Origin of the sequence: Pseudomonas sp. NBRC 111143 (assembly GCF_001320965.1) — a bacterium.
In the GTDB taxonomy this organism is placed as follows: Bacteria; Pseudomonadota; Gammaproteobacteria; order Pseudomonadales; family Pseudomonadaceae; genus Aquipseudomonas; species Aquipseudomonas machongensis.
In genome coordinates this window covers 1-43,793 of the sequence record NZ_BCBT01000053.1, presented here as the reverse complement: position 1 = coordinate 43,793, position 43,793 = coordinate 1, and the positions used below count along the sequence as shown (strand labels likewise).

Below are 43,793 nucleotides of genomic sequence, written 5' to 3'. Positions count from 1 at the left end.
TCACCGTAAGGCTGAACATTAAACCAGCAGGAAGCTCAAACCCCAGCTGGACACTGTCCGCCCGTGAGCTGGCAAAACTTGACGAACAACACCTGCAGACATTCAAAACCTTACCCACCGATAACGCTGACGCATTCAGTAAACTAAAGAATTTCCTGCTCAAGGTACGCTACCTACCTGCAGAACAGTATTGCAAATTGGTTGGCATCACCAACATCGAGCAACCGCGCCAGCCCATCGCACTGCACACCGCCATTGACAACGCCAAAGCGCTGGACAAGGCAGACGCGATCAACACGCTCATCGCCGAAGAGCTCGATGAATTAAAAAAAATCACGCCCGACCTGCCTGACGAATCGCTGCAGGCGATATTACGCCTTCGATACTTCCATCCGGCGGCCTGCCGCAGAATCCTTTTCTATCTTGATCCCACGCACGAAATGGCGTTCGAGGACACGTTGATCGCCAACAGCAAAGGGGCTGTCAATTTTGCCCTCCCCATCAACAAGGACATTCGTGACTACACTGTCTCGCTAGACTTCTATGACGAACAAGTCAGTACAACCGCCCCCATCGCAACGGCTACCTGCGCCTATACCCTGGAAGAGAAAGACGACGACGCGATCCCCAGTGTGCAGATCTGCCGCAATGAACAGGCTCTGTACCTGGACTTCAAGGAGGTCAATAACAAAGCCGAAGACCAGAGCAATGCCCCCCCTTTCCGTACCCTGCGGCTGAACACCCTGTTTGGCAAGCAACTAGTGGCACTGGCGACTCAATCGGTCGAACAGTCGCTGTCATGGAAGGCCCAACACTTGCCGGAGCCGCCCCTGGAACCTGCAAGTTCAGGTACCATCGTCGACCTGCGCAGCGCCAACGGCTTGTACTTCTGGGAGCTGTTCTTCCACGTGCCGTTCCTGGTCACCTGGCTGCAACGCCAGAACCGCGAATACAGCCAAGCCTGGCGCTGGTGCACACGGTTCCTGTTCGACCCCTACCGCACCTGGGTGCCCGAGGGGAACCATCCGCCGCTGTTCTGGCTGACAAGACCTCTGCTGGCCCGTGCAGCCTTCACCGCCAGCGCCCAGAGCAACGATCCGGACCTGCTGGCCTACGCCGAACCCGAGCGCTACCGCAAGGCGCTGCACCTGTTCGTGGTGGAAAACTGGCAACGCCAGGGTGATGACCAATACCGCATGCTGACGCTGGATTCGCTGGTCGAGGCCGCGTTGTGCTATGACAAGGCGCTGCGCCTGATCGGCGTGCTCCCCGAAGACCTGTCCAGCGCACCGGCCCAGCCACCGACGCTAGCCGAGGCCAGTTCCACGGCCTTTACCCCGCCGCTGAACAACAAGCTCGTCACGCTGCGCAACCTGCTGCGTGACCGTCTGTTCAACCTGCGCCACGGCCTGACCCTCGATGGCAAGCCCGCTGCGATCATGCTCGACCCCGACACACTCGACCAGATCGCACTGGGCAACAGCGTTGTCGCCCAGGACCGGGGCGAGGCCACGCCGGTTGCGCCCATCGTGCCCCCCTGCCGTTACGAGGAGGCGCGCAAATGCGCCGGAGAAGCGGTGCAGCAACTGATCGCCTTGGGGCAAACCTTGCTGGGCTTCTACAACACCGAAGCCGCCCAGCAACTGGAACTGCTCGGCAAACGCAACCTGATCAGGCTGCTGGACTTCCCTTGTCAGTTGCAGGAGCAAGCGCTGGAACTGGCCAAGCGCGAGCGTGACACCGTGTTGCGCTCCAGAGCCATGATTGAACAACGTCAGGAGTATTACCAGCGGCTGGTGGACGAAGGCGTGATCGAGCTGGAAACGGCTGTGCTTGCACTGGCAACGTCTTCTGTCGCCACCCGCCTGCCATCGGTCCCCAGCTACGCCATGGCAGCGGGCGCCGCAATGGCACCGACCATTTTCGGTATGGCGGTGGGTGGTTTCAGCCCGCAGGAAGCATTTGAGTCGGCGGCCAATGCTTGGGAGGCTGTGGCCGAGACACTCGAAACCATGAGCAATACGATCGACAAGCAAGCGGAATACATCCTGCGTCGCCAGCAGTGGCAGCATGAAGCCGACCAGGCTACACATGAGCTCGGCATCATCGATGCTCAACTGCGCGAGCGAGACATACAGATCAAGGCCGCCGGCATCGCCGTGCACGAGGCCCGTGCAACCCGCCAGGCGCACCAGGCCGAATACGAGGTCATGCAATCGGTGTTCGCCAGCCACACCACTTATCTGTGGTTGATCGGTCGGCTGTCGGAGATCTACAGCACCGCGTACGACGCAACCACTTCCCTGTGCCTGATGGCCGAAAACTGCCTGCGGTACGAACTCGGCGATTTCACCAGTCGCTGGATCAGGACGGACGGCTGGCTCGACAACTGGCGTGGGATGCTTGCGGGCGAAGCGCTTGAGCGCGACCTGATGCAAATGGACGTCGCGGCGATCCGTGACAACCACAGGCCCCTGGATATCCGCAAGGATTTCTCCCTGCTGGCACTCACCGGGTGGACCGCCACCCAATTGCACGAGCAACTGGACAACGATGAAATCCTGTTCGCGCTGCCGGCACGCCTGTTCGACATCGATTACCCAGGTCATTACCTGCGCCGCCTGGAACGCATCACGCTGGCCTTCGAAATCTCAGGGTCAGGTTCTTCCAAACCGATCTCGGCCATGCTCTACCAGACCTCGAACAAGGTGCTTCTGGAAGCGGACATCGAAGGCGCCCGCCACCTGTATTCGCCCAGCCAAGGCAGCCCCAAGCATGTGCTTCGCGACCTCAGGCCGAACCAGAGCATTGCCCTCTGGTCGGTCAAGGAAGTGTCGCGTAACTTCGATCTGCAGCCGTCGGTACCCGACAAGGCACGCTATCAACCCTTCGAAGGCACCGGGCTGATCTCGAGCTGGCGGCTCGCGTTCCCAGGCGGCGCCAGGAACAACCCTGAGCTTTACAAGGATAATGAGTGCAGGCTCAAAGACATCACCATCACCGTCAGCTACAGCGCGGTTGATGGTTCCACGGCATTTCGCGACGAAGTCAGGCAGCTGCTGCAGAGCGAAAGTACACCAGGCTCTGCTGATGGCGGCGACAGCGCAGCAGGCGAATCACCAAGCGGCAACGGCAGCGGTCAGCCAGCAAGTTCAGGTAACGCTGACAATGCCATCGTCACTGCACGAGAAGCGGAACAGGCCGCCCATGCGGCACTGGCAACCGCCCAGGCGCAGGCTGACGATCCAGCACTGAAGGCGCCCGAGGCGTGCGAGCAGCTCAAGCAAGTGACTGAAGCGATCGCCAAGGCCAAGAAAGCCGCCGAAGCGGCCAGCACCGCCCGCAACAACACCGAAGCCGCCGCAAAGAAAGGTCAGGTGGACAGCGCGCAAACCAGCGCCGATGAGGCGCAGCAAAAGGCCAAGTTGGCCCAGGAGGCCGCCGAGTCGGCTCAGAATGCCTGCAAGGTCGCACAGGACGCGGCCAGGGCGCGCGAGGCTGCTGCCCGTGAAGCCGCCGAAAAGGCCGCCCAAGAAGCCGCCGAAAAGCTCAAGGCTGACATTGCCACGGCGGTTGCCTCTGCCAAGGCCGCAGCCGAGGCAGCCGAGGCCTCACAGAAGTCGGCGCAAGCCGACTATCAAGCCCCGTCCATGAACATCCTCGAGGCGAGCGCGGAAAAAAGAGAGGCGACGGGTTCAATGGACAAACTGCAAGCAGCCGTGGACGAGGCAAAGAAGGCGTATCAGGACGCCGAGGCAGCGGCCAGCGAAGGTCAGCTTGCAACTGCACAAGCCAAAGCTCAATCAGCCAAGAACGCTGCAGAGCGAGCAGCCACCTACGCCAAAACCATTGCCCGTGCACGCAAGCAAACCGATACCTTCCAAACGCTCGCTCAACTGCAAGCAGCGGCCAAAGACCTCGTGGGCAAGCAGGTCCGGTACGCCTACAAAACAGGAGAAACATACACCGCGAAAGTGGTGTCGTGGGGGGAAGACCACGTCAAGTTCGAAGGTTGGGGAGGTGGGCCCGATAGAAAACTGATGTTCTCGTCCATCGCTTACCTGAAAGCCAATTGAGAACCGTATGAAAGCTCCGGGATATACGCTAGCCAGAGTACGGTTCAACGCACCAGGCCGAGGTATCAACGGTTTGATCTTGGCGACCGTTATCGCTACATGACACAGGAGCCTGCCCATGCCCGACCAATGAGACCCTGGACCTCAATACACACTCACGCATGACTCAACTCAAGGATAAATGAACATGGCTACCGAACAGGAACTGAAAAAACTGCTTGCCGAAAAATTCGACAAGAAAGAGGCCGATATCAGCGGCGCAACAAAAGTTTCCGACATCGTCAGCAGTACCTCAAAACTGGTTCGATACCTCAATGACGATTTAGGAACCGACCTGGCAGAAAGCGATATCCAAGACGCCGAAACCTTCGACGATTTGTTCAAGGTTGTTAAGTGACATGTCCTATCCGCCTGGCCTTCTCAGGCCAGGCGGCGCTTCAGTGCGGCGCAAGTTCCGCGATGCTGATCTCGCGCATCCGGAATTTCTGCACCTTGCCGGTCACCGTCATCGGAAACTCGTCGACGAAGCGGAAATGCCGCGGCACCTTGAAATGCGCAATGTGCGCCTTGCACCAGGCCTGCAAGTCCTCGACCGTGGCGCTGTGCCCGGGGTGCAGCTTGATCCACGCGACGATTTCCTCGCCGTAGCGGCTGCACGGAATACCGATCACCTGGGCATCGGCTACCGCCGGGTGAGTGTAGAAGAACTCCTCGAGCTCGCGCGGATAGATGTTTTCGCCCCCGCGAATGATCATGTCCTTGTTGCGCCCGACGATACGCACATAGCCCTGCTCGTCCATCACCGCCAAGTCGCCCGTGCGCATCCAGCGCGCCGGATCGATCGCCTGATGAGTAGCTTCGGGGTTATTCCAGTAGCCAAGCATCACGCTGTAGCCGCGGGTACACAACTCGCCGATCTCGCCCCGCGGGACGATCATGCCGTGCGCATCCACCAGCTTGGTCTCCAACTGTGGCTGGGTGCGCCCAACCGTCGTCACGCGCAGCTCCAGCTCGTCGCCAGGGCCGGTCTGCAGCGACACCGGGCTGGTCTCGGTCATGCCGTAGGCGATCTGCACCTCACCCATGTGCATCTGCTCGATCACCCGGCGCATCACCTCGATCGGGCAGGTAGCGCCGGCCATGATGCCGCTGCGCAGGGTCGAGAGGTCCAGGGTGCTGCGCGAGGGGTGGTCAAGCATGGCGATGAACATGGTCGGCACGCCATAGAGGATGCTGGCACGCTCTTCGGCTACAGCCTGGAGCGTCAACTCGGGGTCGAAGGCATCGTTGGGGTAGATCATGGTGCTGCCGTGGGTGATGCAGCCCAGGTTGGCCATGACCATGCCAAAGCAGTGGTACAGCGGCACCGGAATCACCATGCGGTCCCGTTCGCTCAGGCCCAGGCTTTCGCCGACCATGAAGCCGTTGTTGAGGATGTTGTAGTGGCTGAGCGTGGCGCCTTTCGGCGCGCCAGTGGTGCCGGAGGTGTACTGGATGTTCACCGCCTGGTCGAACTGCAAGCCCTGCTGCCTCGCCTGCAGCGTCTGGGGATCGACCTGCCCTCCCCGCTCGGCCAGCGCATCCCAGGGCAGAAAACCGCCGGGCGGGGTGGACGACAGGCTGATGACGCCACGCAGGTCCGGCAGGCGCTCACTCGCCAGCGGCTGCGCACCCAGCTCGGGCACCAGTTCCTGGACCATCGCGTGATAGTCGGACGACTTGAAAGCATCGGCGCACACCAGCCAACTGCAGCCGGACTGGCGCAGCACGTACTCCAGCTCGCTCACCCGGTACGCAGGGTTGATGTTGACCAGGATCGCGCCGACCTTCGCCGTGGCGATCTGCAGGATGCACCATTGCGCGCAGTTCGGCGCCCAGATACCGACTCGATCGCCACTGGCCACGCCCAGGGCAATCAGCGCCCGGGCGTGCACCTCGACCTGCTCGGCCAGCGCCCGCCAGCTGTAGCGCAGGCCTTGGTGCCGCACCACCAGGGCCTCGCGCTCGGGCCAGCGGGTGACGGTGGCATCGAACGACTGGCCGATGGTCTGGGTCAGCAGGGGCCGGTCCTGGCGGCCTCGGGTGTAGCTTGGTTGACTCATGAGTATCCCTTCTTGTGGTTGTTCTGGGCATGACTGAAGCAAGCGAAGGGTACTTTGGCGCACATTTACGTTTACGTAAAGGTGATGATCCAATTGACAGCCCGAAAAGGCAGGTTTACGTTAACGTCAACCACGAGCACCGACCCTGTGGGAGCGGGCTTGCCCGCGATGAGGCCGGACCAGACAACATCGCTGGCCGTTCTGACGGGCATCGCGGGCAAGCCCGCTCCCACAGGGTCGGTGCAGTACCTCGAATTTCAAGAACAACAAGGTGCCCCCATGCATTACCCCAGCCTGAACTTCGCCCTGGGCGAGACCATCGACATGCTCCGCGACCAGGTGCGCACCTTCGCTGCCGCCGAACTCGCCCCGCGCGCGGCGCAGATCGACCACGACAACCTGTTCCCCGCCGACATGTGGCGCAAGTTCGGCGACATGGGCCTGCTGGGCATCACTGTTTCCGAGGAGTACGGCGGCGCGGGCCTGGGCTACCTGGCCCATGTGGTGTCGATGGAAGAGATCAGCCGTGCCTCGGCCTCGGTGGCACTGTCCTACGGCGCCCATTCCAACCTCTGCGTCAATCAGATCAACCGCAACGGCACCCATGAGCAGAAGCTCAAGTACCTGCCCAAGCTGATCAGCGGCGAGCACATCGGTGCCCTGGCCATGAGCGAGCCCAATGCCGGCTCCGACGTGGTGTCGATGAAACTGCGCGCCGAGAAACGCGGCGACCGCTATGTACTCAACGGCAGCAAGACCTGGATCACCAACGGCCCCGACGCCAACACCTACGTGATCTACGCCAAGACCGACCTGGACAAGGGCCCGCACGGCATCACCGCATTCATCGTCGAACGTGACTGGAAGGGCTTCTCGCGCAGCAACAAGTTCGACAAGCTGGGCATGCGTGGCTCCAACACCTGCGAGCTGTTCTTCGATGGCGTCGAAGTGCCGGAAGAAAACATCCTCGGCCAGCTCAATGGCGGTGTGCGCGTGTTGATGAGCGGCCTGGACTACGAGCGCGTGGTGCTCTCGGGCGGACCGACCGGCATCATGCAGAGCTGCATGGACCTCGTGGTGCCCTATATCCACGATCGCAAGCAGTTCGGCCAGAGCATCGGCGAGTTCCAGCTGATCCAGGGCAAGATCGCCGACATGTACACCCAGCTCAACGCCAGCCGCGCCTACCTTTATGCCGTAGCCCAGGCCTGCGACCGTGGCGAGACCACGCGCAAGGACGCCGCCGGGGTGATCCTCTACACCGCCGAGCGCGCCACGCAGATGGCCCTGGAAGCGATCCAGATCCTCGGCGGCAACGGCTACATCAACGAGTTCCCGGCGGGGCGCCTGCTGCGCGATGCCAAGCTCTACGAGATCGGTGCCGGCACCAGCGAAATCCGCCGGATGCTGATCGGCCGCGAATTGTTCAACGAAACCCGCTGAGCACAAGGAACTGGCGTCCATGGCTACCTTGCACACCCAGATCAACCCGCGCTCGGCGGAGTTCGCCAGCAACAGCGCGGCCATGCTCGAACAGGTCGATGCCCTGCGCACCCTGCTGGCCCAGGTCAGCCAGGGCGGCGGGCCCAAGGCCCAGCAGCGCCACACTTCGCGTGGCAAGTTGCTGCCGCGCGAGCGCATCGACCGCCTGCTCGACCCGGGCTCGGCGTTTCTCGAGATCGGCCAGCTCGCCGCCCATGAGGTGTATGGCGAAGACGTACCGGCAGCAGGCGTCATCGCCGGCATCGGCCGCGTCGAAGGGGTCGAGTGCATGATCGTGGCCAACGACGCCACGGTCAAAGGCGGCTCCTACTACCCGCTGACCGTGAAGAAACACCTGCGCGCGCAGACCATCGCCCTGCAGAACCGCCTGCCGTGCATCTACCTGGTCGACTCCGGCGGCGCCAACCTGCCGCGCCAGGACGAGGTATTCCCCGACCGCGAGCACTTCGGGCGGATCTTCTTCAACCAGGCCAACATGAGCGCTCTGGGGATCCCGCAGATCGCCGTGGTGATGGGCTCGTGCACCGCAGGTGGCGCCTATGTGCCGGCCATGGCCGACGAGGCGATCATGGTGCGCCAGCAGGCGACCATCTTCCTCGCCGGCCCACCGTTGGTGAAAGCCGCCACCGGCGAGGTGGTGAGCGCCGAAGAGCTGGGCGGCGCCGACGTGCATTGCCGCACCAGCGGTGTGGCCGACCACTACGCCGACAACGATGAACACGCCCTGGCCATCGCCCGGCGCAGCGTCGCCAACCTCAACTGGCACAAGCTGGGCAAGCTGCAATGCCAGGCGCCGGTTGCTCCGTTGTATGGCGCAGAAGAGCTGTATGGCGTGGTCCCGGCTGACGCCAAGCAACCGTTCGACGTGCGCGAGGTGATCGCGCGGCTGGTCGACGGTTCGGTGTTCGATGAGTTCAAGGCCCTGTTCGGCACCACCCTGGTGTGCGGTTTCGCTCACCTGCACGGCTATCCGGTGGCGATCCTGGCCAACAACGGCATCCTCTTCGCCGAAGCCGCGCAAAAAGGCGCGCACTTCATCGAACTGGCCTGCCAGCGCGGCATCCCGCTGTTGTTCCTGCAGAACATCACAGGGTTCATGGTCGGCAAGAAATACGAGGAAGGCGGCATCGCCAAGCACGGCGCCAAGCTGGTGACCGCGGTAGCCTGCGCCCAGGTGCCGAAGTTCACCGTGATCATCGGCGGCAGCTTCGGTGCTGGCAACTACGGCATGTGCGGGCGCGCCTACGATCCGCGCTTCTTGTGGATGTGGCCCAACGCGCGGATCGGCGTGATGGGCGCCGAACAGGCCGCCGGCGTGCTGGCCCAGGTCAAGCGCGAGCAGAGTGAACGCAGTGGCGACGTGTTCAGCGCCGAGGACGAAAAACAGCTCAAGCAGCCGATCCTCGACCAGTACGAGCGCCAGGGCCACCCCTACTACTCCAGCGCCCGGCTGTGGGATGACGGCGTCATCGACCCGGCGCAAACCCGTGAAGTGCTGGGCCTTGCCTTGTCCGCCGCGCTGAACGCCCCGATCGAACAGAGCCGCTTCGGCATTTTCCGGATGTGACCCATGAGCGATTTTGCCACCCTCGAAGTGATAAAGGATCCTCGCGGCTTCGCCACCCTGTGGCTGAGCCGGGAAGACAAGAACAACGCCTTCAACGCCCAGATGATTCGCGAGCTGATCGTTGCCATCGACCAACTGGGCGAAGACGCCAGCCTGCGCTTCGTGCTGCTGCGTGGCCGTGGCCGGCACTTCAGCGCCGGTGCAGACCTGGCCTGGATGCAGCAGTCGGCGCAGCTGGATTTCAATACCAACCTGGACGACGCCCATGAACTGGGCGAGTTGATGTATGCGTTGCATCGCCTGAAGACGCCGACCCTGGCAGTGGTCCAGGGCGCCGCATTCGGTGGAGCGCTGGGCCTGATCAGTTGCTGCGACATGGCCATCGGCACCGAGGACGCACAACTGTGTCTTTCGGAGGTACGCATCGGCCTGGCACCGGCGGTGATCAGTCCGTTCGTGGTCAAGGCCATCGGTGAACGCGCCGCACGCCGCTATGCCCTGACCGCCGAGCGCTTCAGCGGTGCGCGCGCCCGCGAACTGGGCCTGCTGGCCGAGGTGTACCCCGCCAGCGAACTGGACAGCCAGGTCCAGGCCTGGATCGACAACCTGCTGCTCAACAGCCCGCAGGCCCTGCGTGCCACCAAGGATCTGCTGCGCGAGGTGGACGACGGCGAGCTGAGCCCTGCCCTGCGTCGCTACACCGAGAACGCCATCGCCCGCATTCGCGTCAGCCCCGAAGGCCAGGAGGGCCTGAGCGCCTTCCTGGAAAAACGCCGCCCCGCCTGGCAGCCTGTCGACAAGGAACCTCGCCCATGAGCCACCCCACGCTGACCACCCTGCTGGTCGCCAACCGCGGCGAGATCGCCTGCCGGGTGATGCGCACCGCCAAGGCCATGGGCCTGACCACCGTCGCGGTGCACAGCGCCACCGACCGTGACGCCCGGCACAGCCGCGAGGCCGATATCCGCGTCGATCTGGGCGGCACCAAGGCCGCCGACAGCTACCTGGTGATCGACAAGCTCATCGCTGCAGCCAAGGCCAGTGGTGCACAGGCGATTCATCCCGGCTACGGTTTTCTTTCCGAGAACGCAGGCTTTGCCCGCGCCATCGAGCAGGCCGGGCTGATCTTCCTCGGCCCACCGGCCAGCGCCATCGATGCCATGGGCAGCAAGTCGGCGGCCAAGGCCCTGATGGAAGCCGCCGGGGTGCCGCTGGTGCCCGGCTACCACGGTGACGCCCAGGACCTGGAGACTTTCCGTGCCGCTGCCGAGCGCATTGGTTATCCGGTGCTGCTCAAGGCCAGTGCCGGCGGGGGCGGCAAGGGCATGAAGGTGGTCGAGCAAGAGAGCGACCTGGCCGACGCTCTGGCCTCGGCACAGCGCGAGGCGCAGTCGTCGTTCGGTGATGCACGGATGTTGGTGGAAAAGTACGTGCTCAAGCCTCGGCACGTGGAAATCCAGGTGTTCGCCGACCAACACGGCCACTGCCTGTATCTCAACGAGCGTGACTGCTCGATCCAGCGTCGCCACCAGAAAGTTGTCGAAGAGGCACCGGCTCCAGGCTTGTCGGCGCAACTGCGCCAAGCCATGGGCGAGGCTGCGGTGCGCGCAGCCCAGGCCATCGGTTATGTCGGTGCGGGCACGGTGGAGTTCCTGCTCGATGCCCGCGGCGAGTTCTTCTTCATGGAAATGAACACCCGCCTGCAGGTCGAACACCCGGTCACCGAGGCGATCACCGGGCTGGACCTGGTGGCCTGGCAGATCCGTGTAGCGTGCGGCGAGGCATTGCCGATCACCCAGGAGCAGGTGCCGCTGGTCGGCCATGCCATCGAGGTGCGGCTGTATGCAGAGGATCCGGCCAATGACTTCCTGCCGGCCACCGGCACCCTGGCGCTGTACCGCGAATCGGCGCCAGGCGAAGGGCGTCGGGTCGACAGCGGGGTCAGCGAGGGCGATGTGATCTCGCCGTTCTACGACCCGATGCTGGGCAAGCTGATCGCCTGGGGGCAGGATCGCGAACAGGCGCGTTTGCGCCTGCTGGCCATGCTCGACGAGTTCGCCATCGGCGGCTTGAAAACCAATATCGCCTTCCTGCGGCGCATCCTCGCCCATCCGGCCTTCGCCGCCGCCGAGCTGGATACCGGCTTCATTGCTCGTCATCACGAGGTGCTGCTGCCCGCCACAGGCGAGCGCCCGGCGATGTTCTGGCAAGCCGCTGCCGAAGCCTGGCTGCAGAGCGGCTCACCACAGCGGCGCGCAGACGACGGTGACTCGCCCTGGGCCCACAACAATGGCTTGCGCCTGGGCCTGCCAGCTCGCAGCAGCCTGCACCTGTCATGCGACGGTCAGGACCAGGCCGTGGCGCTGCAGAACAGCGCGCCCTCGGCATTCCAACTGCTCGGCGAGCACTTGGTGCAGGATCAGGATGGCCTGCGTCGGCGCTACCTGGCCATTCGTCGCGAAGGGGTACTGTACCTGCAATGGGCGGGCGAACTGCACGCGGTCACGGCGTTCGATCCGATTGCCGCCGCCGAGGCCAGCCATAGCCATCAGGGCGGTCTGGGCGCGCCAATGAACGGCAGCATCGTGCGTGTGCTGGTCGAAGCGGGCCAGGCGGTGGAAGCCGGAACAGCGCTGGTAGTGCTGGAGGCGATGAAGATGGAGCACAGTATTCGTGCGCCGCAGGCGGGGACAGTGAAGGCGCTGTTCTGCCAGGAGGGCGATATGGTCAGCGAAGGGACGGTGCTGGTGGAACTGGAGGAGCGCTGAGGGCCCAACAGGAGCAACTGTCTTGTTCAAAATCCAAAGGTCAGCCCAATCCACTGTGGGAGCGGGTTTACCCGCGAACACGGGCATAGCCCGTGCCAGGCAGCGCGGTGTCTTTTTCGCGGGTAAACCCGCTCCCACAGGAGACTGGCCGATTTTAAACCCTTGTAGGCCGTGTGCCGCCCCTGCAGGAACTGCGCGAGGTCTCGGAGCCTGGAAAAGACCAGGCGCCACACCGGGCGGGGTCAATGCCGCCCGTGCGACCTCACCACCACGCCCAGCACTTCGAAATCCTCGCCGCACAGCAGCTTCGGGTAGGTCGGGTTCAACGGTTTGAGGTACCGCTGCCCGCCATCCTCGACCAGTTGCCGGAACATCGCCGAGGTGCCCTTCTGTCTGGCGATCACCAGCTTGCCTGGCGCCGCCGGCACGCCCGGATCCACCAGCACCAGCATCTGCTCGGGCACGCTGGGGCCGGTCGCTGCGCTCATCAGGTCGCCTTCGACCGGCAACCAGAAGGCCTTGCCCAGCGCCGCATAGTCGGTCTGCTCATAGACGATGGAGTCTTCCGGCCATGGCCCGTCCAGCTCGGTCCAGGCCAGCACGGGGTAGCGGAAGCACATGATGTACTGCTGCAGGTCGTCATCATCCCCGCCTGCCTCGACCGCATAGGTGCCATTGCGCTCGGCCAGTTGGTCAATGCGTACCATGCGCAGCGAAACATGCAGGTGCGCCATGCCCAGGGCCTGCAAGACCTGGTTCATCATGCCCACCTTCGGCTGGCGAGTGCCGCGCAGCCAATGGCCCACACCGCCCTGGGTCACCCCAACGCGTTCGGCGAGTTGCTCCTGCGAAAGCCCTAGCTCTCGCATCCTTTGCTTGACCAGCGCGATCCATTTTTCCATCGCCCGCACGATACGGACTGCCCATCAACGCTCAATACACATATTGTATTATTAATCTGATAGGCATGAGTACTTTTCGTATTAGTATTCGAGTGTACTGATTTCCCTATCACGCTCAACAGGTAACAGGATGAAACCGATGACACATCCAGAAAAGGATTTGGACGGCGAAGCCGCGCGTCGCGCGCTCGACTACTACCTCAACCCAACACCACCGCACACCAGCATCGACAGCGTGCCCTGGCGGCTGCGCGACGAGGTCTCCCCCGAGCAGGCCAACGCGCACGCTTTGGCCTTGTTGCGCTGCGCAGCCGCCACAGCACAGCAAACCGGCAGCCACCAACAGGGCACGACCCGAGAGGTGCTGTTCGCACTGATGCATATGGTGAACATGGCCCGCGCGATGCTTGAGCAACGGCAAGCGCCACAGGGGCTATGAGAGACGGGAGTACGTGATGGCCGGGTAATGAACATTGCCCGGTTGCCGGACAGAGGAAGCGCACAGGAAATTATTTTTCTGAAGGACAGAAAAATCATTTGACTTGCAAATGATAACGATTATTATTGCACTCAGCAGGTCGCGAGACCCGCTGGATAACCTGGAGCCCTCAGGTCGGGCGCTCAGATTATCTCCTCATCAGGCTAATCACGGTTTTTGACCCGGCTTTTTGCCGGGTCATTTTTTTTGGCTCTTCAGGCTAATGAAGAAGGGTTACCGCGTTTAATGGCCGCGATGATAGCAAAGGTGTGTCAATTCGTGAATGCGTGTTACAGCGTTTTGCGCAAACAGCACTTGAGAATCAATCTCGTTAAGATTAAGCTGCCTGCGCATCAGGGAGGATGCCCCCTCTCCCCCTCTTCTCGCGCAAGGAGCCGTCCATGACCCGTCTGCTGCTGCCCCTCGAGCATGGCCCGCAAGTCGTCCATACGCCTACCGAAGACGCGCTGCTGCATGGCCTGAAGCGCTTGCCGCGCCGGGTTCAGCAGGTGTTTCTGCTCAGCCGCCTCGACCAGCTCGGCATCGCTGACATTGCTGCCCGTCTCGACCTGCCCCTGCTGACCGTCGAACGCCATCTCTTCCAGGCCCTGCAAAGCGCATTACCGCGTGGCGAACCGCTGGCCAGCATTGCCGGGCAATGGTACGTACGCCTGCAAAGCCCGGAAGCGACCACCTGCGAACGCATCGACTTCCGTCGCTGGCTGGACGCCGCACCACAGCATCTGCAGGCCTTCGAGCAGACCGAATTGTGCTGGCGCAGCCTGCTGGCTCCAGCCCGCCAGTTGGGCCAGGATGGCGGATATCGCAATGGCCGCGCAGCACTCTCGATGGGTGGGTGTTCGATCGCGGTCGGCCTGGGCGTTACCGCATTGATCGCCTTCGGCCTGCTCGGCTGATACGCCAGCGCTGCCCGCGAGGGCTTGTTGCGTGAGGGGCCAGCACAGACACCCCACCTGTCGTTGAGCTACAGTAGCGTCACAACAAAGCCACAGGAGTCTGGCAATGACCGTGACGCTGTCCCCACTGCAGATCGACTGCGATTTCGATTCCGGCAATATCCAGGTGCTGGATGCCAGTGACCCGCGCCTGGTGCGCCTGGCCATCCGTCCCGACACCCACAGCGGCCACTTCCAGTGGTTCCATTTCAAGGTGAGCGGCCTGACGCAGGGGCAGACCCACCGCTTCAGCCTCGACAACGCCCATCAGTCCTCCTACAAGAACGCTTGGGACGGCTACCACGCCGTGGCGTCGTACGACCAGCAGAACTGGTTCCGCGTCCCCAGCAGCTTCGACGGCAAGGCCCTGGCATTCGATTTCACGGCCGAGCAGCCAGAGGCCTGGTTCGCCTACTTCGAGCCCTATCCGCGCGCGCGCCACAATCAGTTGATCGAGCGCGCGCTGAAGATTCCCGGCGTCGAGTTGCTGGCCAGTGGACGTAGCGTCCAGGGCCGCGACATTCCTCTGCTGCGCGCCAGCAAAGGCGCAGGCGCAAAGCGCAAGCTGTGGCTGATCGCCCAGCAGCACCCCGGCGAGCACATGGCCGAGTGGTTCATGGAAGGCGTGATCGACCGTCTCGAAGGTAACGATGCGACGCTTCAGCGCCTGCTTGCCCAAGCTGACCTGTACTTGATTCCCAACATGAACCCTGATGGCGCCTTTCTCGGCCACCTGCGCACCAACTTCAAGGGCAAGGACCTCAACCGCGCCTGGCAGGATGCGAGCGTCGAGCTGAGCCCGGAAGTGTTCTTCGCCCAGAGCCAGATGAAACTGCACGGCGTCGATGCCTTCATCGATGTGCACGGCGACGAGGAAATCCCCCATGTGTTCACCGCGGCCTGCGAAGGCAACCCGGGCTACACACCGCGCATCGCCAGGCTGGAGGAGCAGTTTCGCAGCACCCTGTGCAGCGTGACCAAGGACTTCCAGACCGTCCATGGCTACACCCGCGACCAGCCTGGCCAAGCGAACATGACACTGGCCTGCAATGCGGTCGGGCAGACTTACGACTGCCTGTCGCTGACCTTGGAAATGCCGTTCAAGGACCACGACGACAACCCCGATGCCCGCTGCGGCTGGTCTGGCGCACGCTCCAAGGCACTGGCAGGCGCCGTGCTGGAAACGCTGGAAAGGATGGTCAAGGACCTGCGCTGATCACCTGCATCGCGCAGGCCCGCCCGCCGGGCACCTCAGAACTGCACATCGAGAATCACGCTGTCTGTGTAGGTCGCCGCAGGCGGCGTCGCCTGGTCGGTGTAGACCTTGGCGTTGTAGTTGAACACCTGGCTGCCGGTACCTGTGCCGGCGCCAGGGTTGACGTTGGCGTCGCTGCTCGCGCGCCGGGCCGCGCCCACCGATCCCCAGCGCACGGTGCCGGCGCTCTTGAAGATGTCGTACGCCAGGTAGTTGTTCGCCGTGGACTTCATCCGCCGACGCCCGGCCGACACATTCTGCCCATCGTCCAGACCGACCGTATAGTTGCTGCCCTTGGTACAGGCGATGTTGATGCTCTGGTTCACCGTCGCGAACCCGGCCACCACCGGCGCACTGGCGAAACTGATGTTGGGGGTGGTGATCTGGCAGTCGTTGCTGACAGTCAGTGTCACTGTCAGGGTCTGCGTGCCGCTGCCGATGTCGCGTCCCAGGCAGATATTGCCCAGACCGATGCCTGAGCAATAGTTCCAGTCCCAGAAGATCGACAGCGTCTCGGTGTAGACGCCTGCCGCAACGTTGGCACCGACCACGGTACGCAGGTACAGCGGCACCGACTTGGGCGAGGTGCCGTTGAGCAGCCCCAGGGCGTCGATGATGCCATTGGGCGCGAAATCGAAACGGGTGCCGCGGCTGATCGGAAAGTTGGTGGTGTTGTTGGCGTAGATCGTATAGGGGATGACGTCGCCGGTTGGCCCGACCACGCCCGTGCGGGTGGAGGTGATGGTGGCGTAGAAATGGTCGTTGCTGGTCAACAGCGACAACAGCGAACCGGTGCACGACAGCCCGGCATTGGTGGTCGAAGCCGGTTGCACCGTGGTGCGCACCAGCGTCGAATTGATCGTGCCGAAGGACGCCGGTACAGTGGCCCCCAGCGAACAGGCCGACCACGCCTGAGCGGAAACGGCACACAGGCCCACCCCCAGCACAACCCTGCCCAGGGCGTTCATCGGCACACCAGTGGGCCGATCAGTGGAATCGGCCCCTCCCCCTCAGGCAGGTCGAATTCGACCTGGCACTGTCCGCCATCGGCAACGTCCACCTGCAAGCGATTGTGCGCCGAGAGGTTCTCCAGGTAGACCAGGCCATCCCAGCCCACCACGGCCTCGCTGCCGCTCTGGGTGTCCCTGACTCGACTGCCCAGCTTGAGCTCCTGCTGGTTGGCATCGACCAACACGATGCTCGCTGCCAGCACCCGCTTGAGCGGGAACTCCAACAGATAGCCACTGCCCCGACGCACCGCGACGCGTTGCTCGACCGTCGATGCCAGCACATCGGCGGGCAGCTCCATGGGGTCGATCTCGTACTTGCCGCGGTAGTAACCGCTGCTGTAAGGCACCAACAGGCGGCCATTGCGGTCGGTGCGACCGACCACCTGGTTTTCGTAGCGCACCGGCACATCGGCGTAGCCACTGGTGCTGACGACCACGAAAGCATCATCGATACGGTTGGCGGCGAACATGCCCGAGTCCATCAGCACCAGCGAGCCGCTGGCGTCGGCCCAGCGCGTCATCTCGTCGCTGCTGCCGTAAACCCCCGCCTGCAACTGCACGGATTGCAGGCGCCAGGTGACATCGGCCTGCCGATAGGCGCCGCGATCACCACCATTGGCATAGCCAAGGTTGTACCCCACACCGCCACCCACCGGCACTGCGCGGCTGTAGTTGACCCGCTGCAGGTCCTGGCCGTCCTTGCTGCGCTCGGCGCTGAAGGCCAGGGTGCCATGGGTGTCGAACGGGACCACCAGCTGTGCCTGCACCGCCCATTGGCTGTCACCGACGTCGCGATTGGCCGACAGGTACAGGCTGCTGTTGCGCCACAACGGCTTGCTCCAGCTCAGGTTGATCAGCCGCGTGCGCGAGCCATCCCCTGCGCGTACGTCGAAATAGCCAGCACCGACGCTGCCGTAGCGATCCAGGTTCAGGCTTACGGTCGCCTGCTCGCTACGCGTGCTCAGGCGGGTGTAGGGGTTGTCGACCAACGTCAGGTCGGCGTAGTCGCCATGCCGCTCGATCCGCTGGTAGTTGAAGCCGATACGTCGGCTGTTGTACTGGTAACCCAAGGCCACCTGCTGCCCGGTGTCGCCCTCGAAACGGCTCTGCGCCACGGCGGCGTTGAGCACACCGAAGGTTCCCAGGCGCAAGTTGCCCCCCAGGCCACCGAGCATCATTGACTCGGCCGTTTCGGCATGGGTCTCGAGGGTGAAGTAGTCGGACACACCATGGCGCAGGCTCGCCGAGGCAACCGCCGGCCCGTAGCCGAAATCCTTCACGGCATAGTCGCGACGCAGGCTGCCGGCAGCCACCGAAAAGTCCGACAGCCCCTCGGCCAGCAAGCTGCTGGTCACGTAGAACGGCAAGGTCGTCGAGACCTGGCGCCCGAGCGCATCGGTGGTCACCACCACGGCTTCGCCCGCACCGTTGATGAACGGCACGTTGGTGAGGGTGTAGGGCCCAGGTTGCAGATCGGTGGTGCTGGTCTTGTAGCCGTTGATGAACAGGTCCAGCGAAGTGGGTACCGCCGCCTCGCCCGCAAAGGCCGGCAGCGGATAGGTGACCAGATCCGGGCGGGCGGCGAAGTCGCGGGACACCTGCAAGCCGCCCACCCGCACCGAACTGCTCCAGGGCAAGGCGCTGGTGACTAGATCGCCAGCCTCGTAGGTCAACAGGCGCTGCTCGTCGGTGAAACGCCAGGTAGTGTCGTAGCGCAGGAAACCTTCGCGGCTCTGATTGTTGGGCGCGCCGTTGAACGATTCACGCCACTGCCCGGTGCTGGAGAAGGTGCCCCAACTGTCGAACACCCGCAGCTCGTTCCAGGCGGCAAGATAGGTGCCGGCATCATCGGTGTCGTTCAGGTACAGATCGTAGTTGAGCAAGGCACCGAAACTGCTGCGCGCATCGCTGGCCGGGTACAGGTTGCGCCCCCCGAACTGCTGGTCGGGCAGCCAGGCCGGCGGCACCTGCAGCAGCAGGCGCTGGTTTTGGCTGTCGTAGTCCACGTGCAGGCCGGCGATACTCTCCAGCGCCACCTCGCCTTGAGGATCACCCGGCACCAGGATGCCCGCCGCACGAAGCGCATCGCTGGCCACATACAGTCGCCCAGCGCGCTGCTGCACCGGCACCAGCTCAGCCTTGGGCACCTGGTTCACCAACAGATCCAGGTACAGCGTGGCATCGGCAATTGCCGTGCTCTCTGCCGGGGGTGGCGGCAGATCGTCGGCCACGCCAAATACCGGCCCGAACATCGCCAGGCCCAGCCACCACCGGCACGCCGCTCGCCGCCAGCCACTCACACACGGTTTCCAACCATCGGCGGGTCCTCCCTGGCCCCTCCACTACCCGCATTTGCAGGTCACTGCCCTTGGCTGATGGCCTGAGCCACCTCCTGGCCATTGACCCGTCCCTTCAGCACGCTGCTTGCGCCCAGTGCGGCCGGTGCCGGCCAGCGCATGCTGGCCCCCGGCAGCACATAACCCAGCAAACCCTCGACCAGCGGTTTCTGCTGGCCCCCTTGCTGCAGCACCACATCGGTGAGGCGCGCATGCACCGGCCCGGTGTTGCGCAGCTCGACATACGGCTTGCCCTGTACCGTCACTGCACGCCAGCTCAATTGAGGCTTGCCGACACCTTCGGCGCTACGCTTGCCCTCGGGGTCGGGCTTGCCCCACAGGCCTTCGCCATAGACGAACAGCGGGACCGAATAGCGCATCTGCAGGCGAATGGCTGCCTTCGGCCCTTCGGTATTGCTATCGGGCGGAGTTGGCGAGGGGATCTCGTCGATGATGATCCGGTAGGCTTGCTCCTGGCCCACCGGCGAGGTACCCGTGCGTGTCAGCCGGATCAGTTGCTTCTGACCTGGCGGAATATTGGCCACAGGGGGGCTGCCGATGATCTCGCGCTGCGCCTGGAACTGCTCCTGATAATCGCCCTGACGCCAGGCGAACACCCGCACTTGCAGGCTGGCCGGCGCGCTACCGCGGTTCTCCAGCCATAGCGCGCCGGCCTTCTGGTCGGCCTCGAGCACCGGATCGATCGGCCAGATCAGCACCGACGTCGCTGCTGCTACCGGCAGGCTGGCCAGCAGCAATGCCCCGATGATGATGTTCCGCGCCGTGTTCGCCCCTGCCCCCATGCCGCTCTCCTCTGTCTTGTCGATAGCCGTGCCTGAACGTGCGGATCACCGTCACCAGGTCACTGTCACTTGCACTACATCGGTGTAGGTCCCCGCCGGCACATTGCCGGGCAACTGGATGCGGCCATACACCGGCAACTTGATCGCCGTTGGATCGCTATAGCTCACCGGCACGCTGGTACCGATGGTCAGGGCCTGGCTCAACGCCGCATCGCGAAACAGCTGGTAGGCCACCAACTGCGTGCCGCCACTGCGCTTGAGATTGCGCGTGCCGCTGGCACTGTTCTGTCCGCCATCGAGGCTCATGCTCAGGGTCACGCCCGGCGTACACTGAAAGGTCACCGTGGTGCCGCCCAGCGCGGTGCTCAGGGTGGCGGTGGAAAGCGCCGACTGGGTGCCGAAATCGAGTACGCCGTAGGCGCTCACGCCGCCGACCACCAGGCAGCCTGCGGTGATCTGCGCGCTGACCTGGAAGGTACTGGTGGTCGCTGCCGTCGAGGGCAGCGTCCACACGAGCCACAGGCCCGCCAGCAGTGCGTGGGGCCAACCGCGCATGGGTCAGAAGGTCAGCTCGACCGCGACCGTGTCGGTGTACACCCCGGCCGGCAGGCCCGCCTTGCCGCGCGCCTGACCGTACAGATTGACGGTCTGGGCGACACCCGTGCTGGTCGGCAGGGTGATGGTGCCGTCGATGGCCAGCAGTTGCGTACGACCGGTATCGGTGTAGAAGTCGTACGGCACGAAGTTGCCAGCGCCATCGGCCAACGCGCGCGTCCCGCCGCTGGATGCTCCGTCGTGGGCACCGGCCCGCACACGTATCGCCGGCACGGTGCCAGCCGAGCAGAGAATGCTCATGGCCCCGCCGCCGCCACCGAGCACCTGGCCATTGGCAGTGGTGAACAGAGCATCCTGGGTGCCGAAGTTCAGGCTACCGAAATTGAGCCCGGAGGTGCCGGCGCTGCCATTGACCTGGCAGGCCGAGATCAACGTCAGGGTCGAGTTGATCGTCCCGGTCACGGTGGCCGCCTGGGCCTGGGCCGCCAGGGCAAGACCCAGGGCGGTGAGGATGCAGCGGATCGATGTGCTTGCCATGGGAATCTCCTTGCGTGTTACCAGTCCAGGGTTACTCGAAGGGTGTCGCGGTACAGCCCGGCCGGCAGCGCGCGCGGCTGCGCGACCACCACACCGTAGATCGGGACGGGCACCTGCTCGGTGCCTTGGATGGTGAAGGTGCGGGCCTGGCCGATGCCATAGCGGCTGTTGCCAGCAGGGTCGACGGCCAGTTGATAAGGGATCAGCTCACGGCCATTGCTCAGTTGGCGTACGCCGCCACCGCCATTGAGGCCTTCGTCGATGCGCACGCTGAACGCACGCACCTGAGGCGTGCAACTGATCTGCAGGCTGCCCTGCCCGCCCGCCTCGTCGACACGGGTGCGCAACGGCCCGTCCCAGGTCGGCCCCTGTGCGCCGAAGTCCATCAGTCCGGGATTGCCAAGGGTGGCCGGTTGCTGGTCGCTGCTGATCTGGCAGGCGCTGCTGATCACCAGCCGTGCCTGGATGAACCCGGTGGTGCTGCCATGCGCCGAGGTGCCGGGCAGCAACAAGGGCCCGAGGGTCAGCAGCAGCAATGAGGTACGGTTCATGTCGGCGCGTCCTTGTGCATGTGGATCCGCTCCCTACCAGGTGACCGTGACTTTGAGCAGGTCGGTATACAGCCCGGCTTTCGGTACCCAGGCCAGACGGTCGATGCGGGCATACAGCGGGAGTTCCACCGAGCCGCTGTCTGGCACCCGCGCCGATTGTGCGACGTCTACGGCCAGCGGCTCACGCCAGGCAGCGTCGCGATAGAGACGATAAGGGATTGGGCGCAGCTGCCGATCATTGCCGCCCAGATAACGCACCTCGCCTACCCCACCATGCTGGCCGCCATCGACCCTGACCTGATACGGCGTATCGGGATTGCATTCCAGGCGTGGCGGGCGTTGGGCAAGCAGTACGCCGCTCAGTGGCGCATCAGGGCCGTCCAGGCGCGCGGCACTGCCCAGGTCGATTCGACCCAGGGCCTGCGCACCCGCGTCGCGCGGTTGGTTCACCAGCATGCAGCCTCGCTGCACCTGGACCCGCACTTCGACGAGAAAATCCGCCGCTACGGCACTACCACTCAACAACAGGCCCAACAGCGAGGCCAGCAAGCGCTCCGTCACCGAATATCCCTTCCAGTGTTCCCTGTGCTGTTCTGAGCGTAGCAGTAGGATTGGATCCTGCTAGCGCGTGGGAAATTTCTCGACTCCTCAGCCCTCGGCTAAGCCTCGCCCCAGGGCTTGAGGTGGGGAACTTATACAAATTTCAAACTCACGTAGAACCTCCCCGAGCAATAGCCCTCAAATGGCCATAACCCCGGCGAACACGCTGACTTTCTGATACCTTGCACAGTGCACGACCTGTGCCAGACGCCTATGGCCACCGCTTGCGGCCACGACGGGAGAGCTTTTCTTGACCACCGCCCAGAACGCCTTCGATCAAGCCGTGGAACGCTGCGCCCAGGAGCCGATCCAGGTTCCAGGCAGCATCCGGCCCCACGGCTTTCTGCTGGTACTCGACGAACAGGACCTGCGTATCCTGCAGGCCAGCGAGAACGCCCAGCGCTGGCTTGGCATCCCCACCCCGGCGCTGATCGGCTGCACCCTGCCCGAGCTGATGGATCAGGGTTTCGATGCCCGTCGCAAGTTCGCGCGCCTGCCCGAAGACGAAATCTTTCCCTTCCACATCGGCGACGTGAAACTGCGTGAAGGTGCGCCCTGTACCGATAATCTGCGCCTGCTGGCCCACCGCCACGACCAGGTACTGATTGCCGAGTTCGAGCCCTGTCGCCCGGCCGCCGCCCTGGGTGAGCACGACGACTACTATCCGCTGGTGCGCGCCTTCGTCAGCAGCCTGCACCAGGCCACGAGCATCGAGGAACTGCTCCAGCAGTCGGTGGTGCAGATCAAGCGCATCACCGGTTTCGGTCGGGTCAAGGCCTACCGCTTCGATGCCGAGGGCAACGGCCAAGTGCTGGCCGAAGCGGCCGATCCCGGCTATCCAAGCTACCTGGGCCTGCGCTTCCCGGCTTCGGACATTCCGCGCCAGGCTCGCGAACTGTACAAGATCAACCGTATCCGCCTGATCGAAGATGCCAACTACCAGGCCTCGCCCTTGATTCCCAGCCACAACCCTCGCACCGGCAAGCCTCTGGACATGAGCTTCGCGGCCCTGCGCAGCGTCTCGCCCGTGCACCTGCAGTACATGCGCAACATGGGCACGCTGGCGTCGATGTCGGTGTCGATCATGGTCGATGGCGAGCTCTGGGGGCTGGTGTCCTGCCACCACGAACAGCCGCGCGCCCTGGATTTTCGCACCCGCGCCGCCTGCGAACTGCTGGGCAGCGTACTGTCGCTGCAGATTGAGGCCCACGAGGCACACAGCGCGACCCGCACCCTGCTCGACTTGCGCCAACGTATCGTGCACATGCTTTCGGCCATGGCCGACTACGACAGCGTCAGCGACGGGCTGCTCAGCCTGCCCGATGTGCTGCTGGATTTCGTCGGCGCCAGCGGTGCCGCAATCATCAGCGCCGAACGTTGCGACCTGATCGGCCACGCGCCGCCCGAAGCGCTGGTCAATGAACTGGTGCAATGGCTGTCCAGACGCGGTGACGATGGCGTGTTCAGCAGCGACAACCTGGGCCGCGACATCCCCGAGCTGCCCGCCCTGGCCGAACACGCTGGCGGCGTGCTGGCGGTGGCCATCTCCCAGATTCATTCGCACTATTTGCTGTGGTTCCGCCCCGAGCAGGTGCGCACGGTCAACTGGGCCGGCCAACCGCTCAAGGAGGTCAGCGCCCAGGGCAACCTCAGCCCACGGCACAGCTTCGACAGCTGGCAGGAAGAGGTCAGCGGCTTCTGCGCCGCCTGGGACCCGTTGGTCATCGATGGCGTGGCCGAACTGCGCACCGCTGTGCTGGGCATCGTGCTGCGCAAGGCCGAGGAACTGGCGCAACTGAGCGGTGAACTGCAGCGCTCGAACAAAGAGCTCGAGGCCTTCTCCTACAGCGTCTCCCACGATCTGCGCGCCCCACTGCGGCACATTGCCGGCTACTCCGAACTGCTCAGCGAAGTCGAGGGCGAAGGTCTGTCCGAACGCGGCCAGCGTTTCCTCAAGCACATCGGCGAGGCCGCGCATTTCGCCGGCACACTGGTGGACAACCTGCTCAATTTCTCGCAGATGGGCCGCTCGGCCCTGCGTCTTTCGGATGTCGACCTCAATGCGCTGGTCGACAACATCCGCCTGGAATTCGCCCCGGATTACAGCGGCCGCGAGATTGTCTGGGAGATCGCGCGCCTGCCCAAGGTGATCGCCGATCCTGCCTTCATCAATCTGGTGCTGCAGAACCTGATCGCCAACGCGATCAAATACACCCGCGGGCGCGAGCCTGCACGCATCGAGATCGGTGCACACGAGCACGCAGACCGAATCGAGATCTTCGTGCGCGACAACGGCGTGGGCTTCGACATGACCTACGCCAGCAAGCTGTTCGGCGTCTTCCAGCGTCTGCACCGCATGGAAGACTTCGAAGGCACCGGCATCGGACTTGCCAGCGTGCGCCGCATCATCGAGCGGCACGATGGCGAAGTCTGGGCCGAGGGGGAGGTCGACAAGGGTGCCACCTTCCATTTCGCCCTGCCTGTCATCCGTTGAATACCTGAGGTAACCGTACTCATCATGCTCAAACCGATCCTGCTGGTCGAAGACAACCCCCGGGACCTGGAGCTGACGCTCCTGGCCCTGGAACGCAGCCAGTTGGCCAACGAAGTCATTGTCCTGCGCGATGGCGCCGATGCCCTCGACTACCTGCTGCGGCGTAACGCCTACGCGACACGCGACGACGGCAATCCGGCGGTGCTGCTGCTCGACCTCAAATTGCCAAAAGTCGACGGCCTGGAAGTGCTCAAGGAGGTGCGCGCCACGCCAGAACTGCGCAGCATTCCCACCGTCATGCTGACCTCCTCGCGTGAAGAACCCGACTTGCTGCGCGCCTATGAGCTGGGTGTCAACGCGTACGTGGTCAAGCCGGTGGAGTTCAAGGAGTTCGTCGCCGCCATTTCCGAGCTCGGGGTGTTCTGGGCCGTGCTCAACGAACCACCGCCCGGCTCGCTGCGCCTGAACCGGCGTGGCAGCAACTGAAGGCGCCGACGATGCAAGCCACTTCGCTGAAACTGCTGATGGTCGAAGACAGTTCGATGGATGCCGAGCTGAGCCTGTTGCGCCTGGAGCGCAGTGGTTTTCAGGTCCAGTCGCACCTGGTGTTCGACCATGCCGGGGTGGAGCACGCGCTGCTTGAGGGCAGCTACGACCTGATTCTCTGCGACTGCGTCCTGCCCGGTTCCTCCGGCACCGATGTGCTGGCCATCGCCCAGCGCCTGGCACCGGACGTGCCCTTCATCTTCCTGTCCGGCATCTACGGTGAAGAGCACGCGGTGGAGATGATCCGCCTGGGCGCCACCGACTATGTACTGAAGAAAAACCTGCCGCTGCTGCCCAAGGCCGTGCGCCGAGCCCTGACCGAGGTGCAGGAGCGCCAGCGGCGGCGCCGTGCCGAGGAAGCGCTGGCCGATGTCGAGGCACGTGCGCGCATTGCCATCGACGCCGCCGGCATGGGCACCTGGGACTACCGCCCGCAGGAAGACCTGCTGCTGTGGGACAACCGTTGCAAGGCCCTGTTCGGTCTGCCAGCCGACGCGGAGATGAGTCTGGAGGTGTTCTACGCCGGCATTCATCCCGAAGATCGGCCCCATGTCAGCCAAGCCGTGGAACTGGCGATGCAGCCAGACAGCGACGGCCACTACCGCGCCGAATTCCGCATCGCCGCTCCTGGCAACCTGGAACCGCACTGGCTGCTGTCCACCGGGCAGGCACAGTTTGTCGATGGCCGCTGCGTGCGTTTTTCTGGTGTGCTGCAGGACATACACCAGCAACGCCTGGCCACCCAGGCGCTCAAGCAGCTCAATGAAATGCTCGGCGAACGGGTCGAGCGCCGCACCCGCGAGCGCGACCGTGCCTGGGAGCTGTCGCAGGACCTGCTCGCGGTGCTGAACAAGGACCTGACGCCAGTGGCACTGAACCCGGCATGGGAGGCTGTACTGGGCATCAGCCGCGAACGCCTGAGCCAGACGTCGCTGCTGCACCTGTTGCCCGAAGCCGAGCAGGAGGCTTTTCTCGAAGAGCTGGCCGCCCTCGCCCATGGCCGCACCAGCGCCCGTTTCATCGGCCGTATCCAGCATGCCGGCGGGCAGCAGCGCTGGCTGTCCTGGGTGGTGGTGCCGGAAGACACGCTGTTGTACGTGGTCGCCCGTGACATCAGCAGCGAGCGCGAATCGGCGCTGGGGTTGGCCGAGGCCAACCGCCGCCTGCGTGACCAGATCATCGAGCGCGAACGCATCGAAGCGGCCCTGCAGCAGATGCAACGCCTGGAAGCGGTGGGCCAACTCACTGCGGGCGTGGCCCATGACTTCAATAACCTGTTGACCGTGATCCTCACCGGCACCAGCTTCGTCGAGCGCGACCTCGACAAAGGCGACCTGGCCAAGGCGCGCAGCCGCCTGAAGCATGTGCGCGAAGCCGGCGAGCGCGGGGCCAAGCTTACCTCGCAGTTACTGGCCTTCTCGCGCCGTCAGCGCCTGGAACCCGTGCCGCTGCACCTCAACCACACCCTGGCCGGCCTCGAGGAACTGCTGCGGCGCACCCTGGGCGGCAATATCTCGGTGCGCCTGGATCTGGACAGCAGCCTGTGGCAGGCCCTGACCGACCCGACCCAGACCGAGATGATCATCCTCAACCTGGCGATCAACGCCCGCGACGCCATGCCAACCGGCGGCCAGTTGACCCTCTCGACCCGCAACATACGCATCGAGGCCCTCGCCCAGCGCCCGGAAGACCTCGAGCCTGGCGAGTACGTGATGCTGTCGATCCGCGACACCGGTTGCGGCATGAGCGAAGAGGTGGTGGCCAGGGTCTTCGAACCGTTCTTCACCACCAAGGATATCGGCAAGGGCTCGGGCCTGGGCCTGGCTCAGGTGTTCGGCTTCGCCAAGCAGTCAGGCGGCGGCGTGCACATCGACACGGCACCCGGGCTCGGTACCCAGGTCAGCGTCTACCTGCCCGCGGTCAAGCAAGTCGACCTTGATGAGCCGCAGACGCTCGCAGTGCCGCAAGGTGCATCGCTCAACGGTCACGACCGAGTGGTGCTGCTGGTGGATGACGATCACCTGGTCCGCGACATGATCGGTGACGTGCTGCGCCTGCATGGCTACCAGGTACGCCAGGCCCACAGTGGCGAGCAGGCCTTGGCCTTGCTCGACGAACGCATCGATCTGCTGCTCACCGACTTCGCCATGCCCGAGTTCAACGGCGCACAGTTGGCCCATGCTGCACGCGAGCGCTACCCTCGCCTGCCCGTGGTGTTTCTCACTGGCTACGCCGAACTGGAAGGGCTGGAGTTGCCCGGCAGCCTGGTCATGCAGAAGCCCGTGCAAGCCGAAGACCTGACCCGGGCACTGAACGATTTGCTGGGGGGAGCGGAATAAGCCAGGGTGGCGCGCCATGCGCGCGCCACCTGACGAGCAGACACAAAAAATCGCCAGGCTGACTTGCAGGCTGGACGCTTGAGAATGCTTGGAAGTAATGGCAGGGGCGGCTGGATTCGAACCAACGCATGGCAGGATCAAAACCTGCTGCCTTACCGCTTGGCGACGCCCCTGTATCGAATTCGCTGACAGCTACGTGTGTTGCTGTGCTGGAATGGGCCGCACTTTACCAACATTCTTTTCGGCTGGGAACCCCCGAGTTGAAAAAAATTGCCGGAAAACAGCAAGTTAGTGTCCCCTACCCTAAGGTGATCCAACCACACCCGTTGCCTTGGGCGCCACTCGCCCTTGAAAGAGCTGGCACAGGCAACCGTCTGTCGGTTTTTTTCCGCCTCGCTTCAACGCATGCGTCTTTACCCATTCCAAGCAAGTAACCACCGCTTGCGCATCACAAGGAGGGCGCCATGCCAGTTTCACACGACCTGTATCAGGACCTGCACTACCCACGCGAAATCGTTCAACAGCGACGTCAGCAGGACAAGACACTGGACCGCCTGCTGGACGACTACATGGACCTCGACAACCAGGTGCTGGCTGCCGAGTCGATTTCAGCGGGCAACTTTGTGGACGAAGACCTGCGCCACCTCAAGGAAAAGCGCCTGGCCGTCAAGTTCATGATCGAACGGCAGCTGGAGCGCAAGGCCTGATCGGCGACCTATCGCGCCATGCGATCACTGCGGCGCACATTCTCGACTGGTCAAACGACGCAGGCTCGCGCAAGCTGCGTCTGCCCTCGTCATTCGGAGCCGTCGCCTTGTCCGCCTGGATTCAAAACCCCCTGCGCCACCTCGGCCAGCGCCTGCGTACCTGCCCCCCAATCGACACTACGCTGCTGACGCACTTCCAGGGCAAGGCCCACGAACGCGGCTATACCCTGAGCGAAGGCCAACACCGGGTGATCGAGGCCATGGCCACGCAACTGGCCGCCCTCGAACAGGGCCAGGCACGCAGCCTGTACCTGCATGGCTCAGTCGGCCGAGGCAAGAGCTGGCTGCTCGACGGGTTCTTCCAGGCCGTGCCGACCACAGCGAAACGCCGCCTGCACTTTCATGATTTCTTCGCCCGCCTGCACGAAGGCATGCACCGCCACCGCGCCCTGGACGATGCGCTGGGGGCCACCCTGGATGCGTTGCTCGGCGATTGCCAGGTGCTGTGCTTCGACGAATTCCACGTCCACGACATTGGCGATGCAATGCTGCTCACCCGCTTGTTCGGTGCACTGTTCGAGCGGGGTGTATTCTTGCTGGTAACGTCCAACTACGCCCCGGAAGGGCTGCTGCCCAACCCGCTGTATCACGAGCGCTTCCTGCCGGTGATACGCCTGATCAACAGCCGCATGCAGGTGCTGGAGGTCGGCGGCGACACCGATTTTCGCAGCCTGCCGGCCAACCGCGAGCAACAGCGCTTCACCCAGGGCCACTATGTCTGGCCGGCCGATGCCACGCAGCGCCAGATCCTTGCCGTGCCCGCCGCACAGGCACTCACGCTGGAGGTGAATCGCCGCCCGCTGCGCGCACTGCACAGCCATGAACGACAGGTGATGTTCGCCTTCGACGACTTGTGCGAACAGCCCACTGCGGTCATCGACTACCTGGCCCTGGCCGAACGTTTCGACCACTGGATCATCGATGGCCTGGATGATCTGTCGGCCTGTTCACTGGCGGCGCAGCAGCGCTTCGTCAACCTGATCGATGTGCTGTACGACCAGGACAAATCGCTGCTGGTGCTGGGCAAGCGCAGCCTGGAGCAAAGCCTGGGCGGGGCGATCAACGACCTGATGCGCACCCGCAGCCGGCTGGGGCAACTTCAGCAGATGGGGCCTGCGGCCTGATGGGCCGCGCCTGCCGGTGACACCGCGGCCTTATCCCGCCCGCGGCAGGTCCGCCAGCACACCCTCTATCTCAGGCAGTACCGCCGGGTCATCCAGCGTGGACGGCGCCACGTAGTCCACGCCATCGGCAATCTTGCGCAGCACCGCACGCAGGATCTTGCCCGAGCGTGTCTTGGGCAGGCGCTTGACCAGGCGCACTCGATTGAAACAAGCCAGCGCCCCGATCTGCTCGCGCACCTTGGCCACCAGTTCGGCCTGCAACTGTTGTTCGGCAATGCCCTGCCCGTCCTTGAGCACCACCAGCGCCAGCGGTACCTGGCCCTTGATCTCATCGTGCACGCCGATCACCGCGCACTCGGCCACCGCGGGATGCTGCGCCACCAGGTCCTCCATCTCGCCGGTAGACAGCCGATGCCCGGAGACGTTGATCACATCATCGGTGCGCCCCATGATGTAGACGAAGCCATCATCGTCCAGGTAGCCGCCGTCACCGGTGTGGTAATAGCCCGGATAGCTGTGCAGGTAGGCTTGCAGGTAGCGTGGGTGGTCGCCCCAGAGTGTCTGGCTGCAACCTGGCGGTAACGGCAAGGCGATCACGATGGCGCCCTGCTCGTTCGGCCCCAGTGGGCGCCCCTCATCGTCCAGCACCTGCACGTGATAGCCCGGCACCGCGCGATTGCTCGAACCCGGGCGTGCAGCGCTGCCCTCGAGCCCCACGCACGGCGCGGTGACCGGCCAGCCGGTCTCGGTCTGCCACCAATGATCGTGCACAGGTTTGCCACTGACCCGCTCCAGCCACTGGTGCGTGCTGGAGTCGAGTTTCTCGCCGGCAAGGAACAACTGACGCAGCGAACCCAGGTCATGACGGCGGATCAGTTCGCCATCCGGATCTTCCTTGCGGATCGCACGCATGGCGGTCGGTGCGCAGAACAGTGCATTGACCTTGTACTGTTCGACCACCCGCCAGTACGCCGAGGCATCCGGGGTGCGAATCGGCTTGCCTTCGTAGAACACCGTGGTGCATCCGCTCATCAGCGGCCCGTAGACGATCAGCGAATGGCCGACCACCCAGCCCACGTCGGAAATCCCCCACCACACATCGCCCGCCTGCATACCGTAGACGTGACGCATGGCGTAGCACAGCGCGACCGCATTGCCGCCATTCTCACGCACGATGCCCTTGGGTTTTCCGGTGGTGCCGGAGGTGTACATGATGTACAGCGGGTCGCCTGCGTCCAGTTCGACCGGCGCCACCGGCTCGGCATCGGCCACCGCCGCCTGCCAGTCCAGGTCGCGCCCAGGCTGCAGCTGCGCGCGGGCCTGGGGACGTTGCAGCACCAGCACATGCCCAGGCTGGTGCCGGGCCAGTTGCAGGGCGCGATCGACCAACGGCTTGTATTCGATCACCCTGTCGAACTCCAGGCCACAGGACGCGGTGAGCAGCAGGGTCGGACGCGCATCGTCGATACGCAGGGCCAATTCGTTGGCGGCAAAACCGCCGAACACCACCGAGTGCACCGCGCCGATCCGCGCGCAGGCCAGCATGGCCATGGCTGCCTGCGGCACCATGGGCATGTAGATGATCACGCCATCACCCTTGCCCACGCCGAGCGCGCGCAGCAGACCGGCCAGGCGCGCGACCTCGTCGCGCAATTGAAGGTAGGTGAAGGTCAGCGCAGCGCCCGTCACAGGCGAGTCGTAGATCAGCGCCAACTGCTCACCGCGGCCTTGCTCGATCTGATGGTCCAGGGCCAGGTAGCTGCTGTTCAGGCGCCCGTCAGCAAACCAGCGGTGAGTGCCGTCAGGGTTGTCCTGCAGAGTGAGGGTGGGTTTGCGGTGCCAGGCGAGCTGCTCGGCCTGGGCTTGCCAGAAGCTGGCGGGATCGGTGATGGAATGCGCGTAGCTGTGCTGATAGGTCATTGGTTCGCAACCCGGTACTTGTTGTTATTGAAGGGCGAGCCTTGAGTATGGACCGGCATTGCGCCCCTGCCATCGGACTTAAGTCGCAACCCTTGTGCAGATTTGCAATGGCCTGGCGCAGCTCTAGAATGGCGCCCTTTCCAAGCCATAGGCACGCACCATGCACAGCCTCGAAGACCTCAAAGCCGGCCGACTCCAAGGCATCACCCGCCTTGACCTGTGCGAAGGCCTGACCTGCTTCCCGCCAGAGATCTTCACACTCGCAGACACACTCGAGGTACTGAATCTGACCGGCAACGCCCTTTGCGCATTGCCCGACGACCTGCACCGACTGACCCGGCTGAAAGTGCTGTTCTGCTCGGAAAACCGCTTCACCCACCTGCCCCACGGCATCGGCCGCTGCACGCGCCTGGAAACCGTGGGCTTCAAGAGCAATTGCATCAGCCAGGTCGATGCGCAGGCGCTGCCAGCCAGCCTGCGCTCGCTGGTACTGACCGACAACCTGCTCGAAACTCTGCCGCAACAGATTGGCGAGTGCACCCACCTGCAGAAGCTGATGCTCGCTGGCAACCGCCTGACCGACCTGCCCAAGAGCCTCGCCCGTTGCGAACGCCTGGAACTGCTGCGCGTCGCCAGCAATCGCCTGACGGCCCTGCCCGACTGGCTGCTGCACATGCCGCGCCTGGCATGGCTGGCCTATGCCGACAACCCGCTGCCCCAGGCGCTGCGGGCGCCCACGGTAGAGACCGCCGCCCAGCGTATCGACTGGGCGGATCTCACACTGGGCGAAGAGCTCGGCCGTGGTGCCTCGGGTGTGATTCACCTGGCGCATTGGCGCGCACAGCAGGCACCGGTAGCGCTCAAGCTGTACAAGGGCGCGATCACCAGCGATGGCTCGCCCCTGGCAGAGATGAGCGCCTGCCTGGCAGCGGGCGACCACCCGCAACTGGTGCGGCTGCTCGGGCGCATCGACAACCATCCCCAGCGTCGCCCTGCGCTGGTGATGCAACTGATCGATCCGAGCTGGTTCAACCTTGCAGGCCCACCGAGCCTGGACAGTTGCACCCGCGATCGCTACCCCGCAGAGCGCCACTTCAGCCTGGACGCTGTGCAGCACCTGCTGGCGGGTGTCGCTTCGGTGGCCGCGCACCTGCATGCACGGGGCCTGAACCATGGCGACCTGTATGCCCACAATATCCTCTGCGCAGCAGCCGGTGACTGCCTGCTCGGGGACTTCGGCGCGGCATCGTTCCACTCGCCGGCTGCAGGCGCGGCTGGCGAGGCCATCGAGCGCCTGGAGGTGCGCGCCTTCGGTATTCTCATCGACGAACTGCTGGACTGCTGCGAAGAAGACACCAGGCTGCGCGCCCTGGCCGGGCACTGCCAGCAAGCGGATGTGCTGCGACGCCCAGCGTTCGCCCAGGTGATCGAGGCGCTGCGCAGCCATTGAGAGCACGGGGGCCTTGGATCATTTACCTGCCCCAATCCGGTGCAAAGCCCCTAGAATGACGCACTGACCCACAGCCGAGCACCCAATGGACATCGATCAGGCCCGTACCTTTCTGGAAATCGTGCGCTGCGGCAGCCTGGTGGCCGCAGCCGAGCGCCTGTTCGTCTCACAGACTGCCATTTCGGCCCGAGTGCAGCGCCTGGAGCAACAACTCGGCTGTCAGCTGTTCGTGCGCAGCCGCAACGGCGCCAGTTTGACCGGCGACGGCGAGGCCTTCGTCACCTACGCCAACCAACTGGTACACACCTGGGAAGCGGCACGCCGTGACCTGCCGCTGCCACAGGGCTGCCAGAAGGTCCTGCACCTGGGGGGCGAGGTGAGCCTGGGCAATCCGCTGATGCTCGATTGGGTCAGCGCACTGCATGGGGCCCTGCCCGACCATGCGATCCGCAGCGAAGTGAGCGACGGCGAAGCGTTGCTGCGCAAAGTGGAAATGGGCTTGCTGGATGCGGCGCTGGTCTATCAACCGACCTATGTCCCGGGGTTGCAAGTCGAACAGTTGATGGAAGAAAAGCTGATCCGCATCCGCCGCGTCGACCTGCCCGAGCCTTACATCTATGTCGACTGGGGCGAAGCCTTCCGACGCCAGCACGATGCGGCCCTGCCCCACTGCGCGCGGCCGGCGCTGAGCTTCAACCTCGGCCCCCTGGCGCTGCAGTTCATCCTCGACCAGGGCGGCAGCGGCTATTTCCGTACCCGTGTGGTGCAGGCCTATCTGGATAGCGGCGTGCTGGAGCGCGTGCCACAGGCGCCGGAGTTCACCTACCCGACGTTCCTGGTCTATGCCCGTGAACGTGACAGCGAGGCGCTGCAACAGGCGCTCGCGCTGCTGCGCCGTCAGGTGGCCGACGGCGCCAGCGACTGGTCACAACGCTGGGACCCGCTGGTCTGAGCGCTGCGTTGCAGCGTTGAGCAGGTGACGTTTCAGGCCTGCGATAAGGTCGGTCTGGGTGATCACTCCGACCAGTCGCCCGTCGTCCAGTACCGGCAAGCAGTGCAATCCGTGCTCGCCGAGCAGCGGCAGGAGGCGCTCCAATGGATACTCGCTACCCACGCTGACCACTTGGCGGCTCATGACTTGCGCCATGCGTGTCGACGGGCGACGGAACAGGCCTCGCCAACTGAAGCGCCCCCGGGCCATCGCAGGGCCAACCAGGTCGCTAAGGCTGACGATACCGACCAAACGCCCGTGCTCCAGCACCGGAAGCGTCTTCAGGTGATGGCTGGCGAGCGTCTTCCAGGCCTGTTCCAGGGTCGTGTCCGGCGAGGCGAACTGTACGTCGTGGGACATCACCGCGGCCGCCGTGATCCCGCCCAGGCTGCGCTGCAGGGCGTGCTGCTCGGTGGCCAGGATGATACGTTCGAGCTCATCGCGGGTGACATCGACAAACTCCCCCAGCTCCTCCAGCGCCAGATCCAGGTCTTCTGCGCTGATGCCGACGCGTGCACCGGGTAGGGGGTCATGGGTGTGATGCGGGTCTTTGCGCGGTACGGCGCCCTTGGGATAACGCACCCCGGTCAGGCGGTTGTAGAGCACCGCCACAGCCACCAGAATCAATGCGTTGAGCAGCACTGGCTCGAGCAAATGGTCGCCCATCGCCACCAGCCCTGGGTCAGCCAGCACCACGCTGGCCGCCACACCGCCGCCCGGAGGGTGCAGGCAACGCAACCCACACATCAGCAGCAGCGAGCCCCCCAGGGCCGCTGCAGCCACCCAGAGCTCGCCGCCCAGGCCCTGGCGCATCGCCAACCCGAGGATCCCGGCCAGGGCATAGCTGCCGAGCACCGGCCAGGGCTGCGCCAGCGGGCCGGAATGCACGGCGAACACCAGTACCGCCGAGGCGGCCAACGGGCCAAGCAGGTGCAAGGCGACGGAGGAGCCGTACGCCATGCTGCACAGCCATCCGGCGAGGAACAGACCCAGCAGCGCGCCGACAGCGGCACGCAGCCATTCCCGCGGGGGAATGTTCAAAGGCGCCGGCAACAGGCGCTGCAGACGGTTTTCAGGACGTGAGGCAGGCATCGAATCAAGCGCAATCGTATTGGAATAGTTAAAAAGAAAGCCCAGCCGAGAAGGTCTGGGCCCTGCATTACCAAGGCAATGACAATGGGCTCCGTCCGTGGAGAGATGGAAACCGGAGGGTTTCGTGGTGGGGATTGTGCCGAACGCACCGTTTTGGGGCCAATTCAAAAAAATGCGTCTGGGCTGCAATTTTTTTGCTGGATCTGCCTTTGATCGATCACTCAAGGGCCAAGAAGCGTGTCAGCGCCCCTTGCGTGGCAACTCGATGCTGACGCGCAGCCCTCCCAGCGGGCTCTCGAGCAAGGTGATCCGCCCCTCCCAGGCCTCGACGATGTCCCGCACGATGCCCAGCCCCAGGCCATGCCCGTCCACCTGCTCGTCGAGCCGCGAACCGCGCTCCAGCACCTGCTCCCGTGCCTCACCGGGAATTCCAGGCCCGTCGTCGTCGACCCAGAGCCGGTAACCCTCGGCAGTTGCCTCGATACCCAGGCGTACCTCGCTGTCAGCCCATTTGCAGGCGTTGTCCAGCAGGTTGCCCAGCAGCTCCAGCAGGTCCTCGCGGTCCCAGGGCAGCAACAACCCCGGTGGTACATCACGCGCCAGCAGCAGCCCCTCGCCATGGATCATGCCCAGCGTGGAGAGCAGGCCAGGCAGCTCCGCGTCGCAGTCGAACTGCGCGCCTGGCAAGGCATCGCCCGCCAGGCGTGCGCGGTTCAGTTCACGGGCCAGGCGCTGCTGGATCTGCTCCAGTTGTTCGCGCAGTTGCGCCTGCACTTCAGGCAGATCGCGCAGGCGCTCGCTCGACGCCAGGCTCAGCAGCACCGCCAGAGGGGTCTTCAGGGCATGGCCGAGGTTACCCAGCGCGTTGCGTGAGCGACGCAGGCTGTCTTCGGTGTGCGCCAGCAGGTGGTTGACCTGGTCCACCAGCGGTTGCAGTTCACTGGGCACCTGGGCATCGAGTTGGGAGCGCTGCCCCTGTTGCAATTGGGCGATCTGCTGACGGGCGCGCTCCAGCGGACGTAACGAGCGGGTCACGGTGATGCGCTGCAGGACCAGGATCAACAGCAGCGCCAGCACACCCATGCCCAGGCCGATCTGCTGCAAGCGCCTGAACCCCTCGCGTACGGGTGAATAATCCTGAGCGACGCTGATCGAAATATCCTGACCCAGGCGCCGGTAATCTCCGCGATAGGCCAACAGTTGCTGGCCTTCCGGGCCCAGCTCATGGCCATCCTCCAGCCCCGGGCGCGCGAGCTTGGGCATGTCCAGGTCCCATAGCGAACGGGAGCGCCAGGTGCCCTGCTCGAAATCGATGCGAAAGTAATACCCTGAAAACGGCCGTTGATAGGCCGCCGAGATACGCCGCTCGTCCAGTTGCAGGCCGTTGGGGCCACGGACCAGCGCCACCAGCAGGTTCTCGCTCTCCTTGCGCAGCCCGGCTTCGAGATAGCGCTGCAACCCGGCCTCGAACAACCAGAGGGTCACCTGCGCCACCGCCACGCCGACCACCACCAGCACGGCCACCAGGCCGAGGCTCAGGCGTGCCTGGATCGACTTCACCCGTTGCTGCTCCCGGCGTAGACATAGCCCTGGCCGCGACGGGTCTCGATCACGCTGCGCCCCAGCTTGCGCCGCAGGTGATTGACGTGCACCTCGAGCACGTTGGAGTCACGCTCGGTTTCCCCGTCGTAGAGATGCTCGGCCAAGTGGCTCTTGGACAGGACCTGCTGTGGGTGCAGCATGAAATAGCGCAGCAGGCGAAACTCGGCGGCGGTCAGTTGCACATCCACACCCTCGCGCACGACGCACTGGCGCCCTTCGTCCAGGTGCAGGCCCGCCGCCTCCAGGCGCGGCTGGTTGGCCAGGCCACGGGCACGGCGCAGCAGGGCCTGGATGCGCAGTTGCAGTTCTTCGGGGTGGAAGGGTTTGGTGAGGTAGTCGTCGGCCCCGGCCTTCAGCCCTTCGATGCGTTCGGCCCAGGAACCGCGGGCAGTGAGAATGAGCACGGGGATGGCCAGCGCAGCGGCACGCCATTGCGTCAGTACCTCCAATCCCGGCAAACCGGGCAGGCCCAGGTCGAGGATGATCAGGTCATAAGGCTCGCTCTGCCCCTGGTAGACCGCGTCACGACCGTCGGCCAGCCAGTCCACGGCATAGCCCTGGCGTTGCAGGCTGGCGATCAATTCGTCGGCCAGAGGCACATTGTCCTCGACAAGCAACAGGCGCATTCAGTCGTCTTCCTCGTCCTTGATCAAAACGCCGGTACGGGCGTCGTACTTGATTTCACGCACCACACCGGCCGGGGTCAGCAGTTCGACCTCGTACTCGTAACGGCCGTGCTTCTCTTCCAGCTCGGCCTCCAGCAAACGCGCCCCGGGGTAGCGCCCCAGGGCTGCGTCGAGCAGTTGCTCAAGCGGGAGGATGATGCCCTGCTGACGCAGCTCCAGGGCTTCGTCCTGGTCCAGGTCGCGGGCGGTCGCCGGCGAGCAGGCGACCCATAATGCCAGTGCCAGACAGGGCACCGCTCGCGGCAGGGTGTTCATCAGTTGTCTCGTTCGTCCTTCAGCACTTCACCGGTCTTGGCGTCCAGGGCAACGTCCCATTCGACGTTCTGCGCATCGCGCAGTTCGACCTTGTAGACATAGCGGCCGTATTCGTCTTCGAGCTCGGAATCGGTCACGGTCGAGCCGGGATGCTTGGCCACGGCGGCGGCCTTGAGTTCATCCAGCGACTTGATGGTCTTGGCATTGACCAGTTTGACCACTTCGTCGGGCTGCACGTCCTTGGCGAAGGCGGCAGTGGCACCGAAGGTCAGGGCAGCGGCGGTGAACAGGGCAGTCAACGTTTTCATAGGGTCTCTCCATCGAGGTGCGTATGTTGTCTACGGGGTTAAGATTAACCACCGGTCCTTAACTCAACCTGAAAACAGCTGGCGACATGATAGCGCCGTTCGCAGCCGCCGAGCGCCTGTCGAACCCCAATTGCCTATAATGCGTCCCTGCCCTTCAAGAGACAGCCATGAGCGCCATCCATATCAAGTATCCCGCCCTGACCTTCAAGGCCGGCCGACGCGCCCTGGCGCAGATCCGCGAGCGCGGCCTGCGGGCTGTCGATGTCGGGGTGCTGCCGGGGGCGGCCGGCGGCCCCAAGCCGCTGGGTATACAGGGCCTGGACCTGGCATTGTTCGGCCAGTTGCTGCCGTCGGCACCGCGGCAGCGCTCGCTGATCGGCGCCTCGATCGGTTCCTGGCGCTTTGCCAGCGCCTGCCTGGACGACCCCGTGGCCGGCCTGCGGCGCCTGGGCGAACTGTACACCGAGCAGGATTTCGCCAAGGGCGTGACCCCTGCGCAGATCAGCCAGAGCTGCCAGCGCATGCTCGACGATCTGCTACAGGGTCGTGATGGCCAGATCCTGACCAATCCGAACTATCGCCTGAATATCCTGGTGGTGAAGAGCCATGGCCAGCTTGCCCATGATCACCCCGCGCGGCTGGGCATGGGCCTGTCCTCGGTGATTGCCAGCAACCTGCTCGGGCGTTCGCGCCTGGCCCGTCACTTCGAACGCATCATCCTGCATGATGGCCGTAGCGCACCACCGCTGGACGCATTGACCGACTTTCCCTCGCGCTGCCTGCCCCTGGACCTGGGCAACCTGCGACAGGCGCTGCTCGCGTCGGGCTCGATCCCGATGGTGATGGAGGGCGTGCGCGATATTCCCGGCGCTGGCAACGGCACCTACCGTGACGGCGGCCTGCTGGACTACCACCTCGACCTGCCCTATCGAGGCGACGACCTGGTGCTCTATCCGCACTTCACCGACAAGGTCGTGCCCGGCTGGTTCGACAAGGCCCTGCCCTGGCGTCGCGGCGATGCCACACGCCTGCACAATGTGCTGCTGATGACGCCATCGCCGCAGTACCTGGCCGCCCTGCCCTATGGCAAGCTGCCGGACCGCAACGACTTCAAGCGTTTCATGGGGGATGCGCCGACACGCAAGCGCTATTGGTACAAGGCCATCGCCGAAAGCCAGCGCCTGGGCGACGAGCTGCTGGAACTGGTCGCCACCGGGCGGCTGCATGAACGGTTGCAAGCCTTGTAGCAAGCATGCTGGTAGACTGCGCGCATTCTTGATTCACACAGAGTTCTGCCAGCGTGGAAATTTTCAAAGAGTTCACCTTCGAGTCCGCTCACCGCCTGCCCCACGTCCCCGAAGGACACAAATGCGGTCGCCTGCACGGCCATTCGTTCAAGGTCGCCCTGCACCTGACTGGCCCGCTCGACCCGCACACCGGCTGGATCCGCGACTTCGCCGAGGTCAAGGCGATCTTCAGGCCGATCTACGATCGCCTCGACCACAACTACCTGAACGACATTCCCGGCCTGGAAAACCCGACCAGCGAAGTGATCGCCAAGTGGATCTGGGAACAGGTCAAGCCGCTACTGCCGGAACTATCGAAAGTGCGTATCCACGAGACCTGCACCAGTGGTTGCGAATACACCGGCGACTGACCACTCGGCCGTCAGGGCTGTGGGTTGCGATGAGGCGGAACGCCAGCCTGACTGACAATCAGCGTAAAGCCGCCGCGCTTGCCGATCTGGTCATTGAGGTAGGCGATATTCTCCACCTGACGCCTGACCTGGCGTCCCTTCGGGCTGTAGAGCGTCAGGTTCGGCAACACATCGTTGTCACGCAATGCTGCGGGGTTCAGGCCCGGAATATGCCACAGGGGCGTTCGCTGTGCAGATGTAAGGGTGTATAGCGGAGTGGTCAACTGAATGGGTGGGTCAATAGGCAGCTCGAACGAAGCCCCGATAGGGTCGTTGATCTGGACCCTGGCCGGCTCGTCCACGTTCACGCCCGCTGGCGAGTCGGCGCTATAGAACCCCAGGTAGCCGTTGCGACTGGTGTCGAGCCAGTAGTCGAGCTCGGGCCAGGCATGCGCGTTGCGCCCTTCGTAGGCGGGACGGATCTCGTACACATAGCCGTCGGCATGGCGGTAGACACCGAACCAGAAGCAGTCACTCACATAGCGTTTGTGTGCGTCCTTGCCGAACAAGCCTTCGAGCAGAAACGACTGGATCATCTCCTCGCCGTAGTCCCAACTGGTGATCAACCAGCCATCGTCTCCATTCCAGTCATCGAACTCGACCCAGAACGGCCGGAACATGTCACTGTCCTCTTTCCATTGGCCGACGGTAACAGGGCGATCATGAAGCTGCCATTGGCAACGCGCGTTGAAACTCAGCAGGGGTTGAAACTCGAGACTGGACATACGGCGCTCCTTGAAGTGAGGGAGCGTCAACGCTAAATAGTGCGAGCGCGGCGCAGCAGCCTGAAGCCTTACCCCAGCGACTGCTGCAGGAAAGCAGGCGCGATGTAGCGCTGGTAATGGGCCTCGGAAAGCAGGAAAAACTCGCGGTCGATGGCGTCGCGCAACTGCGGCAGTTCCCAATCGCGGAACTCCGGCAGCAAGGCCATGCCGTAGGCCTCCAGATCGCGAATCATGCGAGCACCGCGGGCGATCAACTGGTAGGCCCAGCAGTATTCGGACTGGTGTTCAAGAAAGCGGATCGAGCGCTGTTCGAGCTGCTCGCGCAAACGGTCTTTGTCGAACACTTCAAGCTTGGCCATCATCACCTGCACCAGCAACTGCTCCAGGCGCAGCCAGACTGCACGCTTCTGCTCCTCGTCATAACCGTTCCAATTGATCACTTCATGGTGAAAGCGCTTGCAGCCACGGCAGACGGTGTCTCCGTAGACAGTTGAGCAAAGGCCGACGCAAGGGGTCTTGATGGACTGGTTGGACATGGAAAAACAACGGCTTGGCGGTGGAACACGGCTTCATGTTAGCCCTTTGTCTAACCGGGGTCACTCGTTAAAGTCATCGTAGGCAACTTACCTTCCGTGTTTTTTTGCCGTAGAATCATCCCGCCTTTTCAAGGCAACAATGTCCGTTGGAAGCTGTTTTCAAAGCGTCACGAGCACAGTTCATCCGGTAGAACGGTGTTGGCCCAGGCCATGCTCCCCGCATGGCCCGCGCCAGCCCCTCATCAACGCTCCGTTCTACAGGCGTAAAACTTTGAAAGCAGCTTCTGTAAGGATTCCCTGCGACCCTGGCTGGACGGCTCAAAAAGCCGTGATCCGCGCATGGGTGCAGGGAATGCTGGATGAGCGTCCCGGACTCCCTTTAGGGACCACTGATGAGGGTAATAACTGTGCTTGAAGCCTACCGCAAACACATCGAAGAGCGTGCCGCCCTGGGTATCGTGCCCCAGCCGCTGAACGCCGAACAAACTGCAGGCCTGGTCGAGCTGCTGAAAAACCCGCCGGCCGGCGAAGAAGCCTTCCTCGTAGACTTGATCACCAACCGCGTTCCGCCAGGAGTCGACGAAGCTGCCTACGTCAAGGCCGCGTTCCTCTCCGCTGTCGCCAAGGGCGAAGCCAAGTCGCCACTGATCGACCGCAAGCACGCCACCGAGCTGCTGGGCACCATGCAGGGCGGCTACAACATCGAGACGCTGGTCGCGCTGCTGGACGACGCCGAACTGGGCGCCGTCGCGGGCGAACAGCTCAAGCACACCCTGCTGATGTTCGACGCCTTCCACGACGTGGCCGAAAAAGCCAAGGCCGGCAACGTGCACGCCAAGGCCGTCCTTGAGTCCTGGGCTGCCGGCGAGTGGTTCACCTCGCGCCCAGCCATCGCCGACAAGTACACCCTGACCGTATTCAAGGTGCCAGGCGAAACCAACACCGATGACCTGTCCCCTGCCCCGGACGCCTGGTCGCGCCCTGACATCCCGCTGCACGCCCTGGCCATGCTGAAGATGGCCCGCGACGGCATCGAGCCTTCGCAGCCAGGTTCGGTCGGCCCACTGGCCCAGATCGAAGCAGTCAAGGCCAAGGGCTTCCCGGTTGCCTACGTCGGCGACGTGGTCGGTACCGGCTCCTCGCGTAAATCCGCCACCAACTCGGTGCTGTGGTTCTTCGGCGACGACATCCCGTACGTGCCGAACAAGCGCGCCGGTGGTTTCTGCTTCGGCACCAAGATCGCCCCGATCTTCTACAACACCATGGAAGACGCCGGCGCCCTGCCGATCGAATTCGACTGCACCAACCTGGCCATGGGCGATGTCATCGACGTCTACCCGTTCAAAGGTGAAGTCAAGCGTCACGACAGCGGCGAGCTGGTCACCACCTTCGAACTGAAAACCGAAGTGCTGCTGGACGAAGTCCGCGCTGGCGGCCGTATCCCGCTGATCGTCGGCCGTGGCCTGACCGAAAAAGCCCGTGCCGAACTGGGCCTGGGTGCTTCGGACCTGTTCAAGAAGCCAGAACAGCCTGCCGACACCGGCAAGGGCTTCACCCTGGCACAGAAGATGGTCGGTCGCGCCTGCGGCCTGCCGGAAGGCCAAGGCGTGCGCCCGGGTGCCTACTGCGAACCGAAGATGACCACCGTCGGTTCCCAGGACACCACCGGCCCGATGACCCGTGACGAGCTGAAGGACCTGGCATGCCTGGGCTTCTCTGCCGACCTGGTCATGCAGTCGTTCTGCCACACCGCGGCCTACCCGAAACCGATCGACGTCACCACCCACCACACCCTGCCGGATTTCATCCGCACCCGTGGCGGCGTGTCCCTGCGTCCAGGCGACGGCATCATCCACAGCTGGCTGAACCGCATGCTGCTGCCTGACACCGTCGGCACCGGTGGCGACTCGCACACCCGCTTCCCGATCGGCATCTCGTTCCCGGCCGGTTCCGGCTTGGTCGCCTTCGCCGCTGCCACCGGCGTCATGCCGCTGGACATGCCGGAGTCGGTGCTGGTGCGCTTCAAGGGCAAGCTGCAACCGGGCATCACCCTGCGTGACCTGGTCCACGCCATCCCTTACTACGCCATCCAGAAGGGCCTGCTGACCGTCGAGAAGAAAGGCAAGAAGAACGCCTTCTCCGGCCGCATCCTGGAAATCGAAGGCCTGGACGAGCTGACCGTCGAGCAGGCGTTCGAGCTGTCCGACGCCTCCGCCGAGCGCTCGGCTGCCGGTTGCACCATCAAGCTGCCGGAAAAGGCCATCGCCGAGTACCTGCAGTCGAACATCACCCTGCTGCGCTGGATGATCAGCGAAGGCTACGGCGACGCTCGCACCATGGAGCGCCGTGCACAGGCGATGGAAGCCTGGCTGGCCAACCCTGAGCTGCTGTCGGCCGACGCCGATGCCGAATACGCCGAGATCATCGAAATCGACCTGGCCGACGTCAAGGAGCCTGTGCTCTGTGCGCCGAACGACCCGGACGACGCCCGCCTGCTGTCGCAGGTACAAGGCGAGAAGATCGACGAAGTGTTCATCGGTTCGTGCATGACCAACATCGGCCACTTCCGCGCTGCCGGCAAGCTGCTGGACAAGGTCAAGGGCGGTATCCCGACCCGTCTGTGGCTGGCGCCGCCCACCAAGATGGACGCCCACCAGCTGACCGAGGAAGGCTACTACGGCATCTACGGCAAGGCTGGCGCGCGCATGGAAATGCCAGGCTGCTCGCTGTGCATGGGTAACCAGGCACGTGTGCAGACCGGTTCGACCGTGGTCTCCACCTCGACCCGCAACTTCCCGAACCGTCTGGGCGATGCCACCAACGTCTACCTGGCGTCGGCGGAGCTGGCTGCAGTCGCGTCGATCCTCGGCAAGCTGCCGACCGTCGAAGAGTACCTGCAGTACGCCAAGGATATCGACAGCATGGCTGCCGACGTCTACCGCTACCTGAGCTTCGATCAGATCGCCGAGTTCCGTGAAGCGGCGGCCAACGCCAAGATCCCGGTGGTTCAGGCGTAAGCTGAGCAGTCGGTTGTAAATGAAAAGCCCCGGTAGAAATACCGGGGCTTTTTCAATTCCGGACGGATCCCAGCAGGAGCGCAGGTCCCTGTGGGAGCGGGCTTGCCCGCGAAAGAAACACCGCGATGCATGGCACCGGCTACGCCGGTGATCGCGGGACAAGTCGCAGCGGCGAACCGCCGCTTGTGTCTTGATAGGGGATTAGAATCTGGAGTGAGAGCGGTGAATGGCAAGCTGAATGCCGCA

36 protein-coding genes and 1 tRNA gene are annotated in these 43,793 nt (G+C 63.9%); 19 read left to right on the top strand and 18 right to left on the bottom strand.

The genetic code is table 11. The features are described 5' to 3' along the window. Positions 1-197 precede the first annotated feature (197 nt). Together APH44_RS23170 and APH44_RS23165 are read left to right on the top strand one after the other, a co-directional pair. Positions 198-4,076, top strand: a complete 3,879-nt coding sequence (locus tag APH44_RS23170; RefSeq protein ID WP_054894746.1) for a hypothetical protein — start codon at positions 198-200, stop codon at positions 4,074-4,076. A 187-nt stretch (positions 4,077-4,263) separates the two neighbouring features. Then, positions 4,264-4,473 carry a hypothetical protein gene (locus APH44_RS23165; RefSeq protein WP_054894745.1) on the top strand — a complete coding sequence of 70 codons (210 nt, stop codon included), beginning with the start codon at positions 4,264-4,266 and terminating at the stop codon, positions 4,471-4,473. Positions 4,474-4,513: 40 nt separating this feature from the next. Here the strand turns inward: APH44_RS23165 and APH44_RS23160 are convergent, their stop codons facing one another. Further along, positions 4,514-6,178, bottom strand: a complete 1,665-nt coding sequence (locus APH44_RS23160) for an AMP-binding protein (protein WP_054894744.1) — start codon at positions 6,176-6,178, stop codon at positions 4,514-4,516. 279 nt (positions 6,179-6,457) lie between these two features. On the opposite strand from APH44_RS23160, the gene APH44_RS23155 reads away from it, so the two are divergent. From APH44_RS23155 to APH44_RS23140, 4 genes are read left to right on the top strand one after another with little or no spacing between them, the layout of a single operon-like run. Next, complete coding sequence (locus tag APH44_RS23155) at positions 6,458-7,621, top strand: isovaleryl-CoA dehydrogenase (RefSeq protein WP_054894743.1); 1,164 nt, start codon at positions 6,458-6,460, stop codon at positions 7,619-7,621. 19 nt (positions 7,622-7,640) lie between these two features. Next, positions 7,641-9,248, top strand: coding sequence for a carboxyl transferase domain-containing protein (locus APH44_RS23150; RefSeq protein ID WP_054894742.1), 1,608 nt, complete (start codon positions 7,641-7,643; stop codon positions 9,246-9,248). Between the two features lie 3 nt (positions 9,249-9,251). Continuing rightward, positions 9,252-10,064 carry a gamma-carboxygeranoyl-CoA hydratase gene (locus APH44_RS23145; protein WP_054894741.1) on the top strand — a complete coding sequence of 271 codons (813 nt, stop codon included), beginning with the start codon at positions 9,252-9,254 and terminating at the stop codon, positions 10,062-10,064. Then, positions 10,061-12,016, top strand: a complete 1,956-nt coding sequence (locus tag APH44_RS23140) for an acetyl/propionyl/methylcrotonyl-CoA carboxylase subunit alpha (protein ID WP_054894740.1) — start codon at positions 10,061-10,063, stop codon at positions 12,014-12,016. Before APH44_RS23145 ends, APH44_RS23140 begins: the two co-directional genes overlap by 4 nt. A 242-nt stretch (positions 12,017-12,258) precedes the next feature. On the opposite strand, the gene APH44_RS23135 is transcribed toward APH44_RS23140, so the two are convergent. Beyond that, a complete protein-coding gene (locus tag APH44_RS23135) occupies positions 12,259-12,918 on the bottom strand; it encodes a LexA family transcriptional regulator (RefSeq protein ID WP_054894739.1) in 660 nt (219 codons plus the stop codon). A 130-nt stretch (positions 12,919-13,048) separates the two neighbouring features. Here APH44_RS23135 and APH44_RS23130 point away from each other — a divergent pair, with 130 nt between their 5' ends. From APH44_RS23130 to APH44_RS23120, 3 genes are all read left to right on the top strand, one after another. Next, on the top strand, positions 13,049-13,357 hold the full coding sequence (locus APH44_RS23130; RefSeq protein ID WP_054894738.1) for a DUF6124 family protein: 309 nt from the start codon (positions 13,049-13,051) through the stop codon (positions 13,355-13,357). Positions 13,358-13,797: 440 nt separating this feature from the next. After that, positions 13,798-14,313 carry a DUF4880 domain-containing protein gene (locus tag APH44_RS23125; protein WP_054894737.1) on the top strand — a complete coding sequence of 172 codons (516 nt, stop codon included), beginning with the start codon at positions 13,798-13,800 and terminating at the stop codon, positions 14,311-14,313. Positions 14,314-14,419: 106 nt separating this feature from the next. Then, a complete protein-coding gene (locus tag APH44_RS23120; RefSeq protein ID WP_054894736.1) occupies positions 14,420-15,568 on the top strand; it encodes a M14-type cytosolic carboxypeptidase in 1,149 nt (382 codons plus the stop codon). A 35-nt stretch (positions 15,569-15,603) separates the two neighbouring features. On the opposite strand, the gene APH44_RS23115 is transcribed toward APH44_RS23120, so the two are convergent. From APH44_RS23115 to APH44_RS23085, 7 genes are all read right to left on the bottom strand, one after another. After that, a complete protein-coding gene (locus APH44_RS23115; RefSeq protein WP_054894735.1) occupies positions 15,604-16,575 on the bottom strand; it encodes a spore coat U domain-containing protein in 972 nt (323 codons plus the stop codon). After that, positions 16,572-18,869 carry a fimbria/pilus outer membrane usher protein gene (locus tag APH44_RS23110; RefSeq protein ID WP_054894734.1) on the bottom strand — a complete coding sequence of 766 codons (2,298 nt, stop codon included), beginning with the start codon at positions 18,867-18,869 and terminating at the stop codon, positions 16,572-16,574. The genes APH44_RS23115 and APH44_RS23110 overlap by 4 nt, the downstream gene beginning before the upstream one ends. A gap of 107 nt (positions 18,870-18,976) precedes the next feature. Beyond that, entirely contained in the window at positions 18,977-19,756 is a 780-nt protein-coding gene (locus APH44_RS23105) for a molecular chaperone (protein WP_054894733.1), read from the bottom strand. Positions 19,757-19,807: 51 nt separating this feature from the next. After that, the gene (locus tag APH44_RS23100; RefSeq protein ID WP_054894732.1) at positions 19,808-20,311 is read right to left on the bottom strand and encodes a spore coat U domain-containing protein; all 504 of its coding nucleotides are present in this window, start codon (positions 20,309-20,311) and stop codon (positions 19,808-19,810) included. Positions 20,312-20,314: 3 nt separating this feature from the next. Further along, a complete protein-coding gene (locus APH44_RS23095) occupies positions 20,315-20,848 on the bottom strand; it encodes a spore coat protein U domain-containing protein (RefSeq protein ID WP_054894731.1) in 534 nt (177 codons plus the stop codon). Between the two features lie 17 nt (positions 20,849-20,865). Further along, positions 20,866-21,399: a spore coat U domain-containing protein gene (locus APH44_RS23090; protein ID WP_054894730.1), complete on the bottom strand. Its 534-nt coding sequence runs from the start codon at positions 21,397-21,399 to the stop codon at positions 20,866-20,868. A gap of 33 nt (positions 21,400-21,432) precedes the next feature. Continuing rightward, entirely contained in the window at positions 21,433-21,960 is a 528-nt protein-coding gene (locus APH44_RS23085) for a spore coat U domain-containing protein (RefSeq protein ID WP_054894729.1), read from the bottom strand. A gap of 289 nt (positions 21,961-22,249) precedes the next feature. Here APH44_RS23085 and APH44_RS23080 point away from each other — a divergent pair, with 289 nt between their 5' ends. From APH44_RS23080 to APH44_RS23070, 3 genes are read left to right on the top strand one after another with little or no spacing between them, the layout of a single operon-like run. Then, on the top strand, positions 22,250-24,493 hold the full coding sequence (locus tag APH44_RS23080; protein ID WP_054894728.1) for an ATP-binding protein: 2,244 nt from the start codon (positions 22,250-22,252) through the stop codon (positions 24,491-24,493). 24 nt (positions 24,494-24,517) lie between these two features. Next, a complete protein-coding gene (locus APH44_RS23075) occupies positions 24,518-24,979 on the top strand; it encodes a response regulator (RefSeq protein ID WP_054894727.1) in 462 nt (153 codons plus the stop codon). Positions 24,980-24,990: 11 nt separating this feature from the next. Then, a complete protein-coding gene (locus APH44_RS23070; protein ID WP_054894726.1) occupies positions 24,991-27,378 on the top strand; it encodes a response regulator in 2,388 nt (795 codons plus the stop codon). Positions 27,379-27,476: 98 nt separating this feature from the next. Here the strand turns inward: APH44_RS23070 and APH44_RS23065 are convergent. Further along, positions 27,477-27,551 (bottom strand) — tRNA-Gln (locus tag APH44_RS23065). 291 nt (positions 27,552-27,842) lie between these two features. Between APH44_RS23065 and APH44_RS23060 the strand changes: the two genes are divergently transcribed. Both APH44_RS23060 and zapE read left to right on the top strand, forming a co-directional pair. After that, positions 27,843-28,085: a hypothetical protein gene (locus tag APH44_RS23060; RefSeq protein WP_054894725.1), complete on the top strand. Its 243-nt coding sequence runs from the start codon at positions 27,843-27,845 to the stop codon at positions 28,083-28,085. 107 nt (positions 28,086-28,192) lie between these two features. After that, positions 28,193-29,269 (top strand): cell division protein ZapE, encoded by a 1,077-nt coding sequence (gene zapE / locus APH44_RS23055; RefSeq protein WP_054894724.1) that lies wholly within the window; start codon positions 28,193-28,195, stop codon positions 29,267-29,269. A gap of 30 nt (positions 29,270-29,299) precedes the next feature. Here zapE and APH44_RS23050 read toward each other — a convergent pair whose 3' ends face one another. Then, positions 29,300-31,189, bottom strand: coding sequence for a propionyl-CoA synthetase (locus tag APH44_RS23050; protein WP_054894723.1), 1,890 nt, complete (start codon positions 31,187-31,189; stop codon positions 29,300-29,302). A gap of 160 nt (positions 31,190-31,349) precedes the next feature. Between APH44_RS23050 and APH44_RS23045 the strand changes: the two genes are divergently transcribed. Both APH44_RS23045 and APH44_RS23040 read left to right on the top strand, forming a co-directional pair. Further along, positions 31,350-32,639 (top strand): leucine-rich repeat-containing protein kinase family protein, encoded by a 1,290-nt coding sequence (locus APH44_RS23045; protein ID WP_054894722.1) that lies wholly within the window; start codon positions 31,350-31,352, stop codon positions 32,637-32,639. Between the two features lie 85 nt (positions 32,640-32,724). After that, the gene (locus tag APH44_RS23040) at positions 32,725-33,591 is read left to right on the top strand and encodes a LysR family transcriptional regulator (RefSeq protein ID WP_054894721.1); all 867 of its coding nucleotides are present in this window, start codon (positions 32,725-32,727) and stop codon (positions 33,589-33,591) included. Here APH44_RS23040 and APH44_RS23035 read toward each other — a convergent pair. From APH44_RS23035 to APH44_RS23015, 5 genes are all read right to left on the bottom strand, one after another. Next, positions 33,565-34,722, bottom strand: coding sequence for an HPP family protein (locus APH44_RS23035; RefSeq protein ID WP_054894720.1), 1,158 nt, complete (start codon positions 34,720-34,722; stop codon positions 33,565-33,567). The genes APH44_RS23040 and APH44_RS23035 overlap by 27 nt on opposite strands. Before the next feature lie 240 nt (positions 34,723-34,962). After that, a complete protein-coding gene (locus APH44_RS23030; protein WP_054894719.1) occupies positions 34,963-36,282 on the bottom strand; it encodes a sensor histidine kinase in 1,320 nt (439 codons plus the stop codon). Then, positions 36,279-36,950: a response regulator transcription factor gene (locus APH44_RS23025; protein ID WP_054894718.1), complete on the bottom strand. Its 672-nt coding sequence runs from the start codon at positions 36,948-36,950 to the stop codon at positions 36,279-36,281. Before APH44_RS23025 ends, APH44_RS23030 begins: the two co-directional genes overlap by 4 nt. Next, positions 36,951-37,265: a PepSY domain-containing protein gene (locus tag APH44_RS23020; RefSeq protein ID WP_054894717.1), complete on the bottom strand. Its 315-nt coding sequence runs from the start codon at positions 37,263-37,265 to the stop codon at positions 36,951-36,953. Further along, positions 37,265-37,573: a PepSY domain-containing protein gene (locus APH44_RS23015; RefSeq protein ID WP_054894716.1), complete on the bottom strand. Its 309-nt coding sequence runs from the start codon at positions 37,571-37,573 to the stop codon at positions 37,265-37,267. The genes APH44_RS23020 and APH44_RS23015 overlap by 1 nt, the downstream gene beginning before the upstream one ends. A gap of 167 nt (positions 37,574-37,740) precedes the next feature. Between APH44_RS23015 and APH44_RS23010 the strand changes: the two genes are divergently transcribed. Then, positions 37,741-38,820: a patatin-like phospholipase family protein gene (locus APH44_RS23010; RefSeq protein WP_054894715.1), complete on the top strand. Its 1,080-nt coding sequence runs from the start codon at positions 37,741-37,743 to the stop codon at positions 38,818-38,820. Positions 38,821-38,873: 53 nt separating this feature from the next. Next, on the top strand, positions 38,874-39,230 hold the full coding sequence (gene queD, locus APH44_RS23005) for a 6-carboxytetrahydropterin synthase QueD (RefSeq protein ID WP_054894714.1): 357 nt from the start codon (positions 38,874-38,876) through the stop codon (positions 39,228-39,230). Positions 39,231-39,241: 11 nt separating this feature from the next. On the opposite strand, the gene APH44_RS23000 is transcribed toward queD, so the two are convergent. Together APH44_RS23000 and APH44_RS22995 are read right to left on the bottom strand one after the other, a co-directional pair. Beyond that, on the bottom strand, positions 39,242-39,994 hold the full coding sequence (locus APH44_RS23000) for a hypothetical protein (RefSeq protein WP_054894713.1): 753 nt from the start codon (positions 39,992-39,994) through the stop codon (positions 39,242-39,244). A 68-nt stretch (positions 39,995-40,062) separates the two neighbouring features. Beyond that, positions 40,063-40,530: a DUF1289 domain-containing protein gene (locus APH44_RS22995; RefSeq protein ID WP_054894712.1), complete on the bottom strand. Its 468-nt coding sequence runs from the start codon at positions 40,528-40,530 to the stop codon at positions 40,063-40,065. Between the two features lie 407 nt (positions 40,531-40,937). Between APH44_RS22995 and acnB the strand changes: the two genes are divergently transcribed. After that, entirely contained in the window at positions 40,938-43,547 is a 2,610-nt protein-coding gene (gene acnB / locus APH44_RS22990) for a bifunctional aconitate hydratase 2/2-methylisocitrate dehydratase (RefSeq protein WP_054894711.1), read from the top strand. Positions 43,548-43,793: the final 246 nt, after the last annotated feature.

What these genes read in the sequence shown, in the direction of transcription:
- APH44_RS23165 (WP_054894745.1), top strand. Translation starts at nt 4,264, where the DNA reads ATGGCTACCGAACAGGAACTGAAAAAACTGCTTGCCGAAAAATTCGAC.
- APH44_RS23160 (WP_054894744.1), bottom strand. Translation starts at nt 6,178, where the DNA reads ATGAGTCAACCAAGCTACACCCGAGGCCGCCAGGACCGGCCCCTGCTG.
- APH44_RS23155 (WP_054894743.1), top strand. Translation starts at nt 6,458, where the DNA reads ATGCATTACCCCAGCCTGAACTTCGCCCTGGGCGAGACCATCGACATG.
- APH44_RS23150 (WP_054894742.1), top strand. Translation starts at nt 7,641, where the DNA reads ATGGCTACCTTGCACACCCAGATCAACCCGCGCTCGGCGGAGTTCGCC.
- APH44_RS23145 (WP_054894741.1), top strand. Translation starts at nt 9,252, where the DNA reads ATGAGCGATTTTGCCACCCTCGAAGTGATAAAGGATCCTCGCGGCTTC.
- APH44_RS23140 (WP_054894740.1), top strand. Translation starts at nt 10,061, where the DNA reads ATGAGCCACCCCACGCTGACCACCCTGCTGGTCGCCAACCGCGGCGAG.
- APH44_RS23135 (WP_054894739.1), bottom strand. Translation starts at nt 12,918, where the DNA reads ATGGAAAAATGGATCGCGCTGGTCAAGCAAAGGATGCGAGAGCTAGGG.
- APH44_RS23130 (WP_054894738.1), top strand. Translation starts at nt 13,049, where the DNA reads ATGAAACCGATGACACATCCAGAAAAGGATTTGGACGGCGAAGCCGCG.
- APH44_RS23125 (WP_054894737.1), top strand. Translation starts at nt 13,798, where the DNA reads ATGACCCGTCTGCTGCTGCCCCTCGAGCATGGCCCGCAAGTCGTCCAT.
- APH44_RS23120 (WP_054894736.1), top strand. Translation starts at nt 14,420, where the DNA reads ATGACCGTGACGCTGTCCCCACTGCAGATCGACTGCGATTTCGATTCC.
- APH44_RS23115 (WP_054894735.1), bottom strand. Translation starts at nt 16,575, where the DNA reads ATGAACGCCCTGGGCAGGGTTGTGCTGGGGGTGGGCCTGTGTGCCGTT.
- APH44_RS23110 (WP_054894734.1), bottom strand. Translation starts at nt 18,869, where the DNA reads ATGTTCGGGCCGGTATTTGGCGTGGCCGACGATCTGCCGCCACCCCCG.
- APH44_RS23105 (WP_054894733.1), bottom strand. Translation starts at nt 19,756, where the DNA reads ATGGGGGCAGGGGCGAACACGGCGCGGAACATCATCATCGGGGCATTG.
- APH44_RS23100 (WP_054894732.1), bottom strand. Translation starts at nt 20,311, where the DNA reads ATGCGCGGTTGGCCCCACGCACTGCTGGCGGGCCTGTGGCTCGTGTGG.
- APH44_RS23095 (WP_054894731.1), bottom strand. Translation starts at nt 20,848, where the DNA reads ATGGCAAGCACATCGATCCGCTGCATCCTCACCGCCCTGGGTCTTGCC.
- APH44_RS23090 (WP_054894730.1), bottom strand. Translation starts at nt 21,399, where the DNA reads ATGAACCGTACCTCATTGCTGCTGCTGACCCTCGGGCCCTTGTTGCTG.
- APH44_RS23075 (WP_054894727.1), top strand. Translation starts at nt 24,518, where the DNA reads ATGCTCAAACCGATCCTGCTGGTCGAAGACAACCCCCGGGACCTGGAG.
- APH44_RS23070 (WP_054894726.1), top strand. Translation starts at nt 24,991, where the DNA reads ATGCAAGCCACTTCGCTGAAACTGCTGATGGTCGAAGACAGTTCGATG.
- APH44_RS23060 (WP_054894725.1), top strand. Translation starts at nt 27,843, where the DNA reads ATGCCAGTTTCACACGACCTGTATCAGGACCTGCACTACCCACGCGAA.
- APH44_RS23050 (WP_054894723.1), bottom strand. Translation starts at nt 31,189, where the DNA reads ATGACCTATCAGCACAGCTACGCGCATTCCATCACCGATCCCGCCAGC.
- APH44_RS23045 (WP_054894722.1), top strand. Translation starts at nt 31,350, where the DNA reads ATGCACAGCCTCGAAGACCTCAAAGCCGGCCGACTCCAAGGCATCACC.
- APH44_RS23040 (WP_054894721.1), top strand. Translation starts at nt 32,725, where the DNA reads ATGGACATCGATCAGGCCCGTACCTTTCTGGAAATCGTGCGCTGCGGC.
- APH44_RS23035 (WP_054894720.1), bottom strand. Translation starts at nt 34,722, where the DNA reads ATGCCTGCCTCACGTCCTGAAAACCGTCTGCAGCGCCTGTTGCCGGCG.
- APH44_RS23025 (WP_054894718.1), bottom strand. Translation starts at nt 36,950, where the DNA reads ATGCGCCTGTTGCTTGTCGAGGACAATGTGCCTCTGGCCGACGAATTG.
- APH44_RS23020 (WP_054894717.1), bottom strand. Translation starts at nt 37,265, where the DNA reads ATGAACACCCTGCCGCGAGCGGTGCCCTGTCTGGCACTGGCATTATGG.
- APH44_RS23015 (WP_054894716.1), bottom strand. Translation starts at nt 37,573, where the DNA reads ATGAAAACGTTGACTGCCCTGTTCACCGCCGCTGCCCTGACCTTCGGT.
- APH44_RS23010 (WP_054894715.1), top strand. Translation starts at nt 37,741, where the DNA reads ATGAGCGCCATCCATATCAAGTATCCCGCCCTGACCTTCAAGGCCGGC.
- APH44_RS23000 (WP_054894713.1), bottom strand. Translation starts at nt 39,994, where the DNA reads ATGTCCAGTCTCGAGTTTCAACCCCTGCTGAGTTTCAACGCGCGTTGC.
- APH44_RS22995 (WP_054894712.1), bottom strand. Translation starts at nt 40,530, where the DNA reads ATGTCCAACCAGTCCATCAAGACCCCTTGCGTCGGCCTTTGCTCAACT.